At 61.6% G+C, this 57,671-nt stretch carries 48 protein-coding genes, 1 pseudogene and 1 riboswitch (1 of these 50 running past the window's edge); of the genes and pseudogenes, 27 read left to right on the top strand and 22 right to left on the bottom strand.

What is annotated here, in order from left to right:
* Both H7B90_RS18105 and H7B90_RS18100 read right to left on the bottom strand, forming a co-directional pair.
* On the bottom strand, positions 1-431 hold the 5' portion of the coding sequence (locus H7B90_RS18105) for an extracellular solute-binding protein (protein WP_185137301.1). The gene continues 664 nt to the left of window position 1, outside the view; the window shows 431 of its 1,095 coding nt (coding positions 1-431); the start codon lies at positions 429-431; its stop codon lies off the left edge, out of view.
* A gap of 104 nt (positions 432-535) precedes the next feature.
* Entirely contained in the window at positions 536-2,329 is a 1,794-nt protein-coding gene (locus tag H7B90_RS18100) for an RNA polymerase sigma factor (RefSeq protein WP_185137300.1), read from the bottom strand.
* Between the two features lie 233 nt (positions 2,330-2,562).
* On the opposite strand from H7B90_RS18100, the gene H7B90_RS18095 reads away from it, so the two are divergent.
* The 6 genes from H7B90_RS18095 to H7B90_RS18070 all read left to right on the top strand — a co-directional run bounded on the left by H7B90_RS18095 (position 2,563) and on the right by H7B90_RS18070 (position 11,661).
* Positions 2,563-3,429, top strand: a complete 867-nt coding sequence (locus H7B90_RS18095) for an AraC family transcriptional regulator (protein ID WP_185137299.1) — start codon at positions 2,563-2,565, stop codon at positions 3,427-3,429.
* A 93-nt stretch (positions 3,430-3,522) separates the two neighbouring features.
* Complete coding sequence (locus tag H7B90_RS18090; protein WP_185137298.1) at positions 3,523-4,545, top strand: ABC transporter substrate-binding protein; 1,023 nt, start codon at positions 3,523-3,525, stop codon at positions 4,543-4,545.
* Positions 4,546-4,652: 107 nt separating this feature from the next.
* Positions 4,653-6,431 (top strand): methyl-accepting chemotaxis protein, encoded by a 1,779-nt coding sequence (locus tag H7B90_RS18085; protein WP_185137297.1) that lies wholly within the window; start codon positions 4,653-4,655, stop codon positions 6,429-6,431.
* A 146-nt stretch (positions 6,432-6,577) separates the two neighbouring features.
* Entirely contained in the window at positions 6,578-7,402 is an 825-nt protein-coding gene (locus H7B90_RS18080) for an SDR family oxidoreductase (RefSeq protein ID WP_260411102.1), read from the top strand.
* Between the two features lie 933 nt (positions 7,403-8,335).
* Positions 8,336-10,489, top strand: a complete 2,154-nt coding sequence (locus tag H7B90_RS18075; protein WP_185137296.1) for a catalase — start codon at positions 8,336-8,338, stop codon at positions 10,487-10,489.
* A 125-nt stretch (positions 10,490-10,614) separates the two neighbouring features.
* Positions 10,615-11,661, top strand: coding sequence for an NAD(P)/FAD-dependent oxidoreductase (locus tag H7B90_RS18070; protein ID WP_185137295.1), 1,047 nt, complete (start codon positions 10,615-10,617; stop codon positions 11,659-11,661).
* Positions 11,662-11,754: 93 nt separating this feature from the next.
* Here the strand turns inward: H7B90_RS18070 and H7B90_RS18065 are convergent, their stop codons facing one another.
* From H7B90_RS18065 to H7B90_RS18055, 3 genes are all read right to left on the bottom strand, one after another.
* Positions 11,755-12,696, bottom strand: a complete 942-nt coding sequence (locus tag H7B90_RS18065; protein WP_185137294.1) for an alpha/beta hydrolase — start codon at positions 12,694-12,696, stop codon at positions 11,755-11,757.
* A 113-nt stretch (positions 12,697-12,809) separates the two neighbouring features.
* Entirely contained in the window at positions 12,810-13,271 is a 462-nt protein-coding gene (locus H7B90_RS18060) for a GNAT family N-acetyltransferase (protein WP_260411098.1), read from the bottom strand.
* Between the two features lie 236 nt (positions 13,272-13,507).
* Complete coding sequence (locus tag H7B90_RS18055) at positions 13,508-14,272, bottom strand: SDR family oxidoreductase (RefSeq protein ID WP_185137292.1); 765 nt, start codon at positions 14,270-14,272, stop codon at positions 13,508-13,510.
* 156 nt (positions 14,273-14,428) lie between these two features.
* On the opposite strand from H7B90_RS18055, the gene H7B90_RS18050 reads away from it, so the two are divergent.
* The 6 genes from H7B90_RS18050 to H7B90_RS18025 all read left to right on the top strand — a co-directional run bounded on the left by H7B90_RS18050 (position 14,429) and on the right by H7B90_RS18025 (position 19,136).
* The gene (locus H7B90_RS18050; protein WP_185137291.1) at positions 14,429-15,403 is read left to right on the top strand and encodes a phosphotransferase; all 975 of its coding nucleotides are present in this window, start codon (positions 14,429-14,431) and stop codon (positions 15,401-15,403) included.
* A 73-nt stretch (positions 15,404-15,476) separates the two neighbouring features.
* Entirely contained in the window at positions 15,477-15,755 is a 279-nt protein-coding gene (locus H7B90_RS18045) for a DUF2277 domain-containing protein (protein WP_185137290.1), read from the top strand.
* A 40-nt stretch (positions 15,756-15,795) separates the two neighbouring features.
* Positions 15,796-16,722, top strand: a complete 927-nt coding sequence (locus H7B90_RS18040) for a helix-turn-helix transcriptional regulator (RefSeq protein ID WP_185137289.1) — start codon at positions 15,796-15,798, stop codon at positions 16,720-16,722.
* A gap of 33 nt (positions 16,723-16,755) precedes the next feature.
* A complete protein-coding gene (locus H7B90_RS18035) occupies positions 16,756-17,130 on the top strand; it encodes a winged helix-turn-helix transcriptional regulator (RefSeq protein ID WP_185137339.1) in 375 nt (124 codons plus the stop codon).
* A gap of 170 nt (positions 17,131-17,300) precedes the next feature.
* Positions 17,301-18,173: an AraC family transcriptional regulator gene (locus H7B90_RS18030; RefSeq protein WP_185137288.1), complete on the top strand. Its 873-nt coding sequence runs from the start codon at positions 17,301-17,303 to the stop codon at positions 18,171-18,173.
* A gap of 117 nt (positions 18,174-18,290) precedes the next feature.
* Positions 18,291-19,136, top strand: coding sequence for an alpha/beta hydrolase family protein (locus H7B90_RS18025; protein ID WP_185137287.1), 846 nt, complete (start codon positions 18,291-18,293; stop codon positions 19,134-19,136).
* Here H7B90_RS18025 and H7B90_RS18020 read toward each other — a convergent pair.
* From H7B90_RS18020 to H7B90_RS18005, 4 genes are all read right to left on the bottom strand, one after another.
* Positions 19,126-20,205, bottom strand: a complete 1,080-nt coding sequence (locus H7B90_RS18020) for an SDR family oxidoreductase (RefSeq protein WP_185137286.1) — start codon at positions 20,203-20,205, stop codon at positions 19,126-19,128. The two genes, H7B90_RS18025 and H7B90_RS18020, sit on opposite strands and share 11 nt — an antisense overlap.
* Before the next feature lie 801 nt (positions 20,206-21,006).
* Positions 21,007-21,393, bottom strand: a complete 387-nt coding sequence (locus tag H7B90_RS18015; protein ID WP_185137285.1) for a hypothetical protein — start codon at positions 21,391-21,393, stop codon at positions 21,007-21,009.
* Positions 21,394-21,507: 114 nt separating this feature from the next.
* Positions 21,508-22,737 carry an MFS transporter gene (locus tag H7B90_RS18010; RefSeq protein WP_185137284.1) on the bottom strand — a complete coding sequence of 410 codons (1,230 nt, stop codon included), beginning with the start codon at positions 22,735-22,737 and terminating at the stop codon, positions 21,508-21,510.
* 248 nt (positions 22,738-22,985) lie between these two features.
* A complete protein-coding gene (locus H7B90_RS18005) occupies positions 22,986-23,459 on the bottom strand; it encodes an Rrf2 family transcriptional regulator (protein WP_185137283.1) in 474 nt (157 codons plus the stop codon).
* A 110-nt stretch (positions 23,460-23,569) separates the two neighbouring features.
* A riboswitch (ZMP/ZTP riboswitch) is annotated at positions 23,570-23,649 on the top strand.
* A gap of 67 nt (positions 23,650-23,716) precedes the next feature.
* On the opposite strand from H7B90_RS18005, the gene H7B90_RS18000 reads away from it, so the two are divergent.
* Together H7B90_RS18000 and H7B90_RS17995 are read left to right on the top strand one after the other, a co-directional pair.
* Positions 23,717-24,577, top strand: coding sequence for a bifunctional 5,10-methylenetetrahydrofolate dehydrogenase/5,10-methenyltetrahydrofolate cyclohydrolase (locus H7B90_RS18000; RefSeq protein WP_185137338.1), 861 nt, complete (start codon positions 23,717-23,719; stop codon positions 24,575-24,577).
* A gap of 159 nt (positions 24,578-24,736) precedes the next feature.
* The gene (locus H7B90_RS17995; RefSeq protein ID WP_185137282.1) at positions 24,737-26,662 is read left to right on the top strand and encodes a beta-N-acetylhexosaminidase; all 1,926 of its coding nucleotides are present in this window, start codon (positions 24,737-24,739) and stop codon (positions 26,660-26,662) included.
* Between the two features lie 57 nt (positions 26,663-26,719).
* Here H7B90_RS17995 and H7B90_RS17990 read toward each other — a convergent pair whose 3' ends face one another.
* The 8 genes from H7B90_RS17990 to H7B90_RS17955 all read right to left on the bottom strand — a co-directional run bounded on the left by H7B90_RS17990 (position 26,720) and on the right by H7B90_RS17955 (position 37,836).
* Complete coding sequence (locus tag H7B90_RS17990) at positions 26,720-27,832, bottom strand: hypothetical protein (RefSeq protein ID WP_185137281.1); 1,113 nt, start codon at positions 27,830-27,832, stop codon at positions 26,720-26,722.
* 55 nt (positions 27,833-27,887) lie between these two features.
* The gene (locus tag H7B90_RS17985; protein WP_185137280.1) at positions 27,888-28,694 is read right to left on the bottom strand and encodes a C39 family peptidase; all 807 of its coding nucleotides are present in this window, start codon (positions 28,692-28,694) and stop codon (positions 27,888-27,890) included.
* 259 nt (positions 28,695-28,953) lie between these two features.
* Positions 28,954-29,781, bottom strand: coding sequence for a carbohydrate ABC transporter permease (locus H7B90_RS17980; protein WP_185137279.1), 828 nt, complete (start codon positions 29,779-29,781; stop codon positions 28,954-28,956).
* A 13-nt stretch (positions 29,782-29,794) separates the two neighbouring features.
* Entirely contained in the window at positions 29,795-30,670 is an 876-nt protein-coding gene (locus H7B90_RS17975; RefSeq protein ID WP_185137278.1) for a carbohydrate ABC transporter permease, read from the bottom strand.
* A 329-nt stretch (positions 30,671-30,999) separates the two neighbouring features.
* Positions 31,000-32,343, bottom strand: coding sequence for an extracellular solute-binding protein (locus H7B90_RS17970; protein ID WP_185137277.1), 1,344 nt, complete (start codon positions 32,341-32,343; stop codon positions 31,000-31,002).
* Between the two features lie 617 nt (positions 32,344-32,960).
* Positions 32,961-34,565: a response regulator gene (locus tag H7B90_RS17965; protein ID WP_185137276.1), complete on the bottom strand. Its 1,605-nt coding sequence runs from the start codon at positions 34,563-34,565 to the stop codon at positions 32,961-32,963.
* On the bottom strand, positions 34,562-36,325 hold the full coding sequence (locus tag H7B90_RS17960; protein WP_185137275.1) for a cache domain-containing sensor histidine kinase: 1,764 nt from the start codon (positions 36,323-36,325) through the stop codon (positions 34,562-34,564). The genes H7B90_RS17965 and H7B90_RS17960 overlap by 4 nt, the downstream gene beginning before the upstream one ends.
* Positions 36,326-36,822: 497 nt before the next feature.
* Complete coding sequence (locus H7B90_RS17955) at positions 36,823-37,836, bottom strand: ArsR/SmtB family transcription factor (RefSeq protein WP_185137274.1); 1,014 nt, start codon at positions 37,834-37,836, stop codon at positions 36,823-36,825.
* 391 nt (positions 37,837-38,227) lie between these two features.
* Here H7B90_RS17955 and H7B90_RS17950 point away from each other — a divergent pair, with 391 nt between their 5' ends.
* The 3 genes from H7B90_RS17950 to H7B90_RS17940 all read left to right on the top strand — a co-directional run bounded on the left by H7B90_RS17950 (position 38,228) and on the right by H7B90_RS17940 (position 41,485).
* Positions 38,228-39,646, top strand: a complete 1,419-nt coding sequence (locus tag H7B90_RS17950; RefSeq protein WP_185137273.1) for an ABC transporter substrate-binding protein — start codon at positions 38,228-38,230, stop codon at positions 39,644-39,646.
* Positions 39,647-39,736: 90 nt separating this feature from the next.
* On the top strand, positions 39,737-40,624 hold the full coding sequence (locus H7B90_RS17945; RefSeq protein ID WP_185137272.1) for a carbohydrate ABC transporter permease: 888 nt from the start codon (positions 39,737-39,739) through the stop codon (positions 40,622-40,624).
* Between the two features lie 24 nt (positions 40,625-40,648).
* The gene (locus H7B90_RS17940; protein ID WP_246578735.1) at positions 40,649-41,485 is read left to right on the top strand and encodes a carbohydrate ABC transporter permease; all 837 of its coding nucleotides are present in this window, start codon (positions 40,649-40,651) and stop codon (positions 41,483-41,485) included.
* A gap of 177 nt (positions 41,486-41,662) precedes the next feature.
* Here the strand turns inward: H7B90_RS17940 and H7B90_RS17935 are convergent, their stop codons facing one another.
* Positions 41,663-41,935, bottom strand: a complete 273-nt coding sequence (locus H7B90_RS17935; protein ID WP_185137271.1) for a DUF6171 family protein — start codon at positions 41,933-41,935, stop codon at positions 41,663-41,665.
* A gap of 118 nt (positions 41,936-42,053) precedes the next feature.
* On the opposite strand from H7B90_RS17935, the gene H7B90_RS17930 reads away from it, so the two are divergent.
* Together H7B90_RS17930 and H7B90_RS17925 are read left to right on the top strand one after the other, a co-directional pair.
* Entirely contained in the window at positions 42,054-43,037 is a 984-nt protein-coding gene (locus tag H7B90_RS17930; protein WP_185137270.1) for a glycoside hydrolase family 43 protein, read from the top strand.
* A 20-nt stretch (positions 43,038-43,057) separates the two neighbouring features.
* Positions 43,058-44,476 carry an arabinan endo-1,5-alpha-L-arabinosidase gene (locus H7B90_RS17925; RefSeq protein ID WP_185137336.1) on the top strand — a complete coding sequence of 473 codons (1,419 nt, stop codon included), beginning with the start codon at positions 43,058-43,060 and terminating at the stop codon, positions 44,474-44,476.
* A 113-nt stretch (positions 44,477-44,589) separates the two neighbouring features.
* Here the strand turns inward: H7B90_RS17925 and H7B90_RS17920 are convergent, their stop codons facing one another.
* Complete coding sequence (locus H7B90_RS17920) at positions 44,590-45,756, bottom strand: YhgE/Pip domain-containing protein (protein WP_185137269.1); 1,167 nt, start codon at positions 45,754-45,756, stop codon at positions 44,590-44,592.
* 179 nt (positions 45,757-45,935) lie between these two features.
* On the opposite strand from H7B90_RS17920, the gene H7B90_RS17915 reads away from it, so the two are divergent.
* The 4 genes and pseudogenes from H7B90_RS17915 to H7B90_RS17900 all read left to right on the top strand — a co-directional run bounded on the left by H7B90_RS17915 (position 45,936) and on the right by H7B90_RS17900 (position 50,397).
* Positions 45,936-46,493 carry a PadR family transcriptional regulator gene (locus tag H7B90_RS17915; protein ID WP_185137268.1) on the top strand — a complete coding sequence of 186 codons (558 nt, stop codon included), beginning with the start codon at positions 45,936-45,938 and terminating at the stop codon, positions 46,491-46,493.
* A gap of 258 nt (positions 46,494-46,751) precedes the next feature.
* Positions 46,752-47,726: pseudogene (rpoD, locus tag H7B90_RS17910) on the top strand (RNA polymerase sigma factor RpoD); the annotation flags it as partial.
* Positions 47,727-47,772: 46 nt separating this feature from the next.
* Positions 47,773-48,018 (top strand): hypothetical protein, encoded by a 246-nt coding sequence (locus H7B90_RS17905; protein WP_185137266.1) that lies wholly within the window; start codon positions 47,773-47,775, stop codon positions 48,016-48,018.
* A gap of 96 nt (positions 48,019-48,114) precedes the next feature.
* Complete coding sequence (locus H7B90_RS17900; protein ID WP_185137265.1) at positions 48,115-50,397, top strand: ATP-dependent DNA helicase; 2,283 nt, start codon at positions 48,115-48,117, stop codon at positions 50,395-50,397.
* Here H7B90_RS17900 and H7B90_RS17895 read toward each other — a convergent pair.
* Positions 50,394-50,999, bottom strand: coding sequence for a TetR/AcrR family transcriptional regulator (locus H7B90_RS17895; RefSeq protein ID WP_185137264.1), 606 nt, complete (start codon positions 50,997-50,999; stop codon positions 50,394-50,396). The two genes, H7B90_RS17900 and H7B90_RS17895, sit on opposite strands and share 4 nt — an antisense overlap.
* Positions 51,000-51,140: 141 nt before the next feature.
* Between H7B90_RS17895 and H7B90_RS17890 the strand changes: the two genes are divergently transcribed.
* Positions 51,141-51,644, top strand: a complete 504-nt coding sequence (locus H7B90_RS17890) for a hypothetical protein (protein WP_311772752.1) — start codon at positions 51,141-51,143, stop codon at positions 51,642-51,644.
* Here the strand turns inward: H7B90_RS17890 and H7B90_RS17885 are convergent.
* Positions 51,641-52,270: a LysE family translocator gene (locus H7B90_RS17885; protein WP_185137263.1), complete on the bottom strand. Its 630-nt coding sequence runs from the start codon at positions 52,268-52,270 to the stop codon at positions 51,641-51,643. The genes H7B90_RS17890 and H7B90_RS17885 overlap by 4 nt on opposite strands.
* Positions 52,271-52,398: 128 nt before the next feature.
* Here H7B90_RS17885 and pdxR point away from each other — a divergent pair, with 128 nt between their 5' ends.
* A complete protein-coding gene (gene pdxR, locus H7B90_RS17880) occupies positions 52,399-53,856 on the top strand; it encodes a MocR-like pyridoxine biosynthesis transcription factor PdxR (protein ID WP_185137262.1) in 1,458 nt (485 codons plus the stop codon).
* A gap of 127 nt (positions 53,857-53,983) precedes the next feature.
* Positions 53,984-54,577, top strand: coding sequence for an ATP-binding protein (locus H7B90_RS17875; RefSeq protein ID WP_185137261.1), 594 nt, complete (start codon positions 53,984-53,986; stop codon positions 54,575-54,577).
* 136 nt (positions 54,578-54,713) lie between these two features.
* Here the strand turns inward: H7B90_RS17875 and H7B90_RS17870 are convergent, their stop codons facing one another.
* Positions 54,714-55,472 carry an exodeoxyribonuclease III gene (locus H7B90_RS17870; RefSeq protein WP_185137260.1) on the bottom strand — a complete coding sequence of 253 codons (759 nt, stop codon included), beginning with the start codon at positions 55,470-55,472 and terminating at the stop codon, positions 54,714-54,716.
* A 370-nt stretch (positions 55,473-55,842) separates the two neighbouring features.
* Between H7B90_RS17870 and H7B90_RS17865 the strand changes: the two genes are divergently transcribed.
* On the top strand, positions 55,843-57,480 hold the full coding sequence (locus H7B90_RS17865; RefSeq protein ID WP_185137259.1) for an ABC transporter substrate-binding protein: 1,638 nt from the start codon (positions 55,843-55,845) through the stop codon (positions 57,478-57,480).
* Positions 57,481-57,671 lie beyond the last annotated feature (191 nt).

The following is a 57,671-nucleotide window of genomic DNA, read 5'->3' as shown; positions in this document are numbered from 1 at the left end:
AACTGCCGCGCCACTCCGTTGTCGCCTCGGACCGTCAGCTTCTTGGCCAGCTCGATCATCTCGTCCCAGGTCCAATCCTCCGTCGGGTACGCGAGTCCGGCCCGGTCGAAGATCTCCTTGTTGTAGACGATCAACGGAAGCGCGACGTCCACCGGCAAGCCCGGGAGATGGCCGTCCTTGCACGCCACGCGCATGACTCCCGGATTCAGGTCCTCCCTCAGCCCCGGAACCTCGTCGACGTATGGAAGCAGGTCGACGAACATGCCCTTGTAATTGTACAGGGCCCAACCGCCCGATTCGATGATGTCCGGAGCCTCGTCGGACTTGAAGGCCTGCATCGATTCGTAATGGTCCGTCGCCTGCTCGATCGCGATGCGCACGCCGGGATGGTCCCGCTCGAAGGAAGCCTTCGCATCCATGACGTTGTTCAAGTTTTGGAATTCCGTAAGGAACCTGATCTCGATCGTCCCGTTCTTATCGTTTCTATCGTTCTTATCGTTTCTATCGTTCGTATTGTTCCTATCGTTCGTCTCGTTCAAGGCGATATCCCTTTCTCCATTAGGGTTAATGACTTCTCGACGTACTCGACCGCGGCCGCTTCGAAATTTCTCGCCTTCTCCAGCCGCGCCGCGCATCTCTCGCATAATTCGGGCGCCATCGCTTCCGCGGTCCGCACGAACGGAACCTCGGAGGCGATCTCGCCGATCGCTTCGCCCGCTTGCTCGTAGGCTTCCGCCGCCAGCAGGGCCAGCCTCATCGCCTCGCCCTCGAACGGAACGGCGCGCAAGTACCCGGCCGCATACCGCTTCGCCTCCGCGTACACGGCGGCGAGCTGGCCCATGCCGTACCGGTTCGGAGGCGAACCGGGACCGCGGCGCAAATGCCCGATCCAGCGGTCGTAAGCGGCCAGACCCGACGTATACGACAGATAACTCGTCATCGGGCAGTAGGCTCTCGCGTTCCTCGCGTAGTCTGCGGCGAAGCGGAGCGCCCGAGCCGCCGCGTTCCTTCGCGACGCTTCCTCCCAGACAGCGCCGGGCGGCCCGACTGCCGGCTCCCGGCCCCCTTCGACCGCGGCCAGGAACCGGACCGGATTCTCCGCTACGTCGTCGTAGGACAGCGTCTTGCCCTCCGGCTTCATCGCGTCGGTCAGATGGACGAGCCGCCGCTCGTCGTCGTAGCCGTAGATGAGCGACCATTCGTGGACGTACGGCCTCGACGCGGACGTGTCGAAGTACAGCACGGGCTTGCCCGCGTCAATGGTCCGGCGGATAAAGGGCAGCACCGCTTCCTCGATCGGCAGGACGACGGGGAAGCGTTCGACGGCTCCCAGCAGCGGCACCGGCGACTCGGCCAGCTGCCCGCAGAGCATCGTCGCCCCGTATCCGAGCTCTCCCAGGAACGTTCGCAGCGTCTGGCGCCAATCGAACATGTAGATGCCGTCCGCGTAAGTCGCCTTGTCCGAGATCTGCATCCGGAAGGCGAAGCCGGACACCCCCATCAGCTCCGCCGTCTCGCGCGGGTCGCCGAGCGCGGCGAGCAGCTGCCCGACGCGGTCGACGAAGGTCGTCATCGAACGGGCATGCGGCGGGTGCTCCGGCAGCTTCAGAACCTTGCTTCCGACCATGGCGCTTCCTCCCTTCTCGGGCGATAGGCCGAGAGAGACGCGGATCCGCTCCTGCTTCAGCTTCTGGCGGGACCGGTGGATGTACGTGTAGATCGAACCCGTCGTCATCCGGTACATAGAGGCGATCTCGTCCGGGCTGAGCTGCTTGAAGAAGTAGGCCTCGAAGATGGAGCGCTCCTTCCGGGAGAGGACGTGCAGCACCGAGCGGATCGTCTCGTACAGCTCCTTGCGCAGCAGGTGCTCGGCCGGGTCCTGGCCGCTCAGCGCGGCGTCGGCGGCCGACCGGGTCAAGTGGCGCAGGACGCTGTCCAGATCGTCCCATTCGACGCGGTCCGGATCGGCATTGGACGGGCCGAACGAAGCGAACGGCTTCTCCTTCTTATAGGGCCCTCCTCTCCGAAGGCGCATGTTCGCCTGATTGCGCACGATGCGGTGCAGCCACGGCAGGAATCGGCTCGCGTCCTGAAGGGAACCGATGTGCAGAAAAGCGCGGACAAGCGCGTCCTGAACGATGTCGTCGGCCAAGTGCGGATCCCCGGTTATCCGCTCCGCCCAGTCCTTCGCGCGGTTCCGGTGCCGTTCGATCAGCTCGCCGAAGGCTTCCGTGTCTCCGAGCTGGGCCCGCTCCGCGAGTTCCCGGGCCTCGTCCGCTTCCCGATGCTCCAATCCGCGTCCCGCGGAGCTCTGTTCGTGAATTTCCATGTTTTCTCCCGCGTCCCTCCTCGCCCTTCATAGGGGAGATGCCCGCCGAACGGACGATTTGAACAACTCGATGGATCTTCCTTCAAATAAATCGCGAATGAACGGGTGTTTTCCAGTTATTGTATAATAAAACCGAATTCTATTCTATCGTTTTTCGATATAATGAGAGCAATCGAATCGCCGGACGAGCTTCAAGATCCGGGCGATGGAATCGACGAGAGGAGGGGCCTCGGATGAACGACGAGGTCGATCTGGACGCGCTGGCCGCCGAATTCGCGGAAGGCCTGCCGGCCGTGAAGGGCGTCTTCCTGTCATCCTTGAAGCCGAACGTGGACTATCCGGGCCATACCCGCGACAATCCCACGTCCTCGGCCGGCTTGCTGTTCGCGCTCAGGGGAAGGGCGCGCTTCGAGTTCGACGGCGCGCCTTGCGACCTGGAGCCGGGCCGCGTCGCGCACGGGGCGGCGAACATGACGCTGAAGCCCCGCGTCCAGGGGGACTCCGACTTCGAATACGTTCTCGTTCATTACGAGCTCGCCGGTCGCGACAGAGCCCGAATCCCCGGCCGGCGCCCGTATGCCGATTCCCGCTACCTGCTGGAGCCGGGCGAGCTTCCGGGGCTGGCGGACCGGCTGCAGCTGCTGCACCGGACTTGGAACGCATCGGGAGGATTGGCTTCCCTGCGGGCGAAGGAGCTGTTCTACGGCATCCTTGGGGACGTTCTGGAGGCGGCGCGCCGCCGCGGACGGCGGGAGGGCGACGACCCGATCGGGCAGATCGTCGAGTACATTCACCGATCCTACATGGAGCCCCATACGCTCGGATCGTTGGCGGAGCGGTGCGGCGGCATGGACGTCAAGCGATTCTCCTACCTGTTCCGGAAGAGGACGGGCTTCTTCCCGATCGACTACGTGATCCGCCAGCGAATGCTCCAGGCCAGGCGATTGTTAGCTGCGTCCTCGTACGGAGTCGCCCGGATCGCGGAGAGCGTCGGCTACGCGGACGCCCATTATTTCAGCCGTCTGTTCCGGAAGTACGAAGGCTGCTCGCCTACCGAATATCGGCGCCGGTTCGGGAATTGTCCACCTTGGTTTCGCTAATCGTCTATTTTGGAGAGCCGTCTTTTTGACTATAATCATTTTCGATAATGAAAATCATTATCACTAATAGAGTCGAAAAGGTGGGCCATCAACATGAAAAGAACTTATCTCTGCCTCGTCGGCGCGATGCTGATCCTTGCGCTTCTCGCCGGCTGCGGATCGAATACGAGCGAAGGACCGGCCGCCTCGAACGGGAACGCGAGCCCGGCCTCGAGCGCATCGCCGAGCGTCTCTTCGAGCGCGGCCGCCGGCGAGTCCGCAAGCTCCTCTCCGGCGGCCGCCGAGTCTTCGGCCTTCCCGAAGAAGATCGTCCACGCCAAGGGCGAGACGACCCTCGAGACGAAGCCGGCGAAGGTGGCGGTCACGTACTTCCCGTACGCGGAGCATCTGTTCGCCATCGGGGACGAAGCCGCCGTGGCCGGCGTCGTCGGCCTGAAGTCGCTGCGGAACTTCCCGGTCTACGACTCGTTCGTGGGAGACGGCCGCATCGCCGATCTCGGCGACGAAGCCGACCTGGAGAGGATCGCGGCCGCGCAGCCGGACGTCATCGTCGCGTCGGAGTACGACGACAAGATCTACGACCAGCTGGCCAAGATCGCTCCGACGATCGTCATCCCGACGTCCGAGAACTGGCAGGACACGATCGGGAAGGTGGCGGACGTCGTCGGCGACGAAGCGAAGGCGCAAGCGTATATCGACGCCTACGACGCCAAGCTGGAGGGACTCGCGGCCAAGCTCGACAGCGACGGCTTGAAGGGCAAGACGGCCCTGTTCATGATGACGTGGGGCAAGGGCTTCAACTACTACTACGGCAAGCGGCTCGAGCCGTATTACAAGGGACTCGGCCTCTCCGGCTTCGAGAATCAGAAGGATTACGGGGAGATCAGCCTGGAAGGCGTAGCCGAATGGAATCCGGACTATATTTTCCTGGCGGAAGACTTCACGAACAGCGCGGAGCTGAACGCCGAGGCCTTGAAGTCCAACGCGGTGTGGAATTTCTTGAACGCGGTGAAGAACGGCCGCGTGTACGTCGTCGATTCCGAGATCGTGGGCCCGCTCGCGATGGGGCAGAACAAGGGACTGGACTACATGGCCGAAGTCTTCGGCAAGAAGTGAGGCCGAGCGAGGCCGCCGCCTTAAAATTAACGCTTATTCATTAAATTTCCTAACAATTGCCCCTTATACTGGTAGGGATCCCCTATCCTATCAGCGAGGTGCAAGTCGTGCTTACGTGGTTGAAAAACAGAAGTCTTCTGCTCAGCAGTTCCGTCGTCCTGTCGCTTCTCTTCGCCATCCTCGTCGGCGTCATGGCCTGGCTGCTGTACGGCGCCCAACGCGACGCCGTCTATCGCGAATTCGATCGGGTCGGCGACAAGCTCCGGGCGCAGGCGCAAGCGAATCTCAATCTGATCGCTCCGGCTTCGGAAGCGATCATGAGCGGCCGGGAGCCGTCTTCCGAGGATTTGGGCATTCTGAAGAAATTGCTGGACGTCATGACCGATTCGGACTATATGGCCAACGCCTACTATTTTACGACGTCCAAGACGGCCAAGGACGACGGCGTTTATCTGCAGAACCTGCAGCAGAGCGAATCGCTGGCTTCGAACGGCAGCGTGCCCGGCGGGCCGTACAAGGCTTCCGAGGCGTTCGCCGAGTCCTTCGACGCCGCCTTGAAGGGGAAGGAGGACCTGAGCCGTCCGTATACGGACGACAACGGAACGTGGATCTCCTATCTCGCTCCGATCGTCAACGAGCAGGGGCAGGCGGTCGCGGTCTTCGGCCTGGACTTCGACTATGACAAAGTCGCGGCCCACATCAACGGAATCCTGTGGAGAACGATCGGCATCGGCCTTCTGGCGGCGCTGCTCGCGATCGGACTCGTCGTCTTCCTCTTGCGGACGACGATAAGGCCGCTGCGCATGCTGGCCGACAGGTCCGCCCAAGCCGCCGGCGGGGATCTGACGGTCGTCGTGACCGCCAGCGGCGGCAACGAGATCGGACGGGCGGCGCAGTCGTTCAACGCGATGATCGCCAGCCTCCGGAGCTTGACGATCGATATCAAGCAGACGTCGCAGGGCGTCACGGAGGCTTCCCGCAAGCTGAAGGAGACGGCCGATCAGACCGCCCAGGCGACGAACGAGATCGCCGAAGCGATTCAGGGTGTCGCCGCCGGCAACGAATCCCAGCTCGCCAGCGCCGAGGATTCCGGCCGGGCCATGACCGAGATGGCCGTCGGCATTCAGCGCATCGCCGAGTCGTCTTCCGTCGTGTCCGATCTGGCGTCGGCCACGGCGAGCCGGGCGGAAGAGGGCGGCGAGCTGATCGCCCGGACCGTCAGCCAGATGCGGTCGGTCGAGGCGGGCATCGTGAAGGCCGCCGGTTCGATGGACGAGCTGAACCGAGCGAGCGGACGGATCGGCGATATTCTCGCGCATATCTCCGAAGTCGCGAACCAGACCAACCTGCTCGCCTTGAACGCGTCCATCGAAGCTTCCCGCGCCGGGGAGCAGGGCAAGGGCTTCGCGGTCGTCGCCGCCGAGATCCGCAAGCTCGCCGAGCGCTCCAAGCAGTCGTCCGACGAGATCATAGACATCCTCCGGACGATCGGTTCGCAGGCGAACGAGGCGGCCGCCGCGTTGTCGGCCTCGACCGAAGAAGCGCGGTCCGGCTCGGAGCTGGCGAACGCCTCCGGCGAGTCGTTCCGCTCCATCCTCGAAGCGGTGAAGCAAGTGAGCGGCCAGACCGAGGAGGTGTCCGCTTCCTCGGAGGAGATGTCGGCGGGCAGCGAAGAGGTCGCCGCCGCTCTCGAAGAGCTGAAGCGGATCGCCCAAGACTCGGCGGGCCGCTCCCAGCAGGTCGCCGCCGCGGCCGAGGAACAGCTCGCCTCCGGTCGAGGAAGTGACCGGCGCGTCCGGCGAGCTGCGGGCGATGGCGGAGCGGCTGAGCGAGGCGGTCAGCCGGTTCAGGGTCTAGAGCGGACGGCTCCTTCCGTCCTTCCATAGCGTCAGACAGGCAGCCGTCCGCGGGGAACGTCCCGGGCGGCTGCCTGTTCGCGTTTTCCCCCTCCGATCCGGATACGGTTGTTTAAAGTTGGACATAACGATTTATATTCAAGGTATAAACCGCCGAGGAGGAGATGGGGATGGGAATGGGAATGAACCCTTCGAATGAATCGTCGTCCGCGGGGGCCGGCCGGCTGCCGCTTCAGGATAAGGTAGCGATCGTCACGGGGGCGGGCTCGGGCATCGGCCGCGCCTCCGCCCTCGCGCTGGCGCGGGGCGGGGCGAACGTCTGCCTGCTGGACTTGAACGACAACCGGACCGAAGAGGTGGAGAAGGAGATCCGGGAGCTGGGCCGGGAATCCGAATTTTACGACGTCGACGTCTCGGACCCGGAGCGGGTCCGGAAGGCGATCGAGTCCGCCGCCGGGCGGTTCGGCCGCATCGACGTCGTCTTCGCGAACGCGGGCATCAACGGCACGCTCGCGCCGATCGAGGATCTGACGCCGGAGGCGTGGGACGAGACGCTGTCCACGAACTTGAAGGGAACGTTCCTGACGTTCAAATACGCCGTCCCCCACATGAAGAAGACGGGAGGCAGCATCATCGTGACGGCCTCCGTCAACGGCAGCCGCAAGTTCTCCGGCTTCGGCATGTCGGCCTACAGCGCGTCCAAGGCCGGCCAGGTCGCCTTCGCGAAGATGGCCGCGCTCGAGCTGGCCCGCTACAAGATCCGGGTCAACGTCATCTGCCCCGGGGCGATCGAGACGAACATCGGGGAGAACACCGAGAGGACGAAGGAAGTGGACAAGATCCGCATCCCGGTCGAATATCCGGAAGGCGATCAGCCGCTGGAGCGCGGGCCGGGCCGGCCGGAGCAGGTGGCCGATCTGGTGTTCTTCCTCGCTTCGGAGCGGTCCAGCCGCATCTCGGGAACCGAAATCTTCATCGACGGAGCGGAGACGCTGCTGTAAGAGACGACGAAGCATGGCTGTCCCGTTCGTACTCGGTCTGCCATCCGACACGCACCTAACTCGAGCCCGACTCCAAGCCTGCCTCAAGCTCAGCCTAAGTTTGACCGAAGCTCAGCCCACCAAGCCTATCTCAGCCCAATCCCAGCCCAAGTCCAGCCCCCGGAGCGATGTTTGCATGGCTCTCCGGCGGTTGGGCTTTTTTTCTGCGGATAACGCATTTTCACTAACGGAACTTATCCTGAAAAATTTTGGACTTGGACTAGATTCCGGCTCGAAAAGGCGCCTGCTAGTTGAATGGCGGATGGAAAAATCATACAAATTCTATTTGAAGAAGGCGCCTTGCTTAAATGGTGTACGAAAAATCATACAAATTATGCTTCAGGAAGGCGTCTTGCTTAAATGGTGTATAAAAAATCATACAAATTATGCTCTAAGAAGGCGCCTTGCTTAAATGGTGAGTGAAAAATCATACAGAATTCATCTGCCTTGATTTTTTCGGCGGTGCGTTATACGAAAAATCACACAAATGAATCCGCCCGCCTGCGGTAAAGCCCGCCATGTCTGCGAGATTGGTAAATGGGTCATCCGTAGTTTTCTTACATGGATCCAAGTTCCAATGCCGTCGGCCGGAAGGCAGCTAACGGATCGTAGAGACGTTATTTCGTCGAAAACGAGCAATTTCCGATTGTAACGAATCGTAGAAACGTTATTTTGTTCCGAAAGCCCGTTTTTGGGTCCAATCACGCCAAATAAGCTCGCGTGGGTTCGTTAGATTTTCAAACTTGGCTTTTGAAGCCGAATAGCGTCATCTGAGTCCGTTACAGCCCGCCCTATCTCCATTCGCCCGTTCGGGGTTGAGCCTCTCCGCGAACGGGGTAAAGAAAAAGAAGCCGGTCCCAACCGGACCCAATCCCCAGCGAAGGAGTGGCGATCATGAGCGAGCAATCGAGAGAACCGAGAGATCCGAGAGAACCGCGCAACCTCAAGGACCAGCAGCTTGAACAATACCGGGTGACGGACGAAGGGCGGAAGCTGACGACGAACCAAGGCGTCGTCCTGTCGGAGGACGAGTTCTCGCTCAAGGCGGGCGAGAGGGGTCCGACCTTGATGGAGGACTTCCACTTCCGCGAGAAAATGACCCACTTCGACCACGAGCGAATTCCCGAGAGAATCGTGCACGCCAGAGGGTTCGCCGCGCATGGCGAGTTCCAGGTCTACGAGTCGCTGGCTCCCTACACGAAGGCGAAGTTCCTGCAGGATCCCGCCAAGAAGACGCCCGTCTTCGTCCGGTTCTCGACCGTCGCCGGCTCGCGCGGTTCGGCGGAGACCGTTCGCGACGTCCGCGGCTTCGCGACCAAGTTCTATACGGAAGAAGGCAACTACGACCTCGTCGGGAACAATATGCCGGTGTTTTTCATCCAGGATGCCATCAAGTTCCCCGATCTCGTGCACGCGCTCAAGCCCGAGCCTCATCACGAGATGCCCCAGGCGGCCTCGGCCCACGACACCTTCTGGGACTTCGTGGCGAACAACCCGGAGACGGCCCACATGGTCCTGTGGCTGATGTCCGACCGGGCGCTGCCCCGCAGCTTCCGGATGATGGAAGGGTTCGGCGTCCATACGTTCCGGTTCGTGAACGACCTCGGACAAGCGCACTTCGTCAAGTTCCACTGGAAGCCGGTGCTCGGCGCGCACTCCCTGGTGTGGGACGAGGCGCAGAAGATCGCGGGGCAGGATCCGGACTTCAACCGGCGCGACATGTGGGAGGCGATCGAGAGAGGGGACTTCCTGGAGTTCGAGCTGGGCGTCCAGCTTCTCCCCGAAGAGGACGAGTTCCGGTTCGACTTCGACATCCTGGACCCGACGAAGCTGTGGCCGGAAGAGGAAGTGCCGGTGAAGCTCGTGGGGAAAATGACGTTGAACCGCAACGTGGACAACGTGTTCGCGGAGACCGAGCAGGTCGCGTTCCATCCCGGCCACGTCGTGCCGGGCATCGACTTCACCAACGACCCGCTGCTCCAGGGGCGCCTGTTCTCCTACACGGATACGCAGCTCATCCGGCTCGGCGGCCCGAACTTCCACGAACTGCCGATCAACCGGCCCGTCTGCCCGTTCCATAACAACCAGAGGGACGGCTACGGCCGCCAGACGATCAACCGCGGGGCCGTCAGCTACCGGAACAATTCGCTCGCCGGCAATACGCCGGCCCCCGTAAGCGAAGCCGAGGGCGGCTACGTCCATTACCAGGAGAAAATAGAAGGCCGCAAGGTGCGCGCGCGAAGCGCGAGCTTCCGGGACCATTTCTCGCAGGCGGCCCTGTTCTGGAACAGCATGAGCGAGGTGGAGAGGAAGCACATCGTCCAGGCGTTCAGCTTCGAGCTGGGCAAGGTCGGGAGCCCGTCCGTGCGGCAGCAGGCGGTCGACCTGTTCGCCAACGTCAGCCTCGAGCTGGCGGTTCCCGTCGCCGAGGCCATCGGAGCGGTTCCGCCCCGGGAAGGCGGCTCGAAGGAGACTCGCCGGTCGCCGGCCCTCAGCCTGATGAATACCGCGAAGTCGCCGAAGGGCCGCAAGGTCGCCGTCCTGCTGGGCGAAGACTTCGACGGGGCGTACGTGCGGGCGGTGATGGACGTCTTGCAGGCGGCCGGCGTTCGGGCGGAGGCCGTCGCCGGCCGGCTCGGGAAGCATCGCGGAGCGGACGGCTTCGAGCTGGAGGCCGTCCATACGTACGCGACGACCGATTCCGTCCTGTTCGACGCGATCTACGTCGCCTCCGGCCGGGTCGACGTCGGCCAGGCGGATAAGGGCCCGGCGGAATTCCTGCGGGACGCCTTCGCCCACTATAAGCCTATCGCGGCGTCTCACGGCGGAACGGTTTGGCTCGAGACCGGCGGCCTGGCGGGCAGCCAGGGCGTGATCTCCGCGGCAATGCCCGACTTGCCCGATTCATCCGCCTCGTCCGCTTCATTCGCTTCATCCGATTCGCCGGATTCCGCCGCGTTCGCCGAGGCGTTCCTGGAGGCGATCGCCTTGCACCGGCATTGGGATCGCGTCGTTCCGAAGGGGGAGCGCCGCTGTCCTTCGATTTAATTCTGCAATTTCATCCTGTGAATAATTAGCGTCATTAGGCGATTAGAGTTGACGTTGATAATCATTATCAACTACAATGAGAGGCAGTGATGTTCAAACCGGCGATCCAGACAGGGGAATGAAGGATGAGCGACCAACTCGAGCTGTACGACGTGACGATCATCGGCGGAGGCCCCGCCGGCATGTATACGGCTTTCTATAGCGGCATGAGAGACTTGAAGACGAAGCTGATCGAGGCTCGCGACGAATTGGGCGGGAGAGTGCTGATCTACCCGGAGAAGATGATCTGGGACGTCGGCGGGCTCCCTCCGACGCTGGGCCGGCAGCTGCTCGAGCAGATGATCCGGCAGGCGAAGACGTTCGATCCGACGATCGTGCTCGGCCAGCAGATCGTCTCCTGCGACCGTCAGGCGGACGGCACGTTTATCCTGACCGCCGCGAACGGGGAGCGCCACTGGACGCGGACGGTCGTGCTCGCGATCGGCTACGGCATCCTCGAGCTGGCGAAGCTCGACATCGAAGGGGCGGACCGCTTCGAGGTGACGAACCTGCACTACACGGTGCAGGAGCTCGAGGAGTTCCGGGGCAAGCGCGTGCTCATCTCGGGCGGGGGCGATTCCGCGGTCGACTGGGCGAACGCGCTGGAGCCGATCGCGAGCAGCCTTACCGTCGTCCACCGGCGCGACCAATTCGGCGGCCACGAGCGCAACGTCAAGCGGATGAAGGAGTCCTCGGCTTCCGTCCGGACGCCTTATACGGTGGAGTCGCTGCACAGCGGCAACGGCACGACCATCGACGAAGTGACGATCGCCCACGCGGAGACGGGAGAACGGGAGAGAATCGCCGTCGACGCGGTGATCGTCAACCACGGCCTGCGCTACAACTTCGGCCCGATCCGGGAGTGGGGGCTGGACATGGGCGACTGGCACGCGAACGTCAGCAGCAAGATGGAGACGAATATCCCCGGCATATTCGCGGCCGGAGACTTCGTCAAGCACGACAGCAAGGTTCATCTGATCGCCGGCACGTTCAACGACGCCATCCTGGCGCTGAACAGCGCCAAGCTGTATCTGGATCCGCAGGCGGAGAGATTCGCGTACGTCTCCTCGCACAACCCGAAGTTCAAGGAGAAGAACCGGGAGCTCGGAGTCGTCGACGAACACGAAGAATAGATCGGCACGGCATGTCGAAGCATGCATGGCATGAAGCCGAACGAGGAAGGTCCGGCATCCGCCGTCGCGGAGCCGGACCTTCTTCTATGGGCGTTACCCCGCGTGGCGACGGAGGAATCGCCGGACGGCGCTCTCGTAGCCTTCGGGGTCCGCGGAGTACGCGAGGCCGTGGCCGGCGTCCGGGACGACGAGCAGCTCCTTCTCGGACGCGCACTCGTCGTACAGCCGGCGGACCATCCCGAACGGGACGAACGTGTCGGCGTCGCCATGGATGAACAGAATCGGCGTCTTCGCCCGCGCGACTTGGCGGAGGGCCGACGCTTCGTAGAACGAATAGCCCGCCCGGATCCGGCAGACGAGGCTCGTGACCGGGACGAGGGGGAACGCGGGCAGCTTGTACAGCCGCTTCAGTTGATACGAGAGAATGTCGACGGCCGACGTGTAGGCGCAGTCGCTGACGACGGCCTTCACCTGCCCGGGAAGCCGCTCGCCGCTCGTCATCAGCACGGTGGCCCCGCCCATCGAGACGCCGTGCAGAACGATCCGGCAGTCCGTCCCTTGGCGGCCGACGGCGTAATCGATCCATTCGAGATAGTCCTCCCGTTCCGGCCATCCGAAGCCGATATAACCGCCCTCGCTTCGTCCGTGTCCCCGCGCGTCCGGCATGAGCACGCAATAGCCGAGCTTCTCGCGGTAGAACCTGGCGAGCGAGCGCATGTTGCTCATCGCCTCGCCCGAATAGCCGTGCGCCAGAATGACCGTCCGGTTCGACGGCTCGTCCGCTTCCAGGTAATAGCCGTGCAGCGCGAGACCGTCGCGGGACTTCACGGCGACGTATTCCCAGGGCTGCCGCCGGGCCCACTCTGCGGCTTCGTCCGGCCGGCGAGCTCCGAAGTCGTCCAGATCCGGACTCCGTTCCAGAACCGCCTTCTTGTTCCTCGCTATCGCGACGCGGTAGAAGTAGAGCCCCGACGCGGCGAGCCCGGCCGCGAGGACGGCCAGGATAATGATCGTAACGGCGATCGCTGTGCCCATGGCATGCCCGTTCCTTCCGATTGTCTTGTTGGTAAATTTATCTTACCGCTTGTTCGTCCAAGCGCGCAACGACAACGAGCCGCCCTCGAAGAGAGGGCGGCTCGCTGCCGAATTCAGAATCGCAATTCCCGTACGATCTCCCGATCGCACGCATCCACCTCTTCGAACCCAAGCGAGGCGTACAGCCTCGCGGCCGTCTCGTTCCCCGGACGGTGTCCGAGCCGGATTCGGTCGCAGCCGTGCGTCTCCCGGATGAGTCGAATAAGCTCCTTCATTCCGGCTCGGCCGAAGCCTCTCCCCTGATGGCCGCCGTCGATCATGAAGGCCATGATCCAGTAGCTTCCGTCGTCGGGATCGACGGCGTAGGCCGCGAACCCGACAAGCTCTTCCGAGGCATAGACGGCCAGGGGCGCGAATCCGCAATAGGCAGACTCGGCCAGCCAGTACACGATCGGGACGGGAAAAACGCCTCGCTGCTCCTCCGTGACCTCAAGCTGGGAGCAATCATACCAGTTGTTCGCATCGACCGGCCTCAGCTCGACCGCCGGCGAATATCGCTTTTCCAATTCCATCATAGCCAGTCTGCCTCCCATGGCCTTGCGAGAGGCGCTTATCCGTCCCTACCGGCAACGACCTCTCGCAGGCTTATTCGTGTTCAGAATCGTATTCAACACCTCATCACTCCTTCGGAAGTCGTTGTAGGGACAACGATAAGCATGGCGGTCCGCTTAAGAGAATCCCTCGTTCTTCATTGTCGGCCATTCATCCAGTTTAGGCAAGTATTTCCTGGATTGGGCAGCGAGCCGATTCCTTACAAGCGGGTACCGCCGCTCGCGTCGATCAGCTGCCCGGTCACCCAGCGGCTGTCGTCGGATGCGAGGAAGGCGGCGATGTCGGCCACGTCCTCGGGCTGCCCCCATCGGCCGAACACGGACAGGCCGGCGGCGAACGCCCGCCCTTCCGGGCTGCCGAGCGTTCCGGCGTTCATCTCGGTCTCGACGATGCCCGGCATGAGGGCGTTCACGGTAATCTGCCGCGCCCCAAGCTGCTGGGCCAGGGCGAGAGTCATCGTGTTGACCGCGCCCTTCGACACGCTGTAGCCGAGCAGGCCGGGGAAGGCGATCCGCGTCACCGCGGACGAGAGATTGATGATCCGGCCGCCGTCGTTCAGGCGGGCCAGCGCTTCCCGCGTGACGAGAATCGGCGCTTTGACATGGAGGTTCAACACCTCGTCCAACGACTCCGCCGTCGTCTCCTCGAGCGGAATCGTCTGCCCGATTCCGGCGTTATTGACGAGAATGTCGAGCCGGTTATGGCCGATTCGCGCCGTCAGCTCGGCGTCCAGGGCGGCGAACAGACGCAGAATTCCTTCCGCCGACGACAGGTCGGCTTCCACCGCGAAGGCTTCGCCTCCGGCCGTCCGGATCTCCCGGACCGTCAGCTCCGCCGCGCTCCGGTTGCTCCCGTAATGCACCGCCACGAGAGCGCCCTCCCGCGCGAGGCGGACCGCGATGCCGCGGCCGATCCCCCGGCTTGCCCCCGTCACCAATGCAACCTTCTTTTCCAACTTGTTCATTCGGCTCATCTCCCTTATCGAAACTACTTCTCCGTTGTAACACGGGGCCGGCTTCGCTATGTTGCTCTCTCATTCGGAGGGAGGCTTCGCGGAGGATTCTCCGGCCGGGAAGCGGAATAGATAGGAGAGGACTTATAGGAGACGAGGGTTGCGCGCTTGGAAGACGCGGATGATCGATTGTTCAGGGAGTGCGAGGGCAAGTTCGGGTTCCGTATCGTTCGGGCGGAGCCCGTTCGCTTGGGCTGGTTAAACGCCAAATGGGTTCTCCACACCGACGGGGAGCCGCTTGTTCTGAAGAAATATCATGCCAGGAGGTACAAAGAAGCGAAGGTGCTGGAAGCCGCGCTAATTGGGCAGCAACGGCTTCATGAGGCCGGCATTCCTTGTCCGCGGGTGCTGGAATTCCAAGGCACTCTGCTGCACGAAGCGCAGTCCGGAGACCGGTATATGCTCATGCGCTTTTGCGAAGGAGAACGGATCGGGAGCGGGACGGCGAGCGCGTCCCGGATGTACGATCTCGGCAGGGTGGCGGGAGCGATGCACCGGCATCTGAACGACGGTTCGACGGACGGGGAGGAACCGGAGCCGCAGTTCGTTCCTCCGGAGCCCGAGGATCGGATCCGCCATTGGGATGCCGCCATCGAACAAGCCGAGCGGGAAGGCGGGACGCATCTGGTTCCGCTATTCGAGCGCCAGAAGGACCGCGTCCGCGAACTGGACGTCGGGAGGCTCCGGCATCGGTGCGAGCGGGGTTGGGCTCACCGGGATTTGTGGACGGACAACCTGCTTTTCACCGGCGATCGCGTCTCGGCCGTGCTCGACTTCGACCGGCTGAACTACGATTATCCCGAACTGGACGCGGCGAGAGCGATCCTCTCGGGCGGCCTGAACGAAGAAGAAGGGTTGGACTTGCGGAAGGTCGACGCCTTCCTGTCCGGTTATCGGGAGTTTCGCGCCTTCCCGCAGGGGCAGATCGCGGATTCTATCGCGCTGCTATGGTACATGGAGAGCGTATGGTGGCTCCGCCCCGGAATGGACGGCAAGGACCCGATTCCGAGACGGTTCGCGAACGAGATGATGTGGATCGCTTCGCAAGGGGACGAGCTCCCGAAGAGGTTATCGAGCCTGTAACGAGCCGGACCGGTTGGAGCGACGCCATTTTTTGATTACAATGAGTAAAAAAGTTCGCAGGAAGGTGAGCGCGATGTGCCGTAATATCAAGACGCTGTTCAACTTCGATCCGCCGGCGACGGACGAGGAGATCCAGGCGGCTTCGCTTCAATTCGTGAGGAAGCTCGCGGGCTTCAACGCTCCGTCGAAGGCGAACGAAGAGGCGTTCCGTCTCGCCGTGGAAGAGGTCGCGGCGGCCGCCGACAAGCTGCTGAAGTCGCTCGTGACGAACGCGCCCAGCCGGAACCGGGAAGTCGAGATTCAGCGGGCGCGCGCCCGGTCGGTGAAGAGGTTCGGGCCGAAGCCGCAATGACGGAGGGCGAGAAGCCGAAGCCGGGAGGGGGAGGAACGCGGTGAAGCTGGAGAGGCTGATCTCCATGATCTATATGCTGCTCAACAACGAGGTCGTCTCGGCTTCGGCGCTGGCGGACAAATACGGGGTATCGCAGCGGACGATCTACCGCGACATCGAGGCGATCTGCGCGGCCGGCATTCCCGTCGTCTCCTATCAAGGGGCGAACGGCGGCTACGGCATCATCGACACGTACAAGATGGACCGGAGCCTGCTCGGGTCGTACGACGTGGAGTCGCTTGTGACGATTCTGAGCAGCCTGTCGAACGTATTCGACGACGAGCAGGCGATGGATACGGTGCGGAAGCTGCAGACGATTCGTAGGGACGATTCCGATCCCGTTCTGGACATGGACATCGGCAGCCACCGCGGCTTCCTGACCGAACTGCGAATGCTCCGGACGGCTATTCTGGAGCGGAACGTCGTGAGATTCGAATATATCAGCTGGAAAAGCGAGAAAACGATCCGGCTCGTCGAACCGGCCAGCCTGAAATACCGGAACGGCTCTTGGTACTTGTTCGGCTATTGCCGGGAGCGGCGCGGCCACCGGGAGTTCAAGCTGTCGCGCATGTCCGGGCTGGAGGCGCTGTCCGAGCGCTTCGTCCGCAGGCTGGATGCGGCCTTGGAGAAGCCGGAGCTGGAGCCGGGATTGTTCGGGACGGAAGAGGAGACCGAGCTTCGCGACGTCGTCCTTCGGTTCGAGAAGGAGGCCGTTCCCCGCGCCCTGGATCACTTCGGCCGGGGAGACCGCTCCCTGCGCGAAGACGGCTCGCTGACGGTCGCGCTGAAGGTTGCGAATCCGGCTCGCGCGCGTTGGCTCCTCCGGGTGCTGCTCGGCTTCGGGGACGAGGTCGTCGTGGAGGAGCCGCCCGAACTGAGGGAGGCGGTCCGTTCGACGCTGGAGAAGATGCTCCGGAGATATTCCTGAGAGAGCCCGAAGAAGAGGGGAGCGATCGTGGCTATGGAAGAGCCGGCCAAAGTGTACAACACCGCCGTAGAGGCGACGCTGGAGGTGATCGGGGGCAAGTGGAAGCCCGTCATCCTGTTCTACCTCACCTTCGGCAAGAAGCGCAACGGCGAGTTCCGCAGCCTGATCCCCGACATCACCCAGAAGGTGCTGACGGAGCAGCTGCGGGAGCTCGAAGAGGAAGGCATCGTCAAGCGCACGACCTATAACGAGGTGCCGCCCCGGGTCGAATACGAGCTGACGGACTACGGCTGGAGCCTGAAGGAGCTCCTTCGCCTGATGTGCAGGTGGGGAGACGGCCATATCGAGCGCAAATACGGGGACAAGGCCGTCGTCCGCAACCCGACGCCGGACGCGCTGCCCCAATAAGAAGAAGAGATCCGGCTTCACGAAGGCATCCGCTCCGCGGCTGCCTTTTTTTGACGGTTCCGAAGAAGCGGCCGCTCCGGGCCGACTGCCGGGGGCAAATATCGCAAGATAAATCAAAACAGGGGCCCTCTTCTGTCGTATAGTGAAAATAACTCCATGGAGGCATCGATTTGAACTACAAGGATTCGGTAAGCAAGGCTATCGCCTATATAGAGGCACGTCTGACCGAAAAGCTGTCCAGCGCCGAAGTGGCGGAAGCCGCAGGGTATTCCCCTTACCATTTCCATCGGATCTTCCAGTCGCTGACCCGAACCTCCGTCTCGGAGTACATCAGCAAGCGGAGATTGACTCGCGCGGCCTATGACCTGTTCCATACCGACGGAAGAATCATCGAGATCGCCCTGCGCTATCGGTTCGATTCGCAGGAAGCCTTCACCCGCGCCTTCCGGAAGCTGTTCTCCGTCTCGCCCGGACAATTCCGCAAGCGGAGGGACATGAAGGACACCCTGTTCCGGGCGATGGAGAAGCTCCCGCTGGATGACGCGGGGCTGCGGCATCTGCATGAGGGCATCTCCCTCGAGCCCTCCATCGTCCGCTTGGACGAGCTGCGCCTGGTGGGCTTGTCGATCCCGGGCCTTCGCTCGGACGAGATCGGAAGGCTCTGGCGCAGCTTCCGGGAGCGCGAGCGGGAGATCAAGCGCAAGCCGGGTACGGAGGGGGTCGCTTATTCCGTCATCGAGCTGGCAGGCGAGGGCTGGGAAGTCTTATACACCGCTTGCGCCGAAGTCGACCGCGAAGAGAGCCCGGTTCCGGCAGGGATGGCGGCCAAGCGGCTTCCCGCAGCCGACTATGCGGTTTTTTCGCACAAGGGAACCTTGGCCAGACTTAACGATACGTTCCAATACATTTACGAGGAGTGGCTGCCCCGGTCGGGCCGCATTCGGACCGACGCCCCGGAGTTCGCGCGATACGACGAACGATACTTGGGGCCGGCGGACGAGAATTCCGTGCTGGACCTCTTTATTCCGGTCGGCCCGGCATAGGGGAGCCTGGAAACGGAGGAAGAAGTCGAGATGAAGATCGAAACACAGATAAAGAGAGCCAATGCGGGACTCCGTCAGGTTTTTGTTCACGACGGCTTATCGGAGACGGCTTTCGCGATGACCGTGATGTATCCGACGGACGAGCCGGAGAAGGAGGAACGGCTCGGGCCATACTCGGTGGAGGCGGCCCGGGATGCGTCTCCGCGGGCCGGAATACACCCGCTGGTCCTTCTCTCGCACGGTACGGGGGGAACTCCGTTCGTGTACCGGTCCATCGCCCGTCATTTGGCCCGCAACGGCTTTATCGTCGGCTTGCCCGAGCATCCGCACAACAACCGCAACGATAATAGCTGGGAGGGCACGGTCCAGAATCTCCTGCACCGCCCCCGGCACCTGCGTCTGGCGGCCGACTGGTTCTATCAAGATGAGGCGTTCAAGGGGCTAGTCAAGCCCGAAGGGCATTCGGTCATCGGGCATTCGATGGGCGGCTACACCGCGCTGGCCGCGGCCGGCGGCGTTCCGGCCTCCTTCCCGCACGAGAGCCCGGACGGCCGGGCGCAGCCGATTGACGTCGAGAGAGATCCGCGCATCCGATCCATCGTTCTACTGGCTCCGGCGTCCGTCTGGTTCCGGGAAGAGGGAGCGTTAAGCGGAGTTCGACTCCCCATTCTGATGCTGGACGCGGAACGAGATCCGTACACGCCTCCTTATCACGCGCAGATCGTCTTGAACGGCGTCGCCGATCCGTCGAAGGTTCGCTACCGAACCGTGAAGAATGCCGGACATTTCGCCTTCCTGAGTCCGTTCCCGGCCGAGATGGTCTCGACTTCCTTCCTCCCTTCGCAGGACCCGCCCGGATTCGACCGCGCGGGCTTCCACGTAGAGCTGCAGGACGAGATCGCGAAGTTCCTGGCGGCTTCGGACGAGAAAGCCGATCGTCCCGCCGCGCCCGTCAAGGAATGACCTTGCGCCTGCGGAATTCGTCGAAGATTCCCATGAACATCGCCTCGGTGTCGACGTATTCGTGGAAGCCGAAGCGGCGGGCCTTGGAGCCGTCGGCGAAGAAGTCGTAATCCCACGAGAACACGAAGTCCCCGAACGCCCACGACGACACCTCCTTGTAGAAATGCCCCGCGAGCCCGTACTTCTCCGTCATCCGGTTCCACAGCTCTTCCTTGTCCGCCATGACGACCTCCAGCGGCATCGGCAGCGGCGGGGCCGTCTCCAGCTCGAAGTAGCGGGCGATCTTCGGCCACATCTCGTTCCAGCGGAACAGGTCGCCGTTCGCGATGTTGAACGCCTGGTTGGCGCAGCGCTCGTCGGTCGCCGCCCAGACGGTCGCCTTCGCGAGCAGGCCGGCGTCCGTCATCTCCATGAGCGTGTGGTAGGCGCCTGGCTTGCCCGGGAACCGGAGCGGGATGCCGAGCTCCTTCGAGATGGAGGCGTACACCGCGATCACCATCGCGAGATTCATCGGATTGCCGAGCGCGAAGCCGGATACGACCGAGGGGCGGATCGCCGACCAGGTCCAGGCCTTCCCCTTTTGCCGCTCCTCCAGGTAGTTCTGTTGGTCGACGTTGAACTCGGGAGGCATGTGGGGCGCGTCCGTCTCGCGGGCGGGCGTCTTGAACGGGCCGAGGTGGGCGCCGTAGACCTTATACCCTTGCATCAGGCTGACGTGCTTCAGGTTGCGGGCGGCCGGTTCGACGGCTTCGACCGCATTCTTCAGCATGGCGAGATTGGGCGCGACGAGCTCGGCCCAGGTCGGGCGGTCCTGATAGGCGGCGTAGAAAAGATGCGTGACCTCGGAGAGGCTCCCCAGCTTCTCCCGGCTGTCGGCCGGGTCGAGCAGGTCCGCGGCCACGTGGCGGAGGCGGTCCCGGGATTCTCCCCCTCGGCGCGAGACGCCGATGACGTCCCAATCGGGCAGCGTCAGCAGATAATCGATCAGGTTGCGGCCGATGACGCCGCCCGCGCCGACGACGAGGGCGACTTTGCGGTCGTTCGGGGTTTCCGGGTGGATGGCTTGCATAGGTGATCCTTCCCTTCTTCGAGTTCGTTGTCTTGAGAGCTATTGTGCACGAAGGGAAGTCTCGCGGAAAGTACGCACTTTGAGGTGACATAGGAACCTTGAGGTTGTCGTGGGAGCAAGCGAGAAGGCCGACCCGCCCGGGGAAGCTGCCGCCGAGCGATCGGCGATTCCCTTGCTTGAAGTAGGAGGTCGTCAGCGGAACGAACAACGAGCCTCCGCTCGCGACCTCGGTATGGATATACAGCTTGTTCACTCCGCCGATATCGGCCTCGATCGTGACCAGCCCGTCCGCGGACGCGACCTTCTGCGCCTTCAGCTCCGTATCGGTATCGGAGTCCATGAAGCGCGCGCGCGATTCCGAAGAAGAAGCTGGACGCGGCCGTCGCGAAGAGGCGGCCCTTCGGCATGCACAAAAACTACGAATGTCCAATTCAATAACGAAACCTGTCCCGGAATATTTCGCTTCGCACTTGTGTATGAAAAATCGTATAAAAATTCGCCTTCAAAAGGTGCTCAGGTTGGTTTGTGTGAAAAACCATACAAATTCTGCCTTATGACGGTGCGTTGCTTACGTTTTATGTGAAAAATCATACAGATTCCATTTGTTTGCGATTTACTTCGACGATTTTATTCGAAAAATCACACTCGTTAAACCGCCTGCATTCCGATCCTGCGCGGTCCGAACTAGGCGAGGATGTGGCCCCGAACACGGAAAACCAAGTCTGTATGGGTATTGGACAATGGTAGAAAAAAAAGCCGGAAGCCGCCTCTTCGGGCAAGCTCCCGGCCTTCTTCTTCGCGTTATAGAGCGCCCTCCGCCTGCGCGATCCGGACGGCTTCCTCGTAGTCCTCTTCTTCGACGACGGCGACGAGAAGGATGTCCCGGCCGGTCACCCGGTTGTCCGGGCCGCCCGCGCTCATGCCGCTGGCGCTGACGCTCGCGGCCGCGAGGACGGAAGCGTCCTTGTTGTCGAAGTCCCCGCCGAGCGTCAGATAGGGGAGTCCGGGGAAGTTGCCCGTAATCGTCTGGCCGAGCTGGTCCAGGTTCTGCATGCCGGTCCCGCTGTATCCGTCGAATCGCTCGATCGCATGCTCGACGAGCTTCAGCGACCGGCTCCGCATCCGTTCCACCGCTTGCTTGGCTTGGTCGGGCGTGTTGAAGTAGGCGAACACCGTTCTCTCCGACATCGCGGTCCCTCCGATTCTCATTCCGATTCCGGATTCGGCCTCGTCCGGCCATAATCTTCCGTAGTATCGGCAGGGCGGAGCCGGCCTATTCGCGCGCCCGTCTTACCGCCCGTCTCACCGCCGGTCTTCGGCGATCGGCTCGGCCTGGGGCGTTCGCGCGGATCGCCGCAGGCGCCCCGATGCAAGCCGGAGGCTGACGGCGAACAGGGCGAGCGCCAGCAGCTCCCATCCGGCCCCGTAATAGCCGAGCTCTCCGGCGGAGCCGTACCGGACGACGAGGCCGCCCGTCGACGCGCCCAAGGCGCTGCCCAGATAGGTGGCGGAGGAGCTCAGGGAGAGGATAACGCCGGCCGCCGGTCCGGACAGGTCGATCAGCCGATGCTGCTGCGCGGGGTTGAACGCGTACCCGCTCGCCCCCCAGACCGCCAGGGCGGCGATGCCGAGGCCGACGGCGGCGAAGGTCCCGATGCCGGACGGGGAGGCGAAGTCCGCCACGATCGACAGGACCGCCATCGACAGGGCCAGAGCGGGCAGCGCGGCGGCGATCGTGCGGGGCGAGCCGAACCGGTCGGTGGAGAAGCCGCCGAGCTTCACCCCGATCAAGCTCGCGGCGCCCGCCGCGAAGAGGACGACGCTGATCGTCCGATCCGCCGCCCCGTACCCTGCGAAGATATCGGCCACGTACGTATAGACCGCGAAGATGCCGATTGCCCAAGCCAGCGTCGTCAGCAGGGCGGACAGAAGCTCCGGCCGCTTCAAGGGAGCCAGGCGCTCCCGCATGGAGACGGCCCCGGGCGATGGGATGGCCGGGAACCGGAAGCGAATGAGGAGGGCCGCCAGAACGCCGACGACCGTCAGAATCCAGAAGGAGGTTCTCCACTGGAACGTCAGGGCGATCCAGGTTCCAAGGGGAACGCCCAACATCAAGGCGACCGTCTGGCCGGCGACGACGGTCGAGATGGCCCGCCCTCGTTGGTCGGAACGCACAAGGGCGGCGGCGGAGGTCGTGGCCGCCGGCGAATACCAGCCGGCGCCGATCCCTGCGACGATGCGTCCGACCGCCATGACCGCATACGCATTCGAGAGAGCGGCGATCGCGTTCCCCGCGGCGAAGACGAGCATGCCCGCGACGAGAACGCGCCTTCGGTCCCAGCGGCCCGTCAAGGTCGCCAGGACGGGGGAACCGACGGCGTAGACGAGGGAGAAGATCGTCACCAGCTGGCCGGCGACGGACAGCGAGACGTGGAACGACTTCGCGAGCAGGGGGAGAACGCCGGCGATCAGAAATCCTTCCGTGCCGATGACGAACGCCCCCATCGTCAGCGCGTAAATCCTTTTGTCCATTTGCTCGATCTCCTTTCAGGATGGGCGATAATGCGGCTTGTTCGCTGCATGGGTTGCGGAAACCCAAGGAAACTGACATGGTTGCATTGAAAACGTAAAAAGGCCGCCGCCTCAGGAGGCTGCGTTCGTTCGATGAAGAGAACTGATTCAGTTGCATTGATCCGCGAAAAAAAGACGGCATGCGACGATGCGTCCAAGCCCGGAAGTCTGGAATTCCGGAAGGAAATCCGGAAGGAAGTCCGGCGGTCCTATCCTTGAGGCCCATCCGACGCCTGTTCCTTCCCGTCTTCGCCATGCGCCAAGGAAGAGTCGACCAGGTCCGCGATCGTCGTGCTTCCGAGCTGGCGCTTCATCGCCGCTTCAGTCTCGCCGTAGATCTCGCCCAAGGCGGGCTGGATTCCCCGGCCGATCTGGCATCTCAGGTTGGGGCCGCTATGATGGAGCTCGAACAGAGGGGTCTGCACGACCGCTTCGTAGACCTCGTGCAGGGTGATGGCTTCGGCTGCGCGGGCCAGCTTCCATCCGGCGCCGGTTCCTCCGTGCTGGACGGAGACCAGACGGGCCTTCGCCAGCTGTCCCAGGATGCGGCGGATGAAGACCGGGCTCGTGTTCACGCTGTTCGCGATCCGGTCGGAAGCGAAGAATTCGTCCTTGTCCCGCGACATATACGCGAGCCAGGTCAGAGCATGCAGAGCGACGGTGTAGCGGCTCACGACGGCCACGGCGGTCTCCTCCTCTCAATGCTACCATTCTAGTTACATTGGTTGGAATTGTCAAGAAGGCCCGCCGGGGGATTGTGCGGACGGCGGCCGTTGCGTTATGATGAAGGCACCAAGCTATGCGTGACTGGCGGAACATGGGGAACCATGAGGGAGCGCATAGGATTATCAGCCGTACGCCTGGGCAGAGGTGAGGGGATCGAGGTCCCCTTGCCTCTTTGCGTTTTCAATCGATTTTGGGGAAAAGGGAGATGCTTAGAATGCCGCAGGAGAAGCTTATTCTGGACGGTTCGCGAGTCGCGCAGGACATCAAGGACCGCTTGTACCCGAGAGTGGAGAGATTGGCCGCCAATGGCGTCGTCCCTTGCCTGGCGACGATACTGGTGGGAGACGATCCGGCTTCGGCCACGTACGTCCGCATGAAGGGCAACGCGTGCCGGCGGCTCGGCATGGAGTCGGTCCGCGTCGATCTGGGCAAGGACACGACGACGGAGCAGCTGCTCGAGACGATCCGGCGGCTGAACGAGGATCCGGCCGTTCACGGGATTCTGCTCCAGCACCCGGTGCCGCATCAGATCGACGAGCGGGCCGCGTTCGACGCCATCCAGCCGGAGAAGGACGTCGACGGAGTGACGACGCTCGGCTACGCGCAGACCGCCTTCGGATTCGCCGATTACCCGTCGTGCACCCCGGCGGCGATTATCGCCATTCTGGATTATTACAAGATCCCGATCGAGGGCAAGCACGCCATCGTCGTCGGGCGCAGCCCGATTCTGGGCAAGCCGGTGTCGGCCATGCTGCTCAACCGCAACGCCACCGTTACCGTCTGCCATTCGAAGACGAAGGAGCTGGATCGGATCGTCGGCCTCGGGGACATCGTCGTGGCGGCGGTCGGCAAGCCGAGGTTCATCCAAGGCGGGTGGCTGAAGGAAGGCGCGGTCGTGCTGGACGCCGGGTACAACGAAGGGAACGTCGGGGACGTCGACTACGAAGCGTGCCTGGCGAAGGCGAGCGCGATAACGCCGGTTCCGGCCGGAGTCGGTCCCGTCACGATCGCCACGCTGCTTAAGCACACGGTCGACGCCGCCGAGAAATACGGCATCGCCGCGAGCGAAAGCTAAAGCCTTGCATTCTCGGAGAATCCGAAAAGACGCCGGAAGGCGTCTTTTTTGCCTTGTCGGGGCACGGAAGGAACGAATGGTCCGCTATTGCCCGCACAATCAATATAACGTTATAATGTTTATAGAACGAGGAAAACGAAGAGGGGGAGGCAAAGCGGGATGAAAGTGCGGTTCGAGGGGGACGTGGAGGAGCTGCTTCCCGGCATCCGCAGCTTGGCGGGAGAGATCGGAATCGTGCCGGGGGACGAAGGGACGGTCGTGAAGGTCGAGCGTTCTTCCCAAGCGTTCGAGCTGGAGGTCGGCTGGGACGGCGCCGAGGGGCGGATCCGATACGGCGCGAAGCATCAGTTTTTCCGCGGATTGGGGTTGTTCGTTCAGCATCGGGGCCAAGGCGGGGCGTTCAGCCTGCGCGAGAAGCAGCAATTCGACACGGTCGGGCCGATGTTCGACCTGTCCCGCAACGCGGTGCTCTCCCTGGACGGGTTCAAGTCGATGCTGAACAAGCTGGCCCTCATGGGCATGAACGCCGTCATGCTGTACATGGAGGATACGTACGCGATCGAAGAGGAGCCGTACTTCGGCTACATGCGCGGGCGTTATTCGCAGGAGGAGCTGCGGGAGATCGACGATTACGCGGACCGATACGGCATCGAGGCGTTCCCGAGCATTCAGACGCTGGCGCATCTGGAGGAGTTCCTGAAGTGGGAGCCGGTTCGGCATTACCGGGACACGAAGGGCGCGCTTCTCGTCGGCGAGGAGGCGACGGACCGGCTCGTCGAGAACATGATCGACGGCGCGAGCTGGCCGTTCCGCAGCCGGAAGATCCACATCGGCATGGACGAGGCGGAGGAGCTGGGACGGGGCAAGTACCTGGACCGGAACGGGTACAAGGATCGCTTCGACATGATGGCCGGCCATCTGGACAAGGTGCTGGCCGCCGTTCGCCGCAGGGGGCTTCGGCCGATGATGTGGAGCGACATGTTCCTGAAGCTCGCCGCCGGCAACGCGGGGACGGAGCGCGACTACTACGACAAGAATACGAAGATACCGGAGGAGATGGCGAGCCGCATTCCGAAGGACGCGACCCTGGTGTACTGGGATTACGTGCACCTGGAGCCGGAGGAATACGAGAACGTGATCGCGAACCATCGTCCTCTCGGAGGCAAGCTGGCTTTCGCCGGGGCGGTGTGGATCTTCAACACGTTCGGAGTCAACTACGGCTTATCTCTGAAGGCCTCCGACGTCGCGCTGCAGGTATGCAAGAAGGAAGGCATCCGCGAAGCGTACGCGACGATGTGGGGCGACGACGGCAACGAGGGCAACCCGTTCGCGGCGCTGCTCGGGCTGCAGCTCTACGCGGAGCATGCGTATTCGGAGGATAGTCCGAAGTGGGAGCGTCTGGCGGAGAGGGTAAAGTTCTGCACCGGCATCCCGGCGGAGACGTTCCTGCGATTGAAGGATCTCGACGAAGTGCCCGGCTCGGAGCCGGACAACCGCAAGCAGAGCAACCCGTCGAAGTTCCTGCTCTACCAGGACGTACTGCTCGGGCTGTTCGACAAGCAGATCGAGGGGCTGGAGCTGGCGGCGCATTATGAGAAGCTGGAGCGGGAGATCGCCGCGTCCCGGAATTCGGAGGCCGAGCTGGACTACCTGTTCGAGGTGCCGCAGAAGCTGTGCGCCGTGCTGAAGCTCAAGAGCGAGATCGGCATCGAGCTTAAGCGGGCTTACGACCGCGGGGACCGGGAGGCGCTTCGGCTGGCGGCTGCGGAGACGCTGCCCGCGATCGCCTCGGCGGTGCGGGAGCTGCGTCTGGCCCACCGGACGCAGTGGATGCGCATGTTCAAGCCGTTCGGCTGGGAAGTGATCGACATCCGCTACGGCGGGGTGTTGAGCCGGCTCGACTCGGCCGCGGCGAGGCTGCTCGACTACGCGGAGGGCCGAATCCCGCGGATCGAGGAGCTGGAGCAGGAGCGCCTCGTCTTCAGCTCGGCCAACCGGTTCAACGGGCGGGGAGTCGGCTGGTGCAGCCACTACTACCGGATGGCGTCGCCGAACGTCTTTTTCCACGTGTTGAATCCGTTCTGATCAGGCCGCTGTGGCGGGAGGGGCTCGATAGGATCGGGTTTTACTATTGTTTGTTAGTCATGCTTTAAGGGGATCTATTATATACAATACTGAACTGTGATTGGTTGAATAACCGGCGATAAAAGTTTTTCCATCGCTCATACATTCAATGGAATCGATGGTGTGATTGATCAGCTTTGAGAAGTTTAGTTTTTTGCCTGAACGAGCGTCCAATAAGATGAGTTCCTGATCGCTATTAGTCCAAGCTACATGGGTATCGCTGGAAACGAGCCGATTAATGTACTTATTCTCTAAAGATTTGAATACATGACTTTTCGTGTCATAGTAGCCGAATGTTTGGGAAGTCCAATCGTGATCGTCAATAAAATTTATAGAGTAAATGTCATCGTCCATTAACTGAGCGTAGCCGGGAAATTTAAGCGGCGCTTCGTAAGAATCCAATTGATGAGAATCTAGATCATAGATTTTATAATACCCTTTTCCATCAATAGAATCTGTCCAGAGAACTTTTCCATTGTGAATGTGTAAAAAATTATTGTATAAACCATACTGATGAACCTCGGATATCGTACTTATCTTTTCATTTTTAAGATTATAGACAACGACCTTGGGATTCGTGTCACGGGCGCTATTAATATTAATCCAGGCGAGAACATCATCATACAAATATGGAGAATCTATTTTTAAAAAATTGGGATCCGTGTGCGTTGTAATGACTTTTTGAACCCCGCTGTCCATGTTTCGGGCATAAGTCTTGGCGAAGGACCCGTCTGCTGCGGAATCCACCCACGTTATCCAGTTTTCATTCGCTCGAAGATCGTTTATCGTTGACTGCTCAAATGTTGATTTAAAGAGAAGGTCCTGCTCTAGGGTCTTTAAATCTATAGAGATAATCGAATTCACAAATTCGCTGTTTTCGTTTACTGGGACATAAAGGACTTCATTACGTAGTGAGGGCAACGTATACTGGGAGTAAGGCAATTCGACCACTCTATACAAGGAAACAGGGGAGGAGATCGTTACCTTACCCTGTTGATTAGAGGGAGTAAGCTTCGGCTCCGCTGTAGGAGCAGGTTGCTCATTAATAGTTGTGGGAACATCATCTCTAGTACATCCTTGGGCAACTATGAGTATTAATAAAATTAACAAGCAGCTTATTGGTTTAATCATAGCGACACCTCCGTGTGAAAGGAACAGAGGGAAAGCCCTCTGTTCCTTTGTTAAATCACCAACTCATCGCCATATTCGTTCCTTGTTTATCTGCTTCATATACGGCTTTAAATACGCCATTTGCCGTCTTAGAACCTACCGGGTCCCAGTAAGTTCCGTAGTAATCAGAATCGTCATTAGGGTCATGTAATCTCATCAAATAAGATGAAGGCGAAGAGGAAGTATCGTCATACCCGCTAACTGTGTTATAATGTCGAATCGATTTTCCGCCGTATCTTGGAAGGAACTTTGTCTGAAGCAAAATAATAGGCGCACCATTTTCATAAACAATATCTGCACTTATTCTTTCTCTAAATCTTGCTTCAGGGTCTGATTCATCCTCTAAATTTGAAGAAGCATAGGCAACAAAACCGTAAGTATTTGCGTAGGTATTTATAGTATCTGTAATTCCAGTAGTTGTACTACCTTGCGTAGTCGTTCCTATTTTTTTAGCCAATGTTGCTTGTGACGGCAGAGAAGTCGTACTGCCGCTTGATGACTTATGGAAACTGAGGGTTTGTCTTACAGATGCAGGACCACAGTAGTAATACTCCTCCTGCTGATAACCTGTTACAGAAATAGTATACCTTGCACCAGAAGCTGCAAGTCTGTTCTGCAATCTGTTTTTATAAAGTTTTGACGCCCATTCGTCTTTTTGCTGAGAGTAGGTTTTCAAGGTTTTAGCTTTGGAGACTGATAATGAGGGGTCATTAAGAAGTGCGCCTGTAGAGCCTGAATCCTGTGCAGCTGCCGTCGAAACCGAATTCCCAATTAATAGAATAAATGCTATTGCAGGACCCGTGATTGCCCACTTTTTCTTCACGACTTTCTCTCCTCACTAGAAATTTATTTATTGAACGCTGGCCAGCGGTTCAATCATAAGGGAGGTGAGTAAATCTTAGCGAAAAGTGACGGAAAACGTTTTACAAATTTATTATCTCTCACTCATTACCTTCATATCAACCGGAAAATACAAATTTAGTAAAATTTTAGAATGATACTCGATCTATAAATAAGCCATTCTCCCGCCCGCATCTGACGGGATCGAGAGAATGGCTGCTTTTTTTTCACATGATTAATATTTAACCCTTCACGGCGCCGGCCACCATGCCCTGCATGATCGACTTCTGGAAGATCAAATAGATGATGATCGTCGGAATGACCGCGAGCGCGAGAGCGGCCATCGTCAACTGGTAGTCCGTCATGTAGCCGGTGGCGAACATCGACAGGCTGAGCGGCAGCGTCTTGAGCGCCGGCTTGCTGATGAACACGAGCGCGAACGCGAAGTCGTTCCAGAAGCGCAGCACGGCCAGGATCGACACCGTCGCGATGGCGGGAGCCGCCAGAGGCAGCATCATCCGCCGGAAGATGCCCCAATACCCGGAACCGTCGATCAGCGCGGCTTCCTCGATCTCCTTCGGGAACGTGTTCATGTACGCCTGGATGATGAAGATGGCGATCGGCAGTTCGAAGGCGGCATAGGGGAAAATGAGAGCGCCGTACGTGTTCAGAAGGTGAATCTTGTTCATGACGATAAAGAGCGGGACGAGCGTGCTGTGGATCGGAATCAGCATCCCCAGCAGGAACACGCCCATGACGAGAAGCTTGCCCCGGAATTGGAAGCGCGACAGCACGTAGGCGGCCAGCGCCCCGACCGCGAGCATGACGACGAGCGACACGGCGGTGACGATGACGGAGTTGTACATGCTCGTCCCCATGTCGGACACGGTCCACGCCCGCTTGAAGCTGTCCCAATGCCAGGTGGTCGGAAGCCCGAAGGGGCGGGAGTAGAACTCGTCGTTGGATTTGAACGCGCTGACGAAGAGCCAGAACAGCGGATACAGCGTGACGAGCGCGTACAGGGTCATCAGCCCGTTCGCGACGCCGCTTTGCCATTTGCGCAGCTTCATGGACGGCCCCCCTTTAGCGATATTCTTTCTTCATCAAGTATTGGCTGCCGGCGATAAGCAGAAGGCTGAGCAGGATGATCATCGTCGAGACCGCGCTGCCGTACCCGAACCGGTAGATGGCGAACGTGTTGTTGTACATGTACGAGGCGAGCAGCTCGGTCGAATGCGCCGGTCCGCCCCCGGTCATGACGTAGATCAGGTCGAACGCCTTCAAGCTGCCGGAGATGCACAGAACGACCGCGACCTTGATCGTGTCCCAGATCATCGGCAGCGTCAGGGAGAACAGCTTGCGCGCTCCTTGCGCCCCGTCGAGCAAGGCGGCGTCGTCCATGTCGCTCGGGATGTTCTTGAGCGCCGCGAGGAACATGATCAGATACGGGCCGATGTAGTTCCAGATGATCGGAACCATGAGCGAATACATCGAGATGTCCGGATCGGACAGCCACAGCCGCTTCCAGGAGCCGAGACCCACGCTGTCGAGCAGGAAGTTCAGGATGCCGATCTGCGGATGATAGATATAGCCCCAGATGATGCCGACGACGACCGAGGAGAGCACCATCGGCATGAACACCGAGGAGCGGATGAACCGGTGAAGCCACGAATTGCGGACCAGCAGGAGCGACAGGATAAGGGCGATCGGCACCTGTCCGAAGACGGAGGCGACGACGATCAGCATGTTGTTCTTGAACGAACGCCAGAAGATCGGGTCTCTCACGACCTCGGCGAAGTTGTCCATGCCGATGAACTTGGGCTGCCCGATGCCCTTCCAGTCGAAGAAGCCGTAATAGGCGGACCAGACGATCGGAATGATGACGAAAAAAACGAAGAGCAGCAGCGCGGGAAGCAACCCTGCCGCGATGAACGCTCTCGCGCGGCCGGCGGAAGTCATAACGGCCCCCTCCTTTTTCGATGGGATAGCAGGTTCGCAGGTTAGCGAGTTAGCGAGTTAGGGATCTAGCGGTTTAGCAATTTAGCGTTATAACGGAATAGCGAGATAGCGAGTTAACGGAAAAGCGGAATAGTGTGATAGCGAGATAGCGTGTTAACGGAAAAGCGGAATAGTGTGATAGCGAAATAGCGTGTTAGCGTGTTAGCGAGTTAACGGAAAAACGGAATGGCGTGATCGTGTGATCGCATGATTGTGTGGTCGCGGGATAGAATAGCTTCGGCCCTGCTCCCGGAGAAGAGGGCCGAAACGATGGACTTCAGCGCGGCGGATTAACTGCCGGACTGCATCGATTTCTCTTGCGCTTCCTGGATCTTCTTCGCGACCGCTTCGGGCTTGGCGCCCATGAGCAGGTCCTGCAGGCCGTTGTTCACTTCGTCGGCCACCGCGGAGGAGAGCACGCCGTCGTAAACCGGCGTTCGGCCGACCTTGTTCACGAGCTCGTACACTTCCGCGAAGATCGGCGTCACCTTGCTCTTGTCGAGCTCGACCTTGTAGCTGACGAGCTGGTTGCTCTCGAGCACGCGCTTCTGCGCGTCCGGTCCCGCGAGCGTGTAGAGCAGGTCGAGCGCGGCTTCCTTCTTCGCGCCGGTGGCGTTCTTGCCGAGGCCGAAGCCCGTGCCGACGACGCCGGACAGCGTGTTCGGATCGCCCTTGCCGTTCGGGACGGACGGGAGGATGGTCGCCCCCATCTGCGACAGCGAGTCGGCCGGAGCGCTCGCCGCCAGGTTCGTCAGCGCCCAGCCGCCGTCGATCATCATCGCGGCTTTGCCTTGCGCGAAGTACTGCTCCATCTGCGTGTTGTCGATCGCGTTGAAGCCTTCCTGGAACGCGCCCGCCTTCTGCAGATCCTGCAAGTAGGTCAGCGCCTGCACGAATTCCGGATCGGTGAACTTGGCTCCGTCCTGCGCGGCCGCCTTCAGGAACCATTCCGTTCCCGTCACGCGGTCGGCCAGCGAGCTCAGGATGCTGGACTGCGCCAGCCAGGCAGCCTTGTTGCCGAGCGCGATCGGCGTGATCTTCTTCTCCTTGAGGACGTTCACGGCGTTCATCAGCTCGTCCCAAGTCTTGGGAGGCGTCAGGCCGTTGTCCTCGAGAATCTTCTTGTTGTAGTAGAGAATCGAGGTCGGGGACAGGGCGACCGGGACGCTGTAGACGTCGCTGCCGATCGTGAACCCGTCGAACGAGCCCGGCAGGAAGCCGTCCTTCCACTCCGGCTTGCCGTCCAGCAGCTCGTTGATCGGCTGGATCAGGTTGCCGGCCTGGAATTCCTTCGTCATGACGCCGGGCCACATGACGAACAGATCGGGCATCTCGTTCGCGGCCGCGACCGTCTTCAGGCGCGTCCGGTAGCCGTCCGGCGGAATCGCCTGGATGTCGAGCTCGACGTTCGGGTGAGCCTTCTGGTATTCTTCGATGATCGCGCGCATCGTCTTGGCGCGCTGGTCGTCGCCCGTGTAGTTGTGCCACAGCGACAGCTTGACCTTATCCTTGCCGCCGGCGGACGCGTTCGAAGCGTCCGGGGAGCCGGCTTCGTTCCCGTTCTTGCCGCAGCCGGCGAGAACGAGGGAAGCGGCGAGCAGGGTCGCGGCGGATACCGTTAACGTCTTTTTCATAGGGGAACCCCTCCTGATCGAAGCGATCTCGTCTTGGAACATCTTCAGTATAGAGGGGGGCGGGCGGAATGGGCAGGGGACACTCTTCAGCCATAGGGTGGACAAAAAACGGATTTTTAACGGTGAGGGGGGAGGAAATTCGGCGGACGGACGGCGGCAGAGGGGTTAACCGGCAGGCGGGGGGCGTTCTCGGGTCGTCTCGATGCGCGTACTTGGGCGGCGCGATCGGCGTCGGAGGGGATTGGCGGGTGCAGATAGGGCGGCTAAGGAATCGAAGAGACGTTATTTTCGCGAAAAAGGCGATTTTGGCGGAGCTAACGAATCGTAGAAGCGCTATTTGCTTCTTTGCAGGGCCAAATCGGCCTTCAAAGGCGAAATAAGGTTTATACGATTCGTTAGAACTCGAAAACCGGCTTTTAGACGCAAATAGCGTTCCTCAGATTCGTTAGAGCTTCGCCGGCCCCCAGCTCTCCGCCTCGAACCCGGGACCTGGGCGCGGAAAGGGGGGCGATAGAAATCGCGATGGACGCAGCCGGGTTCTCCCGCCCGCCATCCGCCCGCCGTCCGCCGCTTGCTCCGGATCGCTGCCTGCGTCGTTCGTCCGTACCTGCCTGCGCTCACTCCGCGTCGCCTTCGCCAACGTCGCCGTCGCCGATGTCCCCGCGGCCGGCGCGGTACTCGGACGGGGTCTTGCCGGTCGCCTTTTTGAACAGCTGGCCGAAATACTTCACGTCCTCATAGCCGACGCGGCTCGCCACCTCGCTGATCTTCGCCGGCGACTCGCCCAGAATCTCCATCGCCCGGCGCATTCGCTCCCTCGTGACGAAGTCGATGTACGTCAGGCCGGTCTCGCGCTTGAACACCTCGCTGAAGTGGTTCGGGTTGAGGTGCACCTGCTTCGCCACCTGCTGGAGCGTCAAGTTGCTGTCCAGATGGTCCCGGATGTAGGCGATAGCCCTCTTGACGTAGGACACCCGTTCGCCGGAGACGGCTTCGCGGTACAGGTCCAGGAAGGCGCGGAGCGATTGGAACAGCGCCTCGCCGGGAGGCTCGGACGGATCCGCCTCCCAGACCGGCGTCTCCTCCGGAGGCTGCAGCGATTTGCCCCCGCCGAGCGACTGCGACACCCTCTCGAGCCAGCGGCGGCCCGACAGCACGATCGAGCCCATGTAGGCCCGCAGCGAGGCGGGAGTCGCTTCCGGATCGGCGAGCTGGGCCGCCACGGCTTCATCCGCCCAGCGGCGAAGCTCGATGACGCTTCCGCCCTTCAGGACGGAGACGAGCCGCGCCTCTTCCTCCTGGGAGCAGACGGTCTTGCCGCCCCGCCGGGCCTTCACTTCGTCGTAAGCGACAAGCGCGCGGTCCCCGGCCATCCAGCGGAAGCCGAAGGCGTGCCTCGCTTCCCCGTACGACCGGGGAAGCCCGCGAAGCTCGCCCGCGCGCGAGCCGGCCGCGGCGAACAGCTCGCACTTGAGCTTCCGGGCGACGCGCTCCAGCTCCAGGCGCGCCGTCTCGAGGCCGTCCGCCTCCGGCGACGCGGCGTCCGAAGCCAGCACGGCGAGCACGTGGTCCTTGCGCAGCAGCGTCTCGCCGGGCAGCAGCTCGCTCAGCGTGTTCTCGACCGCGAACAGCAGCAGCGAGGCGTCGCTCCAGCCGGAGGCGGCGACGATGAGCGCGCGGTACGCCGCCGCTCCGCCGGCGGCCGGGCAGAGCTTGGGCAGCAGGCGCGGCACCTGCGCCAGGGCGGCCTCGTCCGGCTCCGAAGGGCTGCCTTCGGCGAGCAGCTTCTCCAGCAGGGCGTCGCGGAATGCCGCCAGCTTCAGGTGATCCTGCTTCCGCGACTCCCACCGGCCGAGGATGCGCTGCTTCGCCTTGATCGCCGCCCGGATGATCTCCTCCGGACGGCTCGTCTTGAGCAGGTAGTCGCTGACCCCTTCGCGAAGCGCCTGCTGGGCGTAGGCGAACTCGTCGTAGCCGGTCAGAATGATGATCTCCGTCTCCGGCAGCCGGCTCCTTACCTCCGAGGCGAGGTCCAGCCCGCTCTTGCCGGTCATGCGAATGTCCGTCAGCACGATGTGCGGCTGTTCCGCGTCCAGACGGGAGAGCGCCTCCTCGGCGGACGCGGCGGGGCGTAGCAGCTCGAAGCCGAGCTCCTCCCAGTTGATGACCGTGCTCAGGCCGTTGCGGATGATGACTTCGTCGTCGACGATCAGAATTCTCATGAGGGCCAATCCTCCATGGCGGGTATGGTGAAGGCGACGCGGGTGCCGACCCCGGCCGCGCTCTCGATCTTCAGGCCGGCGTCGGCGCCGTAATGCAGAAGCAGCCGCTGCTGGACGTTCCGCAGCCCGTAGCTTCCCCGCGCGACCCGGTCGCGGTCGTCCGGGGAACGGAGCTGGGCCAGCACTTCGCGAAGCTTGTCCGGTTCCATGCCGGCGCCGTTATCCTCGACGGCGAACGTCATCGCCGCCCCCTGCAGCGTCCCGTGCACGCCGATGACGCCGCGCCCCTCCTTCTTCTGGACGCCGTGCGCGAACGCGTTCTCGATCAAGGGCTGGAGCAGCAGCTTGAGCATCGTCTTGCCGTTCATCGCCGGATCGATCGAGAACACGATGTCGAACTGGTCCGGGTAGCGGATCGCCTGGATGTTCGCGTAGTGGCGGGCATGGGCGACCTCCTGCTCCACGGGACAGAACTGGGCGCCCTTGTTCAGGCTGAAGCGAAGGAAGTCGCTCAGGTTGCCGACCATCTCGGCGATGTTCTTGTCCTTGTTCATCAGCGCCATCCACTGGATCGAAGAGAGCGTGTTGTATAGAAAATGCGGATTGATCTGGGCTTGGAGCGCCGCGATGTCGGCTTCCTTCTTCACCGCTTCCGTGTGCTTCACCTGGTCGGTCAGCGCGGCGATCCGGTCGCCGAGCTGGTTGTAGCTGCGCACGAGCTGGCCGACCTCGTCCATCGATTCGACGGGGTACGTGCGGATCGGCTCCTCGGGATCGGTGTTCTTCAGGAACCGGGTCAGCATCCGCAGCGGGCGCAGCAGCCGTTGAATGAAGAAGACGACGAGCGAGACGATGAGGAGCAGCGCGAAGCCGACGGCCGCGGCGGTCAGCCCGAGCACGTACCGGTTCTGCGACTTGTATTCGCCGAACGGGATCGCTTCGACCAGCTTCCACCCGACGCCGGGCACCGTCAGGTACAGCAGCGTTTTTTTGCCGCCGCCGCTTCCGTAATTTATCGCCCCGGAGTCTCCCGCGAGAGGAGGCAGCCCGGGCAGCACCTCCGCGACGGTTCCGGGGAGCTCGTCCAGAGTCCCGGAGAGAACGCGTCCTTCCGAGTCCAGGAGAAGCATGTAGCGGTCGTTCTCGATGCCCGACTTGCTCAGGATGCGCTCCAGGGCCGCTTCGTCCAGGCTGATGACGAGCTTGCCGAGGGGCTTGAACGTGTAGAGATTGCGGATCGGGCGGACGAACGAGACGACCCGCTTGGAGCCGGCCGCCGTTCTCGTGTCGTAGCGCGGAGTCCACCAGGACGGATGGGCCGCGAAGTAGTTCGGATCCGTGTCGGTAATGTCGGGTAATGCCGTCTCGAAAATCGTCGTATTGGACACCGGAATCGCCCGGTTGCCGGGATAGATCGTAATGTCCGAGATGTACGGCTTGGAGAACACGAGATTGGACAGGAATTCGATCATGCGCGTCTGCTGCTTGCTCGCGTCCGCCTTCGAGCTGTTCACGTAGAGCTGCACGTCCTTGCTCCCGATCAGGAACAGGGACATGTTCTCGATGTCGGAGATGATGAACTCCAGGTTCGAGTCGATCTGCTGCAGGACGCCCATGCCGGATTGCTTCGTCTTCTCTTCCGTCAGGTTCGACGCCGTGATGTAGGAGAAGAAGCCGAGGGAGAGCAGAGGGAACAGGATCGAGACGAGGAGCAGGAAGATCAGCTTGTTCTTGAGCGATCGGCGAATCCAGCGGGGCATGGGAGTTCCTCCGTCGTAGGTCGTCTTTACCCGCTATTGTAGACACAAACGGAACTCCGTGACAACCGAAGAGGCGTAGAGAAGCCGGAACAGGGCCGCTGATCTTTGCGAGGAACGTGCAGCGCAGCGCCTTATTTTTGTGTCAGGGCCCGTTTCGATTGGGGGAGGCGGCTAACGGATCGAGGAGACGCTAATTCGCTGAAAACAAGCCGTTTTTCGATTCCAACGAATCGTAGATACGCTATTTCGTGCCGGAAGCCCGTTTTAACCTCGAAGGACCTAAATAAGATCGCTGGGATTCGTTAGATTTTCAAAATAGGCTTTATACGATAAATAGCGGCTCCTGAGTTCGTTGCAGATGCGGGCCTACGACAAAAAAAGGCCAACCCGCAACTCGGGTTGACCTGATCGCCTGCGATAATCCTTCCCGGAAGGGGGGACTCCCCTGGAACTCCCATTCCTTCTTCGGGAAGAAGTTCGGCCCCTTCGGGCTTGCGTTATTTGCGCTCGCGCTTGCGGCCGCCCTTGGCTGCGGCCCCGTTCGGCTCGGCGGTCGACTGCGCGCGGGCGTTCGCGTCCTCGTCCTCCGGCTCCGCGGCGGGCACGACCTTCTCGTAATACAAGCGGAACACGATATCCTGCTTGTAGTTGCCGAAGCCGTTCCCGAACAGGGTGAAGCCGCCGATGTTGCGGGAATCGCCCTCGATGGCGATGCGCAGCGTCCACTGCTTATCCCACACGTTGATCTGCTCCAGCGTGACGTCGGACATCGGGTGGCCGTCCATCCGGGTGCCGAGGTTGGTCACGGTCAGATGCTTGAGCAGTCCGTATTGGTTGATGTCGTCGGGCCACCACGGGGGATTGTACTTGCCTCGCTTGTCCCCGAAGTCGCCCGGGCTTGTCCACGTGCCGAGCTTGACGTTGTTCATATAGAAGGTCAAGTCGGAAGGCCAGTTGTTGTTCGTGAGAGGGGCTTCCGAAGCGATCTCCATGGAGATGACCAGCTCGGTCGGATTCTCCGTCGAGAGCAGGAAGTTCGGGATCTTGTATTCGATGAAGCCTTCGCTGAACCAGACGATCTTGGCTTGGAACCGTTCGGCGTCGAGAAAAGAACGGGGATCGTCGACGATGCCGATGAACTTCTCGGTCGTCGCCAGCCCGCAGGTCGGTTCCACCTGGAAGTCGGTGAAGTGGCCGACGGAGATCTCGCTCTGATGGTATTCGCGGATGTGCTCCAGCTTGTTCGGGAAAATAATCTCCGCCTCTTCCACCTGCAAGGAGCACACCTTCTGCACCCCGCCGCGGCTCGGCTGCATCTCGCTGCGCACGATTCCGGCCTTCTCCAGCTTCTTGATATGCATGGTCATGATGGCGCTGCTCAGGCCGACCGCTTCGGAGAGCTCCCGAATGTTCATCGGCTGCTTGGCCAGCAGGCGAATGACCTTGAGCCGGACGCTGCTCGCCAGCGCCTCGTACACCGGCAGCGACTTGTCGGAGATATCCAGATTCATAGGTTCCTCCAATGATCGAACGTCGAGACGGACGAAAGATTGCGTTGTATTAATACTATATATTTTTATTAACGAATTGGCAATGACCCTGGGCGGAATAACGTGATTTCAAGGTAAAAAGCGTAGGTCGTTAATATATTTATTAACATTAAAATAAATATATTTACAAAGTTGTTGACGTGTAAGCGCTTATCTGATATTGTTAATACAAGCCAAATATATTTGTGCAAATGTTAACGATTTAGCTATCCATTTCCATTCCGGCGCCGGAAGGCGTCGGGAAGGCTCGAGAGAAGGGTCGGCTCCGGCGAAGACCCTCTTTCTCGCACATTGGTGTATGCGGTTACACCATCGGCAAGTCCGGTCATTACACAAATGGAGGGGTTCTTGAATGGCTAAGAAGAGTTGGATCTCCGCACTGACGCTGGTTACGTCCGCAGGTCTCGTTCTAACGGCTTGCGGCGGCGGGAACGACAACGGAGGAGAGGCGAGCGCGCCGGCGAGCAGCCCGGCCGGCAGCCAGGCGAGCAGCCCGGCGAGCGGCGGGACCAAGGATCTGGGCAAGGCGGACCTGACCTTCATGTTCCGCGGCGGCCCGGACGAGCAGGCGGCCTACAAGAAGACGGTCGACCGATTCGAGAAGGACCATCCCGGCGTCAAGGTCAAGATCATTACGACCGCGGCCGACCAATACGCGACGAAGCTGAAGGCGGCCATCACCGGCAACAGCGTGCCGGACGTGTTCTACTACGACCCGGGCGACCTGATGGCCTACGTCAACGGCGGCGTGCTGCTCAAGCTGACCGACTACGTCCAGAACAACGCGGACATCGACATCAACAAGATCTGGAAGAAGGGCGTCGACCTGTACCGCTACGACGGCCAGACGGTCGGCCAAGGCGACATCTGGGGCTTGCCGAAGGATCTCGGGCCGTTCGCGATGGGCTACAACAAGACGATGTTCGAGAAGGCGGGCATCCCTCTGCCGGACAAGGACAAGCCGTATACGTGGGACGAGTTCATCAAGACCGCGCAGCAGCTGACCCTCGACACGAACGGCGACGGCAAGCTGGATCAATGGGGTACGGGCCTCAACGTCAACTGGACGCTCCAATCTCTCGTATGGAGCAATGGCGCGGACTGGATCGACTCGACCCATAAGAAGGTGACGATCGACGATCCGAAGTTCGCGGAAGCGCTGCAATTCTTCGCGGACATGCAGAACAAGTACAAGGTGACGCCTTCGATCTCCGAGGCGCAGACGCTCGATACGTACCAGCGTTGGATGCAAGGGCAGATCGGCTTCTTCCCGGTCGGACCTTGGGATATGAGCACGTACGAGAAGCTGCCGTTCGAATACGACCTGATCCCGTATCCGGCCGGCTCCACCGGCAAGACCGCCACCTGGCTCGGCTCGCTCGGCATCGGCGTCTCCAGCAAGACGAAGTATCCGGAAGCGGCCGCCGCTCTGACGATGTACCTGACCGGCTCCGAGGAAGGCATGAAGATGCTGTCCGACGCGAAGGTCCAGATGCCGAACCTGACCGACATGGCCCAGACCTGGGCGGCCGACACGTCCACGAAGCCGGCGAACAAGGAAGAGTTCCTGCAGATCGTCAACGACTACGGCCGTCCGATTCCAGGCATTCTCACTTACAACGCCGAATGGTACAACCTGTTCTTCACCGATATTCAGCCGGTGCTCGACGGCAAGATCACCGCGGCCGAATACGTGAAGCAGGAGCAGCCGAAGATGCAGAAGCTTCTCGACAAGGCGATCGAGCAGGAAGAGAAGTCCAAGTCCAAATAAGTTCACGACTCTCGGTGACGATGACGCCGTTCCCGCGCTCCGGCGCGGGAACGGCCGTCATTGGGGAGCCGGATATCCCGAGGTGAACCCATGACAACCAAATCCAAGCTGTACCGCAAGGAAGCCTACTGGGGCTATCTGTTCATCGCGCCGCCGGTCATCGGCTTCCTCGTCTTCGCGCTGTTCCCGGCGGTTTATTCGATCTACGGATCGTTCACGGACTGGGACGGCCTCGGCCAGATGAGCTTTATCGGGCTGGACAATTTCAAGGAGATTTTCCAAGACGAACTGTTCCACAAGGCGATGTACAACACGGTGTTCATGATGCTGGCCATTCCGGTCGGCATCGTCCTGGCGCTGCTGCTCGCCCTGGGGCTCAATCGCCGCATTCCGGGGACGACGGCGTTCCGGGCCATCTACTACATTCCGGTCATCTCGTCCATCGCGGCGATCTCGATCATGTGGAACCTGGCCTACAACGGCGACTTCGGCCTCGTGAACCAGTTCCTGGACCTGTTCGGCATCAAGGGCCCGAACTGGCTGCAGAACGTGCATACGGTCAAGCCGGCCATCATGATCATGATGGTGTGGAAGGGGCTCGGCTACACGATGCTGCTGTACCTCGCCGCGCTTCAGAGCGTGCCGAAGGATTATTACGAAGCGGCGGAGCTCGACGGCGCGAACGCGTTCAGCCGGTTCCGGCACATCACGTGGCCGATGGTGAAGCCGGTCACCTTCTTCGTCGTCGTGACGAACATTATCGGCGGCTCGCAGCTCTTCATCGAGATCAACATCATGACGAGCACCGGGGGTCCGGAATACAGCTCCGCGTCGGTCGTGTTCTACGTCTGGCAGAAGGCGTTCGGCAACCTGCAGATGGGCTACGCTTCGGCGATGTCCGTCATTCTCGGTCTGTTTATTTTCATCGTGACGCTCGTTCAGTTCAAGCTGGACCGGTCGTCGGAAGTCAACGAATAAGGTACGGGGAAGGGAGGAACCGCTGTGGCGCTTAGAAGGAAATGGGCCAATACGATCATCTTCGCGATTCTGCTGGTCGGCGCGGCGTTCATGATCGCCCCGCTCTTGTGGATGTTCACGACTTCCGTCAAGGATCGCATGGACGTGTTCGCGTTGCCGCCCGTATGGATTCCGAATCCGATGCACTTCGAGAAATACAAGGAGATCTGGGACAAGGGGCCGCTGCTCAGCGGCATCAAGAATAGCGCCATCGTCGCCGTGACGGTGACCGTCGTCGGGACGCTGACGTCCAGTCTGGCCGCATTCGCGTTCGCGAAGCTGCGCTTCCCGGGGAAGAACGCCGTCTTCCTGCTTCTGATCTCGTCTCTCATGATTCCGTATCCGTCGATCATGATCCCGCAATTCATGATGTTCTCCAAGATGGGATGGGTGGACACGCTGCTGCCGCTGATCATCCCCGGTCTGTTCGGCAACGTCGTCATGATCTTCTTCCTGAGGCAGTACCTGGCGAGCGTGCCGAACGCGCTCATCGAGGCGGCGAAGATCGACGGAAGCTCGTACCTCGGCATCTACGCGAGAATCGTGTTCCCGCTTATCCAGCCCGCGGTCGCCGCGCAGCTCATTCTGTGGTTCATGACGATCTGGAACGATTACCTCGCGCCGATCATCTACCTCAACTCGCCGGAGAAGCAGACGCTGCAGCTCGTCATCGCGAACTACAACGCCACGTACGCGATCCAGACCGACTACCCGCTCATCATGGCGGCGTCCGTCATCGCGCTGCTGCCGATGCTGATCGTCTTCGTCGCGTTCCAGAAGCAGATTATCGAATCGGTCGCCATCTCCGGCGTCAAAGGGTAATCGACAGCGTAATAAGGGGAAACCGACAGCGTTACAGGGTACATCGACAGCGTTGCAAGATCCGAATAGGCTTGCCGGTCCGGGCAAGGCCGCGAAGCCGCCGGACGGCGGCGTCATCCCGGCCCCGGAGGGGCGGGATTTTTTGTCGGCTCTTCTTCGCCTTGCCGCCATCGGGAATCAGGCTTCGGCTATCCAGCGGCTGCCGCCCGGAGACGGGCACGTATTGCTCCGCAGCTTGGCTCTCACCCGAACGAAGCAGCCGCAGTGGGAGCACGTCGTTCCGTATCGGAGAGAGGAACAGGCGGCGCAAGCGGCCAAGCGGCTCTCGTATTCCCGATCCTCGACGCAGGCGTCGGGGAAGCGGGCGAGCTTGTCCACCATCCGGTCGATCTGATCCGGCGTCACGTGGACGTCGGCGGAGCAGCCTTTGCAGGGGGAACGGTTCTGCATTCGCGCAGGCCTCCTTCTTCGGCAATCGAGAGAATGTCCTCATCATAGCAGATTTAACAACCGTAAGGCAGACAGAGATCATACAAACCTACCATAAGCTCTGGAGTGTGAGATGGCCATGTTGAATTCTACGCCGAAATCCGAAGTCGTCTACCGCGATCCGATCGTCTGGCAGCGCGCCGACCCCTGGATCTACAAGCATACGGACGGCTATTACTATTTTACCGGCTCGGTGCCCGCGTACGACGGCATCGAGATCCGCCGGTCGCGGACGATCGACGGGCTCTACGACGCCGAAGCGGCCGTCGTCTGGAAGAAGCACGAGAGCGGCCCGCTCAGCGCGAACATCTGGGCGCCGGAGCTGCACTTCATCGACGGCAAGTGGTACGTCTACTTCGCCGCGGCCCGCACGTCCGAGACGAAGGACGGCCTGTTCGACCACCGCATGTTCGTGCTGGAGTGCGCGGACGCCGATCCGCTGGCCGGCCGTTGGGTCGAGAAGGGGCAGCTCGTCACGAACTGGGAGTCGTTCTCGCTCGACGCCACGACGTTCGAGCACCGGGGCGTCCGCTACCTCGTCTGGGCGCAGCGCGACCCGGCCATCGCCGGCAACTCCAACCTGTACATCGCCGAGATGGATACTCCCTGGTCCATCAAGGGCGAGCAAGTGCTGCTGACCAAGCCGGAATACGATTGGGAGTGCATCGGCTTCCTCGTCAACGAAGGACCGGCGGTGCTCATTCGCGGCGGCAGGATCTTCCTCACCTACTCCGGCAGCGCCACCGACTACAACTACTGCATGGGCATGCTGACCGCTACGGAGGACGCCGATCTGCTCGATCCCGCGTCCTGGACGAAGTCGCCCGAGCCGGTCTTCCGCACGAACGAGGAGGCCAGCCGGTTCGGACCGGGCCACAACAGCTTCACCGTCTCGGAGGACGGCCGGACCGACCTGCTCGTCTACCATGCCCGCGATTACAAGGAGATCGTCGGCGACCCTCTCTACGACCCGAACCGCCATGCCCGCATCCAGGCGATCGAATGGCGGAACGGCATCCCGTTCTTCGGCGAGCCGAGACCGGGAAGACAGGATCGGGCATGAATCGGATGCTGAAGGGGTGCATGGCCATGCTGCTGATGGGAGCGCCTCTGATCGGCTGCTCGTCTTCGTCGCCGGACGGACCGAAGATCGTCTATCCGGAGAAGCCGGTCCAGTATCCGATGTACGACCGGACGACGCTGTACCGCGAGGCCGACTGGCATACGAACAACGCGCACGATCCTTCCATTATCAAGACGGAGGACGGCACCTACTACGTCGTCGGCACCGACGTCCGCGTCGGCGCGCCGCCGAAGCCGGGCATCATGGTCCGCAAGTCGAAGGACCTGATCGAGTGGGACTGGGTCGGCTACGCGCTGGACGGCATTCCGCGGGAAGCCGGCGAATGGACGGGGGCGACCAACCTGTGGGCGCCCGACGTCCACAAGTTCGGCGACAAGTACTACCTCTACTATGCCGCTTCCACCTTCGGCTCGAACCGGTCTTACATCGGGGTAGCGACCAGCTCGTCGATGGAAGGCCCGTGGGAGGACCAAGGGGAAGTCGTCAAGTCGGATACCGGCGACGAGATGAACGCGATCGACCCGAACATCGTCATCGACGCGGACGGCAAGCCGTGGATGAGCTATGGCTCCTTCTTCGGCGGCATCTACCTGATGGAGCTCGATCCCGCCACGGGCAAGCCGCTGAAGCCGGGCGACAAGGGCGTGCGGATCGCGAGACGAGATCCGGCCACCGAGGAAGGCGCCTTGGAAGGACCGTACATCGTCTACAACGAGAAGTTCAAGAAGTATTACTTGTTCGTCTCTTACGACTCTCTGTTCGCGGACTATAACGTACGAGTGGGGCGGTCGGACCGCATCGCGGGTCCTTACGTCGATATGAACGGCCGCAGCCTGGACGACGCGGATTACTTGCCGCAGTACGAGATCGGCAACAAGATCATGGGCGGCTACCGCTTCTCCGAAGGGGAGGGGTGGATCGGGCCCGGCCACAATTCCGTGCTGAACGACGGCGGCGACTATTACATCGTTCACCATGCCCGGCCCGAAGGGGACAAGAACTGGATGTATCTGCACGTCCGCCGGATGCTGTGGACGAAGGAAGGCTGGCCGGTCGTCTCTCCGGAGCGCTACGCGGGAGAGAAGGAGCAGAAGATCGCCAAGGCGGACGTCGCGGGCGATTGGGACCGCATCGTTTTCGACAAGGAGACGGACGGCCAATCGGAGGCGGTGCCGCTCAAGCTGCTCGCGAACGGCAGGATCGGCGCGAAGGACGGGCGAGACGAGTGGGCGTTCGACGGGGACCATACCGTGACGCTGACCTGGCGCGAGGAAGACGGCTCGGTCGCTTCGACCGAAGAGCTGCTGCTCCTGCCCGCCTGGGATTGGGAGCGGGACAAGCCGACGCTGGTTTTCACCGGATTAAGGAACGACGGCACGGGCGTCTGGGGCAAGAAGCTGGACGATCGGGACGATTAGGCGGGTTTACTATTATTAGGATAAAAGAACAGGACAGTCCTGCCGGAATCCGGCCGGGGCTGTCCTGTTTGCGTTACGGCGCATCGCCGGTTGAGCGTGCGGCGTGTCGGCGGTTAGTTCGCGGGGAGAGCGTCCGCCTCCGTCCGGGCCGGAGCTCCCGCGCCGCGCCGGCCGCGCAGGCCGGCGACGCCCCAGGAGACCGCCAGGCTGGCCGCGATCGTCGCCGCCAGAAGCAGGGCGTCCTTCCCGGAGCCGGCGCCGCCGAATTGCAGGTTCATGATGCCCTCGACCGCGTACGTGGCGGGGAGGTAGTGGCCGAGCGTCTGATAGAAGCCGCTCAGCATCGGTCTCGGCACGATCGTGCCGGAGGTGACGAGCTGCAGCGACAGCACCGCCATGTTGACGAACATGCCGGCCATTCCGAGCGAGATGAGGAACAGCTGCGCGAAGAACATGAAGGCGAGCATCGTCAGGAAGTGGAACAGCCAGAAGGAGGCGAAGCCGGCGTGCATCTGTCCGCCCAGCGCGGCGATCAGCGAGGAGCCGACGAGCGAGATGACGAGGGCGGCGAGGACGATGAGGAGCGAGCGGACGGCGATGTGCCGGCGAACCGTGAGGCGGGCACCGATCGCTTCGGACACTTGATGGACGTTCATCGCCATCAGCATGGCGCCGACGTAGGAAGCGAGGATGAGCATCATCGGCACCATCTGGTTATGCATGCCCTTCACCGGGTTCAGGATCGCCATGTCGGAGCCGACTTGGTCGAGCAAGCCTTGGGCGGTCCGGCCCGCTTCTTCCTCGGACAGGTTCGATTGGCGAAGAGCGACGGTCGTTCCCTGCAGGGCCGCTTGCTTGTTCAGTCCGGCGGTCAGGTTGGCGGCGACGGTTTGCATGACGCTTTTGGCCAACTGGGGGTTGGCGTCGTTCATCACATAGGAGAGGGTGGCCTGCTTGCCGGGCGCGGTGAGCGATTCGCCGAATCCGTTCGGCACGATGACGGCCAGCTGAACGCTTCGATCGGTCAAGTCGTCCATGGCTTCGGCGCGGGCGGCGGAGACGATCGGGAACGGAAGCTCGTCGCGCAGCTGCCGTTCGACGGACTGGCCGAACTCGCCGTCCTCGTTGACGAACGCGATCTTCAGCCGGTCCGTCCGGTCCATGACGCCGTCGTAGGCGGTCATCCAGACGACGCAGAAGATGATCTGGGCCATCAGCGCGACGACGATCGCGACGGTTGTTTGCGGCTTTTTCAAATACGTCTTCAGGGCGGTTCTCATGGGTTCATTCTCCATTCTTGGTTTAGGTCGTACTTAACATAGGTCAAATATAACCTATCTAATTTCTTTATGTCAATAAGGATATAAGTTAAATTTAACCTATGTTTCGAGGTTGTTCTGGCGGATGAGATAGATTAAAATGAACCTATATCGTTTTTGGACGAAAAGGAGGGGTTCCGATGAGCTCGATTCGCCAAGCTCTGCTGTCTCTGCTGGCGCGGGAGCCGCTCAGCGGATACGACATCAAGCAGCGGATGAACAACCGGCTGGGCCCGTTCTGGAAGGTGGGCAGCAATCAGGTGTATCCCGAGCTGGCCCGGATGGAGGAAGAGGGACTGGTCGCCCTGCAAGGGATCGAGCAGCACGACTACCGCCCGGCGCGCAAGCTGTACGAGATTACCGAGGCGGGCAGGGAAGCCGTCATCCGCTGGACGACGGAGCCTGGGGGAGCGGACCAGTACCGGGACGACTTCCTGCTCAAGGCGTACAACTCTTGGCTGGTCGATCCGGAGCGGATGATCGAGGGAATCCGCGAGATGAAGAAGCAGCACGAGGAGAAGCTGGCCGCTTACGAGGCGAAGGTCGCGGAGCTGACCTCGCAGCTGGCCGGGAGAAGCGTGGCCGATCCGCTGTTCTCCAGCATCTCGGTCGTCGAGTTCGGCGTCCGGTACGAGCGGCTGTACGTCGAGTGGTGCGAGGAGCTGATCGCGAAGCTGTCGCGCCGGGAACCCGAGTGATTGGGGATCAGGCTGGTACGTATACGCCAAAAAGAGCGGGACTCCTTCCGAAGGGAGGGCCCGCTCTTTTCCATAGAAGGAGCGTGCGAGAGACGAGGACCGCGCGGTTCGGGGCCGGGGAACGCATGGCTGGCCGAAAAATCAAAAATCCCCCGGCCAAGCAGCCGAGGGATCGCGGATTCCATCATTAGGGTATTGATCTAGGCGAATGAATTTGGTACAATGGCATATGCGCTTGATTTTGAATTATTTATTTATGCACCATTCCAATCATATCACATTCAAGCGAAGAAGTCAATATCTTATTTCCAAGAGAGAGGTACCGAAGGAGGGGTTCGAGGAATGTCGGACGACCGGACGATGGAGTTCGTGGATGGCGATGACCTGAATCTGCCGCCGGGGATCAAGATGGACGACCCGGTTCGCATGTACTTGAAGGAGATCGGGCGGGTTCCGCTGCTCTCCGCGGACGAGGAGATCGAGCTGGCGCAGAGGATCGAGCAAGGCGACGAGAAGGCCAAGCGGAGATTGGCCGAAGCGAACTTGCGGTTGGTCGTCAGCATCGCCCGCCGATACGTGGGGCGCGGCATGCTGTTCCTCGATCTCATCCAGGAAGGGAATATGGGCCTTATCAAGGCCGTCGAGAAGTTCGATTACCGCAAGGGCTTCAAGTTCAGCACGTACGCGACGTGGTGGATCCGCCAGGCGATCACCCGCAGCATCGCGGACCAGAGCCGGACGATTCGGATCCCGGTCCACATGGTGGAGACGATCAACAAGTTCGTTCGCGTCTCGCGCCAGCTGCTGCAGGAGCTCGGCCGCGAGCCGACGCCGGAAGAAGTCGGGAAGGCGATGGACCTGGACGCGGAGAAAATCCGGGAGATCATGAAGATCTCGCAGGACCCGGTCTCCCTCGAGACGCCGATCGGGGACGAGAACGACTCGAAGCTCGGCGAGTTCATCGAGGATCAGGAGGCGCTCGCCCCGGCCGACGCCGCGGCGTTCGAGCTCTTGAAGGAGCAGCTCGAGGACGTCCTCGACACGCTGACGGAGCGGGAGGAGAGCGTTCTGCGCCTCCGATTCGGCCTGGACGACGGGCGATCCCGCACGCTCGAGGAGGTCGGCCACGAATTCGGCGTCACGCGCGAGCGGATTCGCCAGATCGAGGCCAAGGCGCTGCGCAAGCTGAGGCATCCGAGCCGCAGCAAGCGGCTGAAGGATTTTCTGGAATAAGGGAAGCGACGACTCGGCCCAAGGGCTCGAGAGAGGAGATAGAGCGATGGAATCCGGATTCGTCATCCGCTGCCTGAGATGCGGCGGCGAGCATCGCGTCGTTCCGGGACGGCGCGACCATTACCGCAACGAGAGAATCGTGTTCGGCACGGACAACTACGGAGCCGACCAGATCTCCTGCGAGTGCGGGCAGGCGTTGGAGGAATACGGCCGCTACGAGAAGGGACCGGAGCCGGGAGAGCGGGAATTCGTCGTCGAATGGCGGGACATCAGCGGCGGCTCCCGGGGGTAGAGGTCCGAGCGGATAGCACTCCGTCGCCCGACCCGTCGGATTATGGTAGAATGATTCGTAGATGCGAACAAAATACGAACGCGGGTTGGGGAGACGATGGCGGAACGGGTGAGGATGGCGGTCAGGCCGCTGGTGGAATACGTCTTCCGAAGCGGCAGCCTGGACGGGGAGTTCCGGTCGGCGGCGTCGCTGGCGGAAGGCACGAGGGCGCACCAAGCGATTCAGAAGGAATACGGAGAGGCGGACCGGAGCGAGGTGTACGTCAGCGGAGAATTCGAGCGCGGCGAGCTCGTCTTCGAGATCGACGGGCGCTGCGACGGCGTGCGGACCGGAGAGGACGGAAGCGTCGCGATCGAAGAGATCAAGTCGACGGCCGGAGACGTGGCGCTGATCGATGAAGAGAGCTATCCCGTCCATTGGGCGCAAGCCTATTGCTATGCCTGCTTGTACGCTCGCGAGCACGGCTTGGACCGGGTCCGGATTCAACTGACGTACGTGCAGGTCGAATCGGGACAACAGAAGCGATTCCTCCGCGAAGCCACGGCGGCCGAGCTGGAGAGCTTCGTCGCGGACGTGCTGGACCGCTATGCCCCTTGGGCGCTGCTGACGATCCGCCGCCGGAAGCTTCGCGACGAGAGCATCGCCGCGCTGCCGTTCCCCTACCGCGAATACCGGAAGGGCCAGCGGAAGCTGGCGGGCGCCGTCTACCGGTCGATCGAGGCCGGGACGGGGCTGTTCGCCCGCGCGCCGACCGGCATCGGGAAGACGATGTCCACCGTCTTCCCGTCCGTCAAGGCGATGGGCCAAGGCCATCTTCAACAGATCTTCTATTTGACCGCGAAGAGCACGACGAGGGCGTCCGCCGAGGACGCCTTCTCGCGTCTGCGGGCGGAAGGGCTGCGCCTGCAGGCCGTGACGATCACGGCGAAGGAGAAGATCTGCTTCCGGGACCAAGTCGACTGCCGCGCCCAGGCGTGCGAATTCGCCGACGGGTACTACGACCGGATCAACGGGGCTCTGCTGGATCTGCTGTCCTCGGAGGATACGGTCGACCGCGGCGCCATCGAGAAGTACGCGCGGAAGCACCGCGTCTGCCCGTTCGAGATGTCCCTCGACGCCGCCTACGCGGCGGACGCCGTCATCTGCGACTATAATTACGTGTTCGACCCGCGCGTCTCGCTCAAGCGGATGCTCGCGGAGAAGAAGTCGCAGACCGTTCTCCTCGTCGACGAGGCCCACAATCTGCCGGACCGGGCGAGGGAGATGTACTCCGCCGAGCTGGACAAGCGGAGATTCCTTCAGCTCGAGAGGGAGTTCAAAGCGGGGAATCCCGCGCTGCGGGATGCGGCCAAGGCCGTCAACCGGCTGTTCATCGGCTTGCGGAAGCGAGGGAACGGGCGGTCCTACTCGTTCAAGGACAAGCCCGAGGAGCTGCTGCTGGCGGCGGAGACGTTCGCCTCCGAAGCGGAGAAGGCTCTGGCGAGCCGGCAGGGCGCCCCCTCGGGCGACGACCTGCTGCTCGAGACGTACTTCGCCGCGTCGGCCTTCGTCCGGATCGGCAAGCTGTACGACGAGCGCTACGCCGTCCTCGTCGATTGCTCCGGCCACGAAGTCCGGGCGAAGCTGCTCTGCCTCGATCCTTCGGAGCCGCTTCGGCAGACGGGCAAAGGCTTCAAGTCGCGCGTCTTCTTCTCGGCGACGCTGTCCCCGCTCGGCTTCTACATGGACGTGCTGGGAGCGAAGGAAGACGATTATTCGGTGTCGATCCCGTCTCCCTTCGACCCCGGCCAATGGGACGTCTCCGTCCGGCCGTTGTCGACCCGGTACGCCGACCGGGAGAGGAGCGTCGGGCCGATCGCCCGGCTTCTGGGCGAGCTTCTGGCACGGCGAAGGGGGCGCTATCTGTTTTTCTTCCCGTCCTATGCGTTCATGAACGACGTCTACGCGGCCTTCGCGGCCGGCTATGACGGCAAGTTCCCGACGCTTCTGCAGGAAGCCGGCATGTCGGAGCCGGAGAGGGAGGCGTTCCTCGCCCGGTTCTCGGAGGACGCCGAAGAGACGCTCGCGGGGTTCGCCGTGCTGGGCGGCGCGTTCTCCGAGGGCGTCGATCTGGTCGGGGACCGGCTCACCGGCGTCGTCGTCGTCGGGGTCGGGCTTCCCCAGCTCGGCCCGGAGCGCGAGCTGATCCGCGAGTATTACGAAGCCGCGACCGGACGCGGGTTCGAATACGCCTACGTGATCCCGGGCATGAACAAAGTGCTCCAGGCCGGAGGGCGGCTCATCCGGTCCGAGACCGACAGCGGAACGCTCGTGCTCGTCGACGACCGCTACCTGCAGCCGGCGTACCGCCGCCTCCTGCCGGAGGAATGGCGGGTCTAGCGAGGCCGGTTCTCCTTGAGGATGCCGTCGAGATGGCGCATGACGATGGGCAGCAGCTCTTCGCGGCGAAGGCGGTCCGGATGCGTCGCATGGTGCACGACGAGCCCGTCGACGAGCGCGTGCAGCCGCTTCGCCTCGAAGTCGGCGTCGATCCCCTCCTTGGCCAGTCCATGGGCGATGAGCGGGTCGATGATCCGGCGGAGTCCCGCGTACAATTCCTCATGCACCTCTTGGCTGAGCGCCCGAATGGCCGGGTCGGACGAGGCCTTCCCCGCGAAGGCGAGCCATACTTCCGATTCCCCCGCCCGCTCGTCGTCGAGAGGGAGCAGCTCCCCGATCACCCTCTCGATATCCTCCCGGGGATTCCCGCTCCAAGGCAGACGCAGAATCCGTTCGTTGGCCCGCTCCGAGATCAGCCTCATGGAGTAGGCGAGAAGCTCGTCCTGCGAATCGAAGTAATGGCGCATCGCTCCGAGAGAGATTCCCGTCTCTTCGGCGACGCGGCGCGCGGACACCCCGTCCAGCCCGTCCCGTCGGATGACGCGCCAGACGGCTTCGGCGATTTTCTCTTTTCGTTCGTTGTGATCCACGATTTTCGGCATGGCTTTATTATAGCACGCTTGTTTTTTAATACAATCGTGTTATAATAACCTCAGCTTTTTGCAATACAGTCGTCTTAAAAAAAGGAGGACACCGCCATAGCCGCGTTCATTATCGGCTGCGAAGTCGCATTCTGGGTATTCGTGCTCGCGGGCCTGGTCTGCCGATACCTGCTCAAGCTCCGGGCGGCGGGGGCCGCGCTGCTCTTCTGCACCCCGCTGATCGACGTCGCTCTTCTCGTCGCGACCGCGATCGACCTTCGAGGCGGGGCCGAAGCCGACTTCACCCACGGTCTGGCCGCCATCTATATCGGAGTCTCCATCGTGTACGGGCACTCGATGATCCGCTGGGCGGACGTTCGCTTCGCGCAACGGTTCGCGGGAGGCCCCGCCCCGGCGAAGCCGGCCAAGTACGGCGAGGAGCACGCCCGCCGCGAACGGCAGGGCTGGTTCCGCCACCTGGCCGCTTGGGCGATCGGCTGCGCCATTCTCTACGGCATGACCGTCTGGATCGACGCCGCGGACCGCACGCAGAGCCTGGTTCAGATCATTCGGGGATGGTCGGGCGTGCTCGGCATCGACTTCCTCATCAGCTTCAGCTACACGCTGTTCCCCCGCCGGCGGAAGGATTCCGCCCGCACCCCTTAACCCCCCGCGAACCAAATCGTTCCAAGAGCGATCAGCAGGCCGCCCATCGCTCTCTCGATCCAGTGGGAGACGCCGAAGTAACGTCTCCTCACCGGCGGGGAGGACAGGAAGCCCGCTACCAGCGACATCCACGCCCATTCGACGGCCGCGATCGTGGCTCCGTAGAACAGGCGGGCGGCCAAGGGGGTGCCGGCATCGACGATCTGCGTGAAGAACGCGAGGAAGAACACGATGACTTTCGGATTGAGCAGACAGGTCGAGAGGCCGAGCCGGTAGGCCCGGGCCCGCGACATCTCTTCTTCAGGCCGGCCGGAAGCCCCGGCGTCGAGCCCTTCTTTTTTTCTCGCCCGCACCGAACGAAGTCCGATATAGATCAAGAAGACCGCTCCCGCCCATCGTACCCCTTCGAAAAGCGCCGGAGCCTCCGTCAAGAACAGGCCGATTCCGGCCAGACACGCTCCGACCGAGATCAGGTTCGCCGTGCCGAGCCCGAGAGCCGTCCACAATCCGGCCCGGCGGCCGTAGACGGCGCTGTTGCGGATCGTCATGAACAGGTTCGGCCCGGGAACGGCCACCCCCATCCATCCGATGCCGACCACGAACAACCATTGACTTATATGCGCCATAAGGATCCCTTCTTCCGCCGTTTCCTGTATAGTAATGAAGAAAAGCGGTTCCCTGTAGATCCATTCGGACGGGGATCGGATGGAGCCAATTATCGATAGGAGGAAGCGTGGGAAGGGGGAAGGGGCTCATGTGGGTAGCGATCGAGCTCGTCGAAGGGCGGACGATTATCCGGCAAGTGTACGAACAGATCCGTGCCCGAATCGTTAACGGGGAGCTGGCGGAGGGAGAACGGCTGCCCTCGACCCGTCTGCTGGCGAAGGCGCTTGGAGTCTCCCGCAACGTGGTGCTGGAAGCTTACGAGCTGCTTCGGGCGGAGGGATTCACGGAGAGCCGCCAGGGGGCGGGCACCTATGTCGCCGGCGGAACGTATCTCGAGAAGGCGGGTGCCGGCGGAGAGGACGCGCCCGCAGAGGGCGAGCTTGAGCTTGAGCTTGCGCGGCGCGAGCTTGCGGAGGCGGGGCAGGGGGCTTGGCCGGACGGGGCGGAAGCGATCGTCGACTTCCGCTCGGGCGTGCCGGCGCTGGACCGCTTCCCGCGCAAGCTGTGGGGGCGGCTCTACGAGCAAGTCTGCGCGGAGACGCGGCCGGAAGCGCTCGGCTACGGCCGGCCGGAAGGCCGGTACGAGCTGCGGAGCGAGCTGGCCCGGTATTTGCGCGCGGCGCGCGGCGTCGTCTGCCGGCCGGAGCAGGTCGTCGTCACGTCGGGAGCGACTCAGGCGCTGACGATCGCGGCGAAGCTGCTGCTGGCCCCGGGGGCGCGCGTTCTCCTCGAGGATCCGATGATTCGCGAGGTTTACGAGATTTTCGGCCAGCCGGGGACGGAGCTCGTTCCGGTTCCCGTGGACGAGGACGGCATGAACACGTCCCTCATCGATCCGTCCGAACGGCCCGCTCTCATCTATGTCACCCCTTCGCACCAGTTCCCGACCGGGGGCGTACTGCCGATCCGGAGGAGAATCGATCTCGTCCGGCTGGCGAGGGCGTCCGGAGGCTATATCGTCGAAGACGATTACGACAGCGAGTTCCGCTTCGAGGGGCCGCCGATCAGCTCCCTGCAGGGCCTGGAGCCGGACCGCGTCATCTACGTCGGCACGTTCAGCAAGCTGCTGCTTCCTTCTCTTCGCCTCGGCTACATGATTCTGCCGCCCTCTCTCGTGGAGCGGGCGCGCGAGGCGAAGCGGCTGTCCGACCTTCACGTGCCGTCGCTGGAGCAGCTGGCGATGGCCCGGTTCATGCGTGGAGGCCATCTGGAACGGCACGTCGCCGCGGCGAGGAAGCTGTACCGGGCCCGCCGCGACGCGCTGGTCGCAGCCTTGGCCGCCGAGTTCGGGGACCGCGCGAAGGTGCGCGGCCATCTGGCGGGGATTCATCTCGTGGCGGCCTTCGAGGGCATCCGGTTCACCGATGACCTGGTGGCCTCGATCCAAGAGCGCGGAGTCCGCGTCTATCCGGTGCGGGCGCACGCGTTGAGCGTCGGGGAGCGGGAGAACGAGCTGATTCTCGGCTACGGCAACGTCGCGGAGGAGCGGATTCGCGAAGGAGTCGCCCGGCTTCGCGGAGTTCTGGACGCTTACGGGAGCCGCTGACGGCCTCGGACGACAGTTACAACCATCGGCGCCTGGCGGCCGTCTAATTGGAGAAGGCGGGAGGCGCGGCAGTGCCGTCGACGCCGCCTCCGAAGCGTATCGACTATCCTCCGCCGAGGTGAGCGAGTTGATTCTATGGGTGAACGGGGCGTTCGGTTCCGGCAAGACGCAGACGTCGCACGAGCTGCATCGAAGAATTCCGAATTCGTACGTGTTCGATCCGGAGAACGCGGGCTTCTACATTCGCCGCAACGTGCCCAAGGAGCTGAGGCTTGGCGACTTCCAGGACTTCCCGATGTGGCGGAGCATCGCCTACGAGATGCTCGGCTATCTGGACCGCGAATACGGCGGAATCGTGATCGTGCCGATGACGGTGGTCGATCCGTCCTACTTCGGGGAGATCGTCGGCCGCCTGAGGGCGGACGGCGCCGACGTCCGCCACTTCGCCCTGTGCGCGTCGAAGGAGACTCTTCTGCGCAGGCTGCGCAGCCGGGGCGACGGCGCGAATTCGTGGCCGGCGCTTCAGATCGACCGCTGCGTGGAAGGGTTGAAGAACGAAGCGTTCCGGCACCATCTGGACACGGAAGGGCTGTCGGTGGCGGAAGCGGCCGAGGCGATCGCCAATCTGGCGGGAATCCGGCTCGTTCCCGACAACCGAGGTCCTCTGCGGAAGTGGGCGGACCGGGTTCGCACCCAGATCGGGCATATACGTTGGCGCTAGCCGCGATCGGGCGCCCGGCTTGCGGCGTCGATGACGAGGCGCGGCGGATGATCTCCGAATAGCCGCGGCCGGAATCGGGAGGTTCACAGGCAGAGGGAGGGCGTCTCTTCGACGCCCCGTTCTCGTCCCCTGCGGCTTACAGGTCCTTCACTTCCAGCGTCACCGGGCAATGGTCGCTGCCGAGCACGTGGGCGTCGATGCCCGCGTCGACCAGGTACGGAACGAGCCGCTCCGAAGCGAGGAAGTAATCGATGCGCCAGCCGACGTTGCGCTCCCGCACCTTCGGCATGTTGGACCACCACGTGAAGGCGTCCGTCCGGTCCGGGTAGAAGTGCCGGAACGTGTCGACGAACCCGGCGTCCAGCAGCTTCGTCATTTTCTCCCGTTCCTCGTCGGTGAAGCCGGAGTTGCCCCGATTGCTCCGCCAGTTCTTGATGTCGATCTCCTTATGGGCGACGTTCAGGTCCCCGCAGGCGATGACCGGCTTCCGCTCGTCCAGCTGGAGCAGGTACGCGCGGAACCGGTCCTCCCACTCCATCCGATAGTCCAGGCGGGACAGGTCCCTCTTGGCGTTCGGGGTGTAGACGGTGACCAGGTGGAAATTCTCGAACTCGAGCGTCAGAATCCGGCCTTCGGGTTCACGGTCCTCTTCCATGCCGTAACGGACGGACAGCGGCTTGAGCTTCGTGAACACGGCCGTTCCGGAGTAGCCCTTCTTCTCCGCGTAGTTCCAATAGAGCGAGTATTCCTCGCCGTATTCCAGGCAGATCTGCCCCTCTTGCAGCTTCGTCTCCTGAACGCAGACGACGTCCGCGCCCGAATCCCTCACATAGTCGTTGAACCCTTTGTTCACGCAGGCCCGCAGGCCGTTCACGTTCCAAGAAGCCAGCTTCATGTTCGATCGATCTCCTACTCTGCGAACCTATTGATTTCTTCTTCTAAGTGTACCATAGGACGCCCATGGCAAGCATGAGTCCGCCGGCTAGTCGTCGGAGCGCGGCATGGGAGAGGCCCATGAGCTTGATGGATGCGTGCGCGATCGATGACGCGATCGATGATAGATTATGACATTAAAAGTTAATACTGTTCATATATTCAAACCCCTTGATATCCTCGCCACATGCCCCAAACTCGCAAGAACCTTCATTTTGCCGCGTTTGACGGGTCTGCACGAGACAAGGATGCCTATAAAATAGTATTGACTATTAAATTCTTTATCATGAAGAATACTAGTAGCGAATTAGGAATTGCTCGAAGGAGAATAAATGGACTTCGGACCGATGAGGAAATCCGCGTTGGCGGCGGCGTTGGCGGCGGCATTGACGATGATGCCGGCTTGCGGCGGCCACGATAACGGGACCGGGAATCCGGCCGCGACGGCGCGAACCGCGGACGGCGGGAAGAAGACGGTCAACATCGGCGTCACCTACTCGCCGGGCGTCGTCAACCCGCTTACCGCGGTGGGGATGGTGTCGACGCAAGTGACGAGCCTGATGTTCCTGCCGCTCGTGGAGCTGGACTCCGATCTGACCTACAAGCCGATGCTTGCGGATTCGATCGAGACCTCGGACAACAAGACCTTCACGGTCAAGCTGAACCCGAGGGCGAAGTGGACGGACGGCGCCCCGGTCACCGCGGACGACGTTATCTTCACGCTGGAGCTGATCGCGAACCCCAAGGTCGGCTCCAGGTACGCCTACATGTTCGCGATTCTGGAAGGGCTGGATGACGAGGGCCGCCTTCCCGAGGGACGGACCTCCATCGCCGGAGTCAAGAAGGCGGACTCCTATACGCTGACCTTGACGACGAAGGCGCCGACGACTCTGAACATCTTCAAGGATACGATCGGGCGCAACCTGAAGACGCTGCCGCGGTTCGCGCTCGAGAACATCCCGCCGGAGGACCTGAACGAGAGCGAATTCATGCGGAAGCCGACCGTGACGAACGGTCCGTTCAAGCTGGTCAGCCTCGACCTCGACCACTTCGTTCAGCTGGAGGCCAACAAGGACTATTTCAAGGGCGCGCCGAAGCTCGACGAATTGAACTTCAAGGTGCTGCCGGGGACGGCCGTCTCCGCCCAGCTCCAGAACGGCGAGATCGATATGAACATCCCGTCCGCGGGCGTCATTCCGATCGACGATTACGAGAAGATCAAAGGGCTCCGCACCATCGCGACCGTCAGCGGGCCCCCGCTCGCCGCCCCGTTCATGTACATCAACGAGAAGGTCGTGCCGGACGCGAAGACGAGACAAGCGATCTCTTACGCGATGAACCGCGAGCTGATCGTCGGCAAGCTGCTCAAGGGGGCCGGCGAAGCGGTGGACGGCTTCTTCACCAGCTATAGCCCTTACCGGGACGAGAGCCTCCGGCCGGTCGCCTACGACCCGAAGAAGGCGAAGCGCCTGTTGAAGGAATCCGGCTGGGATTCCGGCAAGACGCTGACGATGTCGGTTCTGTCCGGCGACAGCACGCTGGAGCAGGCGGCGAACCTGATCGCGGAGAATCTGACGGCGGCGGGCTTCAACGTGCAAATCCGGATGACCGATCTGTCCGCTCTGCTCGAGAAGCTGTTCAGGAAGGACTACGATCTGGCCGTTCTCACGGTCGCCCTGACGCCGGTGAATCCGTTGCCGGACATTGCGTACTTCCTGCAGGACGGCAACCCGACCGGCTACCGGAACGAGGAGATCGAGAAGCTTCTCTCGCGGCTGGCGGCCGAGACGGACGAATCGAAGATCAAGGAGGACTACGCCCGGCTGCAGCAGATCGTCGCCGAGGACGTGCCGATGCCCTCCATCTACGCGACGAAGGCGCTGGGCGCCGTGAACGACCGGGTAACGGGCGCGACGCCGAAGGACTTCGGAATGTTTATCAACGTTAACGAATGGGACGTTCGATATTAAACGGCATTAACGAATCGTTCGCCCGAAAAAAAAGCGGCGTAGAAATGGTAACGAGCTAACCATGTCTAAACAGGCGGAGATTGAGGAGGAAATAGCCGAAAACCGACGCCTGTCTGCCAAATGCAAAGAAAAAACTTACGCCTCGGCGCGGAAGAACTCAGCCGGAAGAACGTGTCAAACGTCTGTGATAA

The organism is Cohnella xylanilytica (assembly GCF_014212175.1).
Taxonomy (GTDB): Bacteria; Bacillota; Bacilli; order Paenibacillales; family Paenibacillaceae; genus Cohnella; species Cohnella xylanilytica.
The sequence above is the reverse complement of the archived record's forward strand: the minus strand, read 5'-3'. Positions and strand labels throughout refer to the sequence as shown.

Bases quoted from the DNA above. Each gene is read 5' to 3' on its own strand.
- H7B90_RS18100 (WP_185137300.1), bottom strand. From the start codon at position 2,329: ATGGAAATTCACGAACAGAGCTCCGCGGGACGCGGATTGGAGCATCGG.
- H7B90_RS18095 (WP_185137299.1), top strand. From the start codon at position 2,563: ATGAACGACGAGGTCGATCTGGACGCGCTGGCCGCCGAATTCGCGGAA.
- H7B90_RS18090 (WP_185137298.1), top strand. From the start codon at position 3,523: ATGAAAAGAACTTATCTCTGCCTCGTCGGCGCGATGCTGATCCTTGCG.
- H7B90_RS18080 (WP_260411102.1), top strand. From the start codon at position 6,578: ATGGGAATGAACCCTTCGAATGAATCGTCGTCCGCGGGGGCCGGCCGG.
- H7B90_RS18075 (WP_185137296.1), top strand. From the start codon at position 8,336: ATGAGCGAGCAATCGAGAGAACCGAGAGATCCGAGAGAACCGCGCAAC.
- H7B90_RS18070 (WP_185137295.1), top strand. From the start codon at position 10,615: ATGAGCGACCAACTCGAGCTGTACGACGTGACGATCATCGGCGGAGGC.
- H7B90_RS18065 (WP_185137294.1), bottom strand. From the start codon at position 12,696: ATGGGCACAGCGATCGCCGTTACGATCATTATCCTGGCCGTCCTCGCG.
- H7B90_RS18060 (WP_260411098.1), bottom strand. From the start codon at position 13,271: ATGATGGAATTGGAAAAGCGATATTCGCCGGCGGTCGAGCTGAGGCCG.
- H7B90_RS18055 (WP_185137292.1), bottom strand. From the start codon at position 14,272: ATGAACAAGTTGGAAAAGAAGGTTGCATTGGTGACGGGGGCAAGCCGG.
- H7B90_RS18045 (WP_185137290.1), top strand. From the start codon at position 15,477: ATGTGCCGTAATATCAAGACGCTGTTCAACTTCGATCCGCCGGCGACG.
- H7B90_RS18035 (WP_185137339.1), top strand. From the start codon at position 16,756: ATGGAAGAGCCGGCCAAAGTGTACAACACCGCCGTAGAGGCGACGCTG.
- H7B90_RS18025 (WP_185137287.1), top strand. From the start codon at position 18,291: ATGACCGTGATGTATCCGACGGACGAGCCGGAGAAGGAGGAACGGCTC.
- H7B90_RS18020 (WP_185137286.1), bottom strand. From the start codon at position 20,205: ATGCAAGCCATCCACCCGGAAACCCCGAACGACCGCAAAGTCGCCCTC.
- H7B90_RS18015 (WP_185137285.1), bottom strand. From the start codon at position 21,393: ATGTCGGAGAGAACGGTGTTCGCCTACTTCAACACGCCCGACCAAGCC.
- H7B90_RS18010 (WP_185137284.1), bottom strand. From the start codon at position 22,737: ATGGACAAAAGGATTTACGCGCTGACGATGGGGGCGTTCGTCATCGGC.
- H7B90_RS18000 (WP_185137338.1), top strand. From the start codon at position 23,717: ATGCCGCAGGAGAAGCTTATTCTGGACGGTTCGCGAGTCGCGCAGGAC.
- H7B90_RS17995 (WP_185137282.1), top strand. From the start codon at position 24,737: ATGAAAGTGCGGTTCGAGGGGGACGTGGAGGAGCTGCTTCCCGGCATC.
- H7B90_RS17990 (WP_185137281.1), bottom strand. From the start codon at position 27,832: ATGATTAAACCAATAAGCTGCTTGTTAATTTTATTAATACTCATAGTT.
- H7B90_RS17980 (WP_185137279.1), bottom strand. From the start codon at position 29,781: ATGAAGCTGCGCAAATGGCAAAGCGGCGTCGCGAACGGGCTGATGACC.
- H7B90_RS17975 (WP_185137278.1), bottom strand. From the start codon at position 30,670: ATGACTTCCGCCGGCCGCGCGAGAGCGTTCATCGCGGCAGGGTTGCTT.
- H7B90_RS17970 (WP_185137277.1), bottom strand. From the start codon at position 32,343: ATGAAAAAGACGTTAACGGTATCCGCCGCGACCCTGCTCGCCGCTTCC.
- H7B90_RS17965 (WP_185137276.1), bottom strand. From the start codon at position 34,565: ATGAGAATTCTGATCGTCGACGACGAAGTCATCATCCGCAACGGCCTG.
- H7B90_RS17960 (WP_185137275.1), bottom strand. From the start codon at position 36,325: ATGCCCCGCTGGATTCGCCGATCGCTCAAGAACAAGCTGATCTTCCTG.
- H7B90_RS17955 (WP_185137274.1), bottom strand. From the start codon at position 37,836: ATGAATCTGGATATCTCCGACAAGTCGCTGCCGGTGTACGAGGCGCTG.
- H7B90_RS17950 (WP_185137273.1), top strand. From the start codon at position 38,228: ATGGCTAAGAAGAGTTGGATCTCCGCACTGACGCTGGTTACGTCCGCA.
- H7B90_RS17945 (WP_185137272.1), top strand. From the start codon at position 39,737: ATGACAACCAAATCCAAGCTGTACCGCAAGGAAGCCTACTGGGGCTAT.
- H7B90_RS17935 (WP_185137271.1), bottom strand. From the start codon at position 41,935: ATGCAGAACCGTTCCCCCTGCAAAGGCTGCTCCGCCGACGTCCACGTG.
- H7B90_RS17930 (WP_185137270.1), top strand. From the start codon at position 42,054: ATGTTGAATTCTACGCCGAAATCCGAAGTCGTCTACCGCGATCCGATC.
- H7B90_RS17925 (WP_185137336.1), top strand. From the start codon at position 43,058: ATGGCCATGCTGCTGATGGGAGCGCCTCTGATCGGCTGCTCGTCTTCG.
- H7B90_RS17920 (WP_185137269.1), bottom strand. From the start codon at position 45,756: ATGAGAACCGCCCTGAAGACGTATTTGAAAAAGCCGCAAACAACCGTC.
- H7B90_RS17915 (WP_185137268.1), top strand. From the start codon at position 45,936: ATGAGCTCGATTCGCCAAGCTCTGCTGTCTCTGCTGGCGCGGGAGCCG.
- H7B90_RS17905 (WP_185137266.1), top strand. From the start codon at position 47,773: ATGGAATCCGGATTCGTCATCCGCTGCCTGAGATGCGGCGGCGAGCAT.
- H7B90_RS17900 (WP_185137265.1), top strand. From the start codon at position 48,115: ATGGCGGAACGGGTGAGGATGGCGGTCAGGCCGCTGGTGGAATACGTC.
- H7B90_RS17895 (WP_185137264.1), bottom strand. From the start codon at position 50,999: ATGCCGAAAATCGTGGATCACAACGAACGAAAAGAGAAAATCGCCGAA.
- H7B90_RS17885 (WP_185137263.1), bottom strand. From the start codon at position 52,270: ATGGCGCATATAAGTCAATGGTTGTTCGTGGTCGGCATCGGATGGATG.
- pdxR (WP_185137262.1), top strand. From the start codon at position 52,399: ATGTGGGTAGCGATCGAGCTCGTCGAAGGGCGGACGATTATCCGGCAA.
- H7B90_RS17870 (WP_185137260.1), bottom strand. From the start codon at position 55,472: ATGAAGCTGGCTTCTTGGAACGTGAACGGCCTGCGGGCCTGCGTGAAC.
- H7B90_RS17865 (WP_185137259.1), top strand. From the start codon at position 55,843: ATGGACTTCGGACCGATGAGGAAATCCGCGTTGGCGGCGGCGTTGGCG.